This is a genomic window from Xanthobacter flavus, assembly GCF_017875275.1.
Classification (GTDB): domain Bacteria; phylum Pseudomonadota; class Alphaproteobacteria; order Rhizobiales; family Xanthobacteraceae; genus Xanthobacter; species Xanthobacter flavus_A.
Genome location: NZ_JAGGML010000001.1, coordinates 2,115,149 through 2,170,388, shown reverse-complemented (window position 1 = coordinate 2,170,388; position 55,240 = coordinate 2,115,149). Strand labels below are relative to the sequence as shown.

General features: G+C 68.5%; 57 protein-coding genes, 1 other RNA gene and 2 pseudogenes (2 of these 60 cut by a window edge). 30 read left to right on the top strand and 30 right to left on the bottom strand.

The genetic code is table 11. The features are described 5' to 3' along the window. From J2126_RS10470 to J2126_RS10435, 8 genes are all read right to left on the bottom strand, one after another. A protein-coding gene (locus J2126_RS10470; RefSeq protein WP_209486529.1) for a 3-hydroxybutyryl-CoA dehydrogenase crosses the window boundary here: on the bottom strand, positions 1-605 show its 5' portion. The gene continues 277 nt to the left of window position 1, outside the view; 605 of the gene's 882 nt are visible here — the first part of the coding sequence; it begins with the start codon at positions 603-605; the stop codon falls past the left edge of the window. 89 nt (positions 606-694) lie between these two features. Next, entirely contained in the window at positions 695-1,639 is a 945-nt protein-coding gene (locus J2126_RS10465) for an electron transfer flavoprotein subunit alpha/FixB family protein (protein WP_209486526.1), read from the bottom strand. After that, positions 1,639-2,388, bottom strand: coding sequence for an electron transfer flavoprotein subunit beta/FixA family protein (locus tag J2126_RS10460; protein WP_209486519.1), 750 nt, complete (start codon positions 2,386-2,388; stop codon positions 1,639-1,641). Before J2126_RS10460 ends, J2126_RS10465 begins: the two co-directional genes overlap by 1 nt. A 132-nt stretch (positions 2,389-2,520) precedes the next feature. After that, positions 2,521-3,267: a rhomboid family intramembrane serine protease gene (locus tag J2126_RS10455; protein ID WP_209486517.1), complete on the bottom strand. Its 747-nt coding sequence runs from the start codon at positions 3,265-3,267 to the stop codon at positions 2,521-2,523. 99 nt (positions 3,268-3,366) lie between these two features. Next, a complete protein-coding gene (locus tag J2126_RS10450) occupies positions 3,367-3,963 on the bottom strand; it encodes a cob(I)yrinic acid a,c-diamide adenosyltransferase (RefSeq protein WP_209486512.1) in 597 nt (198 codons plus the stop codon). 18 nt (positions 3,964-3,981) lie between these two features. Further along, entirely contained in the window at positions 3,982-4,176 is a 195-nt protein-coding gene (locus tag J2126_RS10445; protein WP_209486510.1) for a twin transmembrane helix small protein, read from the bottom strand. A gap of 19 nt (positions 4,177-4,195) precedes the next feature. Further along, on the bottom strand, positions 4,196-4,696 hold the full coding sequence (locus J2126_RS10440; RefSeq protein WP_394030267.1) for a TspO/MBR family protein: 501 nt from the start codon (positions 4,694-4,696) through the stop codon (positions 4,196-4,198). A gap of 99 nt (positions 4,697-4,795) precedes the next feature. Next, positions 4,796-5,242 (bottom strand): host attachment protein, encoded by a 447-nt coding sequence (locus tag J2126_RS10435; protein ID WP_209486506.1) that lies wholly within the window; start codon positions 5,240-5,242, stop codon positions 4,796-4,798. Positions 5,243-5,541: 299 nt separating this feature from the next. Here J2126_RS10435 and J2126_RS10430 point away from each other — a divergent pair, with 299 nt between their 5' ends. After that, positions 5,542-5,841 (top strand): hypothetical protein, encoded by a 300-nt coding sequence (locus J2126_RS10430; RefSeq protein ID WP_209486503.1) that lies wholly within the window; start codon positions 5,542-5,544, stop codon positions 5,839-5,841. A gap of 61 nt (positions 5,842-5,902) precedes the next feature. Here the strand turns inward: J2126_RS10430 and J2126_RS10425 are convergent, their stop codons facing one another. The 3 genes from J2126_RS10425 to J2126_RS10415 all read right to left on the bottom strand — a co-directional run bounded on the left by J2126_RS10425 (position 5,903) and on the right by J2126_RS10415 (position 10,341). Further along, positions 5,903-8,287, bottom strand: a complete 2,385-nt coding sequence (locus tag J2126_RS10425) for a Tex family protein (RefSeq protein WP_209486501.1) — start codon at positions 8,285-8,287, stop codon at positions 5,903-5,905. Between the two features lie 109 nt (positions 8,288-8,396). After that, positions 8,397-9,539 carry a CVNH domain-containing protein gene (locus J2126_RS10420; protein ID WP_209486499.1) on the bottom strand — a complete coding sequence of 381 codons (1,143 nt, stop codon included), beginning with the start codon at positions 9,537-9,539 and terminating at the stop codon, positions 8,397-8,399. Positions 9,540-9,666: 127 nt separating this feature from the next. Further along, a complete protein-coding gene (locus J2126_RS10415) occupies positions 9,667-10,341 on the bottom strand; it encodes a CVNH domain-containing protein (protein WP_209486497.1) in 675 nt (224 codons plus the stop codon). A 151-nt stretch (positions 10,342-10,492) separates the two neighbouring features. On the opposite strand from J2126_RS10415, the gene J2126_RS10410 reads away from it, so the two are divergent. The 10 genes from J2126_RS10410 (at position 10,493) to J2126_RS10365 (ending at position 19,387) form a co-directional block, all read left to right on the top strand. Next, the gene (locus tag J2126_RS10410; RefSeq protein WP_209486495.1) at positions 10,493-11,113 is read left to right on the top strand and encodes a ribonuclease D; all 621 of its coding nucleotides are present in this window, start codon (positions 10,493-10,495) and stop codon (positions 11,111-11,113) included. 177 nt (positions 11,114-11,290) lie between these two features. Continuing rightward, positions 11,291-12,196, top strand: a complete 906-nt coding sequence (locus J2126_RS10405; RefSeq protein ID WP_209486493.1) for a hypothetical protein — start codon at positions 11,291-11,293, stop codon at positions 12,194-12,196. After that, on the top strand, positions 12,193-12,837 hold the full coding sequence (locus tag J2126_RS10400) for an LptA/OstA family protein (RefSeq protein WP_245327266.1): 645 nt from the start codon (positions 12,193-12,195) through the stop codon (positions 12,835-12,837). Before J2126_RS10405 ends, J2126_RS10400 begins: the two co-directional genes overlap by 4 nt. A gap of 217 nt (positions 12,838-13,054) precedes the next feature. After that, positions 13,055-14,143, top strand: a complete 1,089-nt coding sequence (gene lptB / locus J2126_RS10395; protein ID WP_245327265.1) for an LPS export ABC transporter ATP-binding protein — start codon at positions 13,055-13,057, stop codon at positions 14,141-14,143. Between the two features lie 37 nt (positions 14,144-14,180). Beyond that, entirely contained in the window at positions 14,181-15,746 is a 1,566-nt protein-coding gene (gene rpoN, locus J2126_RS10390) for an RNA polymerase factor sigma-54 (RefSeq protein ID WP_209486491.1), read from the top strand. A gap of 134 nt (positions 15,747-15,880) precedes the next feature. Then, positions 15,881-17,131 carry a DUF2254 domain-containing protein gene (locus J2126_RS10385; protein ID WP_209486489.1) on the top strand — a complete coding sequence of 417 codons (1,251 nt, stop codon included), beginning with the start codon at positions 15,881-15,883 and terminating at the stop codon, positions 17,129-17,131. A 190-nt stretch (positions 17,132-17,321) separates the two neighbouring features. After that, on the top strand, positions 17,322-17,669 hold the full coding sequence (gene rplU / locus J2126_RS10380; protein ID WP_209486487.1) for a 50S ribosomal protein L21: 348 nt from the start codon (positions 17,322-17,324) through the stop codon (positions 17,667-17,669). A gap of 21 nt (positions 17,670-17,690) precedes the next feature. Beyond that, the gene (rpmA, locus tag J2126_RS10375; protein WP_168457227.1) at positions 17,691-17,963 is read left to right on the top strand and encodes a 50S ribosomal protein L27; all 273 of its coding nucleotides are present in this window, start codon (positions 17,691-17,693) and stop codon (positions 17,961-17,963) included. Between the two features lie 148 nt (positions 17,964-18,111). Next, positions 18,112-18,741: a GNAT family N-acetyltransferase gene (locus J2126_RS10370; protein ID WP_209486485.1), complete on the top strand. Its 630-nt coding sequence runs from the start codon at positions 18,112-18,114 to the stop codon at positions 18,739-18,741. 127 nt (positions 18,742-18,868) lie between these two features. Then, complete coding sequence (locus J2126_RS10365) at positions 18,869-19,387, top strand: RNA pyrophosphohydrolase (protein ID WP_209486483.1); 519 nt, start codon at positions 18,869-18,871, stop codon at positions 19,385-19,387. 2 nt (positions 19,388-19,389) lie between these two features. On the opposite strand, the gene J2126_RS25315 is transcribed toward J2126_RS10365, so the two are convergent. The 10 genes and pseudogenes from J2126_RS25315 to J2126_RS10315 all read right to left on the bottom strand — a co-directional run bounded on the left by J2126_RS25315 (position 19,390) and on the right by J2126_RS10315 (position 29,834). Then, a complete protein-coding gene (locus J2126_RS25315) occupies positions 19,390-20,190 on the bottom strand; it encodes a group III truncated hemoglobin (protein WP_245327264.1) in 801 nt (266 codons plus the stop codon). Further along, the gene (locus J2126_RS10355; RefSeq protein WP_209486481.1) at positions 20,187-20,372 is read right to left on the bottom strand and encodes a hypothetical protein; all 186 of its coding nucleotides are present in this window, start codon (positions 20,370-20,372) and stop codon (positions 20,187-20,189) included. Before J2126_RS10355 ends, J2126_RS25315 begins: the two co-directional genes overlap by 4 nt. Before the next feature lie 240 nt (positions 20,373-20,612). Beyond that, positions 20,613-20,732: pseudogene (locus J2126_RS25935) on the bottom strand (molybdenum storage protein subunit alpha); the annotation flags it as partial. A gap of 185 nt (positions 20,733-20,917) precedes the next feature. Further along, positions 20,918-21,695 (bottom strand): annotated as a pseudogene (locus J2126_RS10345) (uridine kinase). A gap of 338 nt (positions 21,696-22,033) precedes the next feature. Then, the gene (gene ubiB / locus J2126_RS10340; protein WP_209486479.1) at positions 22,034-23,605 is read right to left on the bottom strand and encodes a 2-polyprenylphenol 6-hydroxylase; all 1,572 of its coding nucleotides are present in this window, start codon (positions 23,603-23,605) and stop codon (positions 22,034-22,036) included. Positions 23,606-23,636: 31 nt separating this feature from the next. Next, the gene (gene ubiE, locus J2126_RS10335; RefSeq protein ID WP_209486477.1) at positions 23,637-24,434 is read right to left on the bottom strand and encodes a bifunctional demethylmenaquinone methyltransferase/2-methoxy-6-polyprenyl-1,4-benzoquinol methylase UbiE; all 798 of its coding nucleotides are present in this window, start codon (positions 24,432-24,434) and stop codon (positions 23,637-23,639) included. Positions 24,435-24,549: 115 nt separating this feature from the next. Next, positions 24,550-24,756 carry a hypothetical protein gene (locus tag J2126_RS10330; RefSeq protein ID WP_169124894.1) on the bottom strand — a complete coding sequence of 69 codons (207 nt, stop codon included), beginning with the start codon at positions 24,754-24,756 and terminating at the stop codon, positions 24,550-24,552. 222 nt (positions 24,757-24,978) lie between these two features. Continuing rightward, complete coding sequence (locus J2126_RS10325) at positions 24,979-28,512, bottom strand: PAS domain-containing hybrid sensor histidine kinase/response regulator (protein WP_209486474.1); 3,534 nt, start codon at positions 28,510-28,512, stop codon at positions 24,979-24,981. Between the two features lie 107 nt (positions 28,513-28,619). Next, the gene (locus J2126_RS10320) at positions 28,620-29,333 is read right to left on the bottom strand and encodes an alpha/beta hydrolase (protein ID WP_209486472.1); all 714 of its coding nucleotides are present in this window, start codon (positions 29,331-29,333) and stop codon (positions 28,620-28,622) included. A 72-nt stretch (positions 29,334-29,405) separates the two neighbouring features. Next, positions 29,406-29,834, bottom strand: a complete 429-nt coding sequence (locus J2126_RS10315) for a MarR family winged helix-turn-helix transcriptional regulator (RefSeq protein ID WP_209490029.1) — start codon at positions 29,832-29,834, stop codon at positions 29,406-29,408. A gap of 182 nt (positions 29,835-30,016) precedes the next feature. Between J2126_RS10315 and J2126_RS10310 the strand changes: the two genes are divergently transcribed. Beyond that, positions 30,017-30,445 carry an organic hydroperoxide resistance protein gene (locus tag J2126_RS10310; RefSeq protein WP_209486470.1) on the top strand — a complete coding sequence of 143 codons (429 nt, stop codon included), beginning with the start codon at positions 30,017-30,019 and terminating at the stop codon, positions 30,443-30,445. Between the two features lie 217 nt (positions 30,446-30,662). On the opposite strand, the gene ffs is transcribed toward J2126_RS10310, so the two are convergent. Further along, positions 30,663-30,761: signal recognition particle sRNA small type (gene ffs / locus J2126_RS10305), an RNA gene on the bottom strand. 74 nt (positions 30,762-30,835) lie between these two features. Beyond that, positions 30,836-31,870, bottom strand: coding sequence for a hypothetical protein (locus J2126_RS10300; RefSeq protein ID WP_209486468.1), 1,035 nt, complete (start codon positions 31,868-31,870; stop codon positions 30,836-30,838). Between the two features lie 342 nt (positions 31,871-32,212). On the opposite strand from J2126_RS10300, the gene J2126_RS10295 reads away from it, so the two are divergent. The 17 genes from J2126_RS10295 (at position 32,213) to J2126_RS10215 (ending at position 47,533) form a co-directional block, all read left to right on the top strand. Next, complete coding sequence (locus J2126_RS10295; RefSeq protein ID WP_209486466.1) at positions 32,213-33,319, top strand: hydrogenase small subunit; 1,107 nt, start codon at positions 32,213-32,215, stop codon at positions 33,317-33,319. Further along, on the top strand, positions 33,316-35,130 hold the full coding sequence (locus J2126_RS10290) for a nickel-dependent hydrogenase large subunit (RefSeq protein WP_209486464.1): 1,815 nt from the start codon (positions 33,316-33,318) through the stop codon (positions 35,128-35,130). The genes J2126_RS10295 and J2126_RS10290 overlap by 4 nt, the downstream gene beginning before the upstream one ends. A gap of 12 nt (positions 35,131-35,142) precedes the next feature. Beyond that, positions 35,143-35,895, top strand: a complete 753-nt coding sequence (gene cybH, locus J2126_RS10285) for a Ni/Fe-hydrogenase, b-type cytochrome subunit (protein ID WP_209486462.1) — start codon at positions 35,143-35,145, stop codon at positions 35,893-35,895. A 375-nt stretch (positions 35,896-36,270) separates the two neighbouring features. Then, positions 36,271-36,897, top strand: a complete 627-nt coding sequence (locus tag J2126_RS10280) for a HyaD/HybD family hydrogenase maturation endopeptidase (RefSeq protein WP_209486460.1) — start codon at positions 36,271-36,273, stop codon at positions 36,895-36,897. A gap of 4 nt (positions 36,898-36,901) precedes the next feature. Next, positions 36,902-37,234: a HypC/HybG/HupF family hydrogenase formation chaperone gene (locus J2126_RS10275; protein ID WP_209486458.1), complete on the top strand. Its 333-nt coding sequence runs from the start codon at positions 36,902-36,904 to the stop codon at positions 37,232-37,234. Beyond that, complete coding sequence (locus J2126_RS10270; protein ID WP_209486456.1) at positions 37,234-37,638, top strand: hydrogenase; 405 nt, start codon at positions 37,234-37,236, stop codon at positions 37,636-37,638. Before J2126_RS10275 ends, J2126_RS10270 begins: the two co-directional genes overlap by 1 nt. A 12-nt stretch (positions 37,639-37,650) precedes the next feature. Then, positions 37,651-38,514 (top strand): hydrogenase expression/formation protein, encoded by an 864-nt coding sequence (locus tag J2126_RS10265; RefSeq protein ID WP_209486454.1) that lies wholly within the window; start codon positions 37,651-37,653, stop codon positions 38,512-38,514. Positions 38,515-38,522: 8 nt separating this feature from the next. Next, on the top strand, positions 38,523-39,398 hold the full coding sequence (locus J2126_RS10260) for a [NiFe]-hydrogenase assembly chaperone HybE (RefSeq protein WP_209486452.1): 876 nt from the start codon (positions 38,523-38,525) through the stop codon (positions 39,396-39,398). Continuing rightward, positions 39,395-40,357: a nickel-dependent hydrogenase large subunit gene (locus J2126_RS10255; RefSeq protein ID WP_209486449.1), complete on the top strand. Its 963-nt coding sequence runs from the start codon at positions 39,395-39,397 to the stop codon at positions 40,355-40,357. Before J2126_RS10260 ends, J2126_RS10255 begins: the two co-directional genes overlap by 4 nt. Continuing rightward, on the top strand, positions 40,350-40,691 hold the full coding sequence (gene hypA / locus J2126_RS10250) for a hydrogenase maturation nickel metallochaperone HypA (RefSeq protein ID WP_209486447.1): 342 nt from the start codon (positions 40,350-40,352) through the stop codon (positions 40,689-40,691). Before J2126_RS10255 ends, hypA begins: the two co-directional genes overlap by 8 nt. Further along, on the top strand, positions 40,691-41,704 hold the full coding sequence (gene hypB / locus J2126_RS10245) for a hydrogenase nickel incorporation protein HypB (protein WP_209486445.1): 1,014 nt from the start codon (positions 40,691-40,693) through the stop codon (positions 41,702-41,704). The genes hypA and hypB overlap by 1 nt, the downstream gene beginning before the upstream one ends. Continuing rightward, positions 41,701-43,179, top strand: coding sequence for a sigma-54-dependent transcriptional regulator (locus J2126_RS10240; RefSeq protein WP_209486443.1), 1,479 nt, complete (start codon positions 41,701-41,703; stop codon positions 43,177-43,179). The genes hypB and J2126_RS10240 overlap by 4 nt, the downstream gene beginning before the upstream one ends. A gap of 28 nt (positions 43,180-43,207) precedes the next feature. Further along, a complete protein-coding gene (locus tag J2126_RS10235; RefSeq protein ID WP_209486436.1) occupies positions 43,208-43,507 on the top strand; it encodes a HypC/HybG/HupF family hydrogenase formation chaperone in 300 nt (99 codons plus the stop codon). A gap of 10 nt (positions 43,508-43,517) precedes the next feature. Further along, positions 43,518-44,642 (top strand): hydrogenase formation protein HypD, encoded by a 1,125-nt coding sequence (gene hypD / locus J2126_RS10230; RefSeq protein WP_209486434.1) that lies wholly within the window; start codon positions 43,518-43,520, stop codon positions 44,640-44,642. 53 nt (positions 44,643-44,695) lie between these two features. After that, complete coding sequence (gene hypE / locus J2126_RS10225; RefSeq protein WP_209490027.1) at positions 44,696-45,721, top strand: hydrogenase expression/formation protein HypE; 1,026 nt, start codon at positions 44,696-44,698, stop codon at positions 45,719-45,721. A 37-nt stretch (positions 45,722-45,758) separates the two neighbouring features. Further along, a complete protein-coding gene (locus tag J2126_RS10220; RefSeq protein ID WP_209486432.1) occupies positions 45,759-46,358 on the top strand; it encodes a HupE/UreJ family protein in 600 nt (199 codons plus the stop codon). A 194-nt stretch (positions 46,359-46,552) separates the two neighbouring features. Beyond that, entirely contained in the window at positions 46,553-47,533 is a 981-nt protein-coding gene (locus J2126_RS10215; protein WP_348634275.1) for a phosphotransferase enzyme family protein, read from the top strand. Between the two features lie 34 nt (positions 47,534-47,567). Here the strand turns inward: J2126_RS10215 and ilvD are convergent, their stop codons facing one another. Beyond that, complete coding sequence (gene ilvD / locus J2126_RS10210) at positions 47,568-49,421, bottom strand: dihydroxy-acid dehydratase (protein WP_209486424.1); 1,854 nt, start codon at positions 49,419-49,421, stop codon at positions 47,568-47,570. 422 nt (positions 49,422-49,843) lie between these two features. Between ilvD and J2126_RS10205 the strand changes: the two genes are divergently transcribed. Continuing rightward, positions 49,844-51,256 (top strand): pyridoxal phosphate-dependent decarboxylase family protein, encoded by a 1,413-nt coding sequence (locus J2126_RS10205; protein ID WP_209486422.1) that lies wholly within the window; start codon positions 49,844-49,846, stop codon positions 51,254-51,256. Here J2126_RS10205 and J2126_RS10200 read toward each other — a convergent pair. The 6 genes from J2126_RS10200 to coaBC all read right to left on the bottom strand — a co-directional run. Continuing rightward, entirely contained in the window at positions 51,245-51,817 is a 573-nt protein-coding gene (locus tag J2126_RS10200) for a DUF6456 domain-containing protein (RefSeq protein ID WP_209486420.1), read from the bottom strand. The two genes, J2126_RS10205 and J2126_RS10200, sit on opposite strands and share 12 nt — an antisense overlap. Position 51,818: 1 nt before the next feature. Next, on the bottom strand, positions 51,819-52,199 hold the full coding sequence (locus J2126_RS10195) for a helix-turn-helix domain-containing protein (RefSeq protein ID WP_209486418.1): 381 nt from the start codon (positions 52,197-52,199) through the stop codon (positions 51,819-51,821). A gap of 498 nt (positions 52,200-52,697) precedes the next feature. Then, positions 52,698-53,681 (bottom strand): cysteine synthase A, encoded by a 984-nt coding sequence (gene cysK / locus J2126_RS10190; protein WP_209486416.1) that lies wholly within the window; start codon positions 53,679-53,681, stop codon positions 52,698-52,700. 195 nt (positions 53,682-53,876) lie between these two features. Next, on the bottom strand, positions 53,877-54,317 hold the full coding sequence (locus tag J2126_RS10185) for an RrF2 family transcriptional regulator (RefSeq protein WP_209486414.1): 441 nt from the start codon (positions 54,315-54,317) through the stop codon (positions 53,877-53,879). A gap of 73 nt (positions 54,318-54,390) precedes the next feature. Next, a complete protein-coding gene (dut, locus tag J2126_RS10180) occupies positions 54,391-54,855 on the bottom strand; it encodes a dUTP diphosphatase (protein ID WP_209486412.1) in 465 nt (154 codons plus the stop codon). Then, positions 54,852-55,240 carry the 3' portion of a bifunctional phosphopantothenoylcysteine decarboxylase/phosphopantothenate--cysteine ligase CoaBC gene (gene coaBC / locus J2126_RS10175; protein WP_209486410.1) on the bottom strand. The gene runs 829 nt beyond the window's last position, so only the last 389 of its 1,218 coding nucleotides appear in the window; the start codon falls outside the window, past its right edge; its stop codon occupies positions 54,852-54,854. Before coaBC ends, dut begins: the two co-directional genes overlap by 4 nt.

Here is a 55,240-nt window from a genome sequence, read left to right as displayed (position 1 = left end):
GCCTCGTTGATCATCGGCAGCAGGATGCGGTTGACGATGAAGGCCGGGAAATCCTCGGCCACCGCATAGGTCTTGTGCAGGCGGGTGACGAAGGTCTTGGAGGCCTCGAAGGTCTCGTCGTCGGTGGCGATGCCGCGCACCAGCTCCACCAGTTCCATCAGCGGCACCGGATTCATGAAGTGAATGCCGATGAAGCGCTCCGGCCGGTCGGTGGCGGCGGCGAGGCGGGTGATGGAGATGGAGGAGGTGTTGGAGGCGAGAATGGCCTCCGGCTTCACCACCTGGCAGAGCGCGGAGAAAATCTTGCGCTTCACCTCTTCCCGCTCGGTGGCGGATTCGATCACGAGGTCGCAGTCGCCGAGGTCCTCGGTCTTGTCCGCGGCGACGATGCGGGCGAGGGCTTCCTGCCGGTCGGTCTCGGACACGAAGCCCTTGGCCACCTGCTTGGCCATGTTGCCATTGATGGTGGCGAGGCCGGAGCGGATGCGGTCAGGGTCCGCGTCGTTCAGCGCCACGTCGTAGCCGGCGAGCGCGCAGACGTGCGCGATGCCGTTGCCCATCTGGCCTGCGCCGATGACCCCGACCTTCTTGATCTCGAGCGGCATGATTCTCTCGTTTCGCCTTGTTGCCGGTGACCGGGGCGGGCATCCCCGAAACTGCGGCCGGTGGTTCTCCGGCCGCAGCCAGAGTTATCCTATCCCTTAACCTTGGCGATTTCCGCCTTGAGTTCGGGGATGACGGTGTTGATATCGCCGACGAGACCGTAGTCCGCCACCTGGAAGATGGGGGCTTCCTCGTCCTTGTTGACGGCGACGATGACCTTGGAATCCTTCATGCCGGCGAGATGCTGGATGGCGCCGGAGATGCCGAGGGCGATGTACAGCTCGGGGGCGACGACCTTGCCGGTCTGGCCCACCTGCCAGTCGTTCGGGGCATAGCCCGCGTCCACCGCGGCGCGCGAGGCGCCCACCGCCGCGCCCAGCGCGTCGGCCAGAGGCTCGATCAGCTCGGCGAACTTCTCCCGCGAGCCCACCGCGCGACCGCCCGACACGATGATCTTCGCGGCGGTCAGCTCGGGACGGTCGGAGGCGGCGATGGCCTCGTCCACGAAGGTGGAGAGCGCCGGGTCGGACGCCGCGCCCACGGTCTCGATGGCGGCCGAGCCGCCCTCGCCGGTGGCGGCGAAGGAGGCGGTGCGCACCGTCACCACCTTCTTGGCGTCATTGGACTTCACGGTCTGGATGGCGTTGCCCGCATAGATGGGCCGCTCGAACGTGTCGGGCGAGACCACCTTGGTGATGTCCGACACCTGCATCACGTCCAGCAGCGCGGCGACGCGCGGCAGCACGTTCTTGGCGCTGGCGGTGGAGGGGCCGACGATGGCGTCGTAGCCGGGCGCCAGCGAGACGAGCAGCGCCGCCAGCGGCTCGGCGAGGCGGTGCGCGTAGAGCGCGTCGTCGGCGAGCAGCACCTTCTCGACGCCCGAGAGCTTCGCGGCGGCCTCGGCCACGCCCTTGGCGTTCTGGCCGGCGACCAGCACATGCACCGGCGCGCCGAGCGCGGCGGCGGCGGTGAGGGCCTTGGCGGTGACGCCGTTGAGGGCCGAATTGTCGTGTTCGGCAATGAGCAGAACGGCCATCAGATCACCCCCGCCTCATCCTTGAGCTTCGCCACCAGCTCGGCGACCGAGCCCACCTTCACGCCCGCCTTGCGGCCGGCCGGCTCCTGGGTCTTCAGCACCTCGAGCCGCGGGGCGACGTCCACGCCGTAATCGGCCGGCGTCTTCTCGGCGATGGGCTTCTTCTTCGCCTTCATGATGTTGGGCAGCGAGGCGTAGCGCGGCTCGTTGAGGCGCAGGTCCGTCGTGACGATGGCCGGGCCGTTGAGCTTGATGGTCTGCAGGCCGCCGTCGATCTCGCGGGTGACGACGGCGCCGCCGTCCTCCACCACGACCTTGGACGCGAAGGTGGCCTGAGGCCAGCCCAGCAGCGCCGCCAGCATCTGGCCGGTCTGGTTGCAGTCGTCGTCGATGGCCTGCTTGCCGAGGATCACCAGGCCGGGGGCTTCCTCGCCCACAACGCCCTTGAGGATCTTGGCGACCGCGAGCGGCTCGACCACGCCGTCGGTCTTCACCAGAATGCCGCGGTCGGCACCCATGGCCAGCGCCGTGCGCAGCGTCTCGGACGCCTGGGCCGGGCCGATGGACACCGCCACCACCTCGGTCGCCTTGCCGGCTTCCTTGAGGCGGAGCGCCTCTTCCACCGCGATCTCGTCGAACGGGTTCATGGACATCTTGACGTTCGCGAGCTCAACGCCCGAACCGTCCGACTTCACCCGGACCTTCACGTTGTAATCCACCACCCGCTTAACGGGCACCAGGATCTTCATCGACACGCGCTCCCCGTTCCCGAAATCTCGACTGGCGGTCGCAAAATCCGCCGATGATCGAAACTTCCGCTCTTATCCCTGCATTGCAGCATTTCTTGCGGGCGGGCAACGTAGGAGGGGCCAGAAAGCGTGTCAACGCTCGCTCCGGCGCGGCGTTCGGACGCCCTGCGCGCGGATGCTCGGCACCCCGGAGGGATCGCGATCGAACAGGGCGACGCCCGGCCGGCGCATCAGTACCACCAGCACAGCGCCGGCGAGGAAGCCGCCCACATGCGCCCACCACGCCGTTTCCTGGTCCGTGCTCGACAGGATCTGCCACACCTGCAGGCCGAACCACGCGCCGATGGCCCAGTAGGCGGGGATGCGGAGCGGGATCTTCATCAGCACCAGCGCCCACAGGCGGATGTTGGGATGGAGGACGAGATAGGCCGCGATCACCCCCGCCACGGCGCCCGAGGCTCCCACCAGCGGCGCCTCGGAGCCCGGCTCGGCCAGCACATGGGCGAGCCCGGCGATGATGCCGCACAGCAGGTAGAACAGGAGGAAGCGGGCATGGCCCATGGCGTCCTCCACATTGTCGGCGAACACCAGGAGGAAGGCCATGTTGCCGATGAGGTGGAGCCACCCGCCGTGCAGGAACATGTAGCTGACAAGGGTGAGGGCCGGCGGCAGCCGCTCGTAGCCCTCGGGCAGGATGGCGACGCCGCTGACCACGGCGGGAATGGCGCCGAAGCCAAGCACCCCGGCCTCGCTCACGGGCCCGAAAGCGCCGTGCTGGAGCGCGACGAACACGAACACGTTGAGCAGCACCAGCGCCCAGGTGACGTAGGGGCGGCGCACATGCTCCAGCGGATTGGTATCGGCAAGCGGAACGAACATCGCAGGGTCCCGGGGACCCGTCCGCCGCCTGCGGCCGTCCTGTCCCGTTGCGGCAAGCTTAGAGCAGGGCGACGGGCCACGGCAACGGAGCCGGCGGCCTCAGCTCCGGCTTTTGCCGGGCACCCACAGCACGTCCGCCGCGCCGCGCGCATTGGCGTAGCGGGCGGCGACGAACAGGAGGTCGGAGAGCCGGTTCACGTAATGCAGCGCCGGGGCGCCCACCGATCCTTCCCCCACAGTGCCTTCGCCCTGGTGCGACAATGCGACCATGATGCGCTCGGCCCTCCGGCACACGGTACGGGCGAGGTGCAGATGAGCGGACGCGGCGGTGCCGGCCGGCAGCACGAAGGAGGTGAGGGGGGACAGCTCGGCGTTGAGGGTGTCGATGTCGTCCTCCAGCCGCGTCACCTGCGCCGGCACGATGCGCAGGCTCGCGCCCGGCTCCTCGTTGGCGGCGGGCGGCACGCACAGGTCGGCGCCGAGGTCGAACAGATCGTTCTGGATGCGCACCAGCATGCAATCGAGCAGGGGCTCGCCGGACAAATGGAGGCGGGCGATGCCGAGGGTGGCATTGGTCTCGTCCACCGCGCCATAGGCCTCGACGCGCAGATCGTATTTGGCGACCCGCTTGCCGGTGCCGAGGCCGGTGGTGCCGTCGTCGCCGGTGCGGGTGTAGATCTTGTTCAGCTTCACCATGATCGTCAGCGGCCTCGTTCAGCGTCCCATGGCGAAGATGGTGACCATGACGATGATGATGGCGAGGAACTGGAACAGCACGCGCATCTGCATCAGCTTCTGTGAGCGCTGGGGCGAGCCGCCCGAGGCGAAGTTGAACAGGCCGAGGAAGAGCACACCCGCCACCAGCATCAGCGCCAGCGGGATGAACAGATAGACGGACCAATGCACCATCGTGGGATCCTCCCGGCGCTCAGTTGAGAACGGCGATGCCGGCATTCAGCGTGGAGGCGTAGCACACCCAGAGGAGATAGGGCACCAGCAGCCAGCCGGCGATCCGGTCCAATGGAAAGGTCGCGCGTATCGTGAGCGCCAGAAGCACCACGAGCCCGATGATGATGACGAGGCCGGCGTGGATCGCCTGCAGGCCGAAGAACACTGGCGACCAGAGGAAGTTCAGCGCCAGCTGCGCGAGAAAAAGGCCGATCGCCACGCTGCGGGCGGTGGAGGGGGGCACCTTGTCCCACAGCCGCCAGAGGCTCACCGCCATCATCAGATAGAGCAGCGTCCACACGATGGGGAAGGCGGCGTTGGGTGGTGTCCAGCCCGGCTTCACCAGACCTTCGTACCAGGCGGGAATGGCCGGCGAGGTCACCGCCCCGCCGACCGCGCCCACCGCCAGCATCAGCACGACGCAGCCGAGCAGGCGCAGCCGGGACACGGCGCAGGGCGAGAGCGAGCGGGTGGGGGACATGGACATGGGCAATACCTCTCCGCCGCCGGCCGGTCGGCGACTCCACCTTATCCGAACGCCACACGCCGGTGGATCGTTTCGCGCCCCGGCCGGAGGTGCTCAGGTGGCGATGTGGTTGGCGATCTCGTCCACCGGCAGCTTCACCAGATCCTTGGCGATCTCGCCCGCGACCAAAGGCTTCACCCGGGCGGAGAGCGCATCGCGCAGCACGCCCAGCGCCTTGGGCGGGGCGACGAGGAGGATGCGCGCCGGCGCCTCGCCGGCCGCCACCAGCGCATCGAGGCGTGCCGCGACGCGGGCGATGAAGGCGGCTTCCGCCTGGGCGTGAAAGTCCGTGGTCTCCACGGCGCTGCGGGCGACGGTGGCGGATTCATGCACCCGGCCGGGCCGGTCGGTGCCGAGGGCGGCGGTGCTGGGATGGGGCTCGCTGAAGCTCTCCAGCACCGACAGGCGAGGCTGCGGGGCGATGCCGGAATCGGCGAGAAGGACGGCCTTGGCGCCGTCGCACACCACCACGAGGCGGTTCATCCTGTCGGGCTTCGTCATGTCCCTGTCTCCCTGATCGCGCGGCGCCGGAAGCGCCGGCCTGAGCGTCCCTGGGGTCGGTAGCGATGCCTGTGTCTCACATGGGAGGGAATGGCGCTTTGTCCAGAGACAAAACGTTCTGGCGGCATCTGCGACCTTGTGACGACGGGTCAGAGCTTGTCGCACCGGAAGCGGCGTGAGACGCTTTCATAGGGTCTGCGGCTGATGGCGATCGGCGCAGTGATCGGCGCCAAGCATACCAACGTAAAGCTGGTGCCGACGATTGCGAGAGCGCCCGGCCCCGCACCGAGGATACCGCCATGCCGTTCCTGGTCCGCTTCCTGCTTCGTCACGCCGCCATCGGGATCGGCGTCGCTGCCGTATTCGTGGCGCTGCTCGTCGCCTTCGACGTGGCGCACCTCGCAAGCCTGTTCGCGCATTCGCCGGATGGGCTGCTGGCCCTCGGTGTGCTCACGGTGGCGCTGGGCATCACCTTCGGCAGCGTGCAGATGGGCTTCGCCGTGATGCTGATGGACGACGAGGACGGCCCGCCGTCCGGCCGCCGCGCCCGCCTGACCCGCCTCGTGCCGAAGCTCGCGCGGGTGACCGCGCGGCGCTGAGGCGTCCTTGGCGCTTGAATGAACGCGGCCGGGCCTGACGCCCGGCCGTTTTCGTTGGCGCCTACTGGCCCTTGCGCCGCATGGCCTCGGCCAGCGCCGCGCCGAAAGCACCATTGCCGCCCCTGTCGCCCCCCTTGTCCGCCGGCTTGCCCTGCTGCGGGCGTCGGGCGTCGTTGCCCCGGAAGTCGTTGCCGCGCCCCTCTTGGCGCGGCTGCTCCGGCCGCCCAGCGGCAGGGCGGGAGGCGCCGGCGTCGTCCTTGCGCATGGAGAGGGCGATGCGCTTGCGCTTCACGTCCACCTCCACCACGCGCACCTTCACCACGTCGCCCGCCTTCACCACCTCGTGCGGGTCCTTCACGAAGCGGTCGGCCAGCGCCGAGACGTGGACCAGCCCGTCCTGGTGGACGCCGATGTCCACGAAGGCGCCGAACGCGGCGACGTTTGTCACCGTGCCTTCCAGAACCATGCCGGGCTTGAGGTCGCTCATCTCGTGGACGCCCTCGGCGAAGGTGGCGGTCTTGAACGCCGGGCGGGGGTCGCGGCCGGGCTTTTCCAGCTCGGTGAGGATGTCCCGCACGGTGGGCAGGCCGAAGCGCTCGTCCACGAAGGCGCGCGGGTCCAGAGCCTTCAGTGCCGCCGTGTCGCCCATGATCTGGCGCACGTCGCGCCCGCAGGCGGCGACGATCTTCTTCGCCACCTCATAGGCTTCGGGATGCACGGCGGACGCATCCAGCGGCTCGGCGCCGTCCGGGATGCGCAGGAAGCCGGCGGCCAGCTCGAAGGTGCGCGGGCCGAGGCGGGCGACCTTGAGCAATTCCTTGCGGGTCTTGAACGCGCCCACCGAATTGCGATGCGCCACGATCGCCTCCGCCAGCGAGGCGCCGAGGCCCGACACGCGGGCGAGCAGGGAGGCGGAGGCGGTGTTGAGGTCCACGCCCACGGCGTTCACCGCGTCCTCCACCACCGCATCGAGGGCTTTCGCGAGGCGGGCCTGATCCACGTCGTGCTGGTATTGGCCGACGCCGATGGCCTTGGGCTCGATCTTCACCAGCTCCGCCAGCGGGTCCTGCAGGCGGCGGGCGATGGAGACGGCGCCGCGGATGGAGACGTCGATGTCCGGCATCTCGGCGGCGGCGGTGGCGGAGGCGGAATAGACCGAGGCGCCGGCCTCGCTCACCACCACCTTGATGGGCTTCCTGCCGGCCGCATCCGGCGGCAGCGCGGCGATCGTGTCGGCGGCGAGCTTGTCGGTCTCGCGGCTGGCGGTGCCGTTGCCGATGGCGATCAGCTCCACATTGTGGCGGCGGATGAGATGCGCCAGCTCCGCCATGGCGCCCTGCACGTCGTTGCGCGGCTGGAAGGGATAGACGGTCGACGTGGCAATCAGCTTGCCGGTGCCGTCCACCACCGCCACCTTCACGCCGGTGCGGATGCCGGGGTCGAGCCCCATGGTGGCGCGCGAGCCGGCGGGGGCGGCCAGCAGCAGGTCCTTGAGGTTGCGGGCGAAGACGCGGATGGCCTCCTCCTCCGCCCGCTCGCGCATCTCGCCCATCAGCTCCACCGTGAGGTGAAGGGAGAGCTTCACCCGCCACGCCCAGCGCGCCACATCCAGCAGGAAGGAATCGGCCGGCGCGCCGTTGGCGAGGGGGATGTCGTAGGTCTCGGCGACGATGCGCTCGGCCGGCTTCACCGGGGTGGTGGCATCCTCGTCCACCACCAAATCGAGGGTCAGCATCTCCTCGTTGCGCCCGCGCAGCATGGCGAGCACGCGGTGGCTCGGGGCGGTGGCCCACTTCTCCGAATGGTCGAAATAGTCGCGGAACTTGGCGCCCGCCTCCTCCTTGCCCTCGGCCACCTTGGCCTTGAGCACGGCATTGGCTTTCAGGTGCCCGCGCAGGCGGCCCACCAGCTCGGCATTCTCGGCGAAGGTTTCCACCAGAATGTCGCGCGCGCCATCCAGCGCCGCCTTGATGCCCGCCACCTGCTCGGTGAGGAACGCCGCCGCGCGGTCGGCCGGGGCGATGGAGCGATCCGCCAGGATCGCCTCGGCCAGCGGCCCGAGGCCCTTCTCGCGGGCGATCTCCGCCTTGGTGCGGCGCTTGGGCTTGTAGGGGAGATAAAGGTCTTCCAGCTCCGCCTTGGTGGTGGCCGCCTCGATCTTGCCGCGCAGCTCGTCGGAGAGCTTGCCCTGCCCGTCGATGGAGGAGAGCACGGCGGCGCGGCGGCTTTCCAGCTCGCGCAGATAGGAGAGGCGCTCTTCCAGCGTGCGCAGCTGGGTGTCGTCGAGGCCGCCCGTCACCTCCTTGCGGTAGCGGGCGATGAAGGGAACGGTGGCGCCTTCGTCGATGAGGGAGACCGCGGCCGTGACCTGCGCCGGGCGGGCATTGATCTCGGTGGCGATGAGGCGGGCGATGGCGTCTGCGTTGCCCTGCGGTGCGGCGGCCATGGGGTCTCATCCTCTCCTGCGGTGACGGGGGCACGCCCATAGCCGAGCAATGGGGCGCTGTCACGTTGGGGCTGGGGAAAGACCCGCGCGGCTGACGACGCGCGGACTGCTAGCGACAGGTCAGCCGCCCGTTGTCGTTGGCGATGTCGCGGCCCGGGCTGCACCAGGATACGGCGGTGGTGGCCTCCGACCAGCGGCCGTTGCGGTCCTGGCAGGAGGCCTTCAGCCAGCCGGCCACCACGCGGATGTCGCGGCAGCTCGCCATGTAGGAGCCGGGCGGCGGGCGGTCGCTGAAGCCGGAGGAGCCGGCACGGGAGCAGCGCAGGTCGCTGTTGTCGTTGTAGATGTCGGCGCCCTGGAGGCACTGGGACAGCTGGAGCGGTATCGACGTGCGCCAAGTGCCGCCGCGATCCTGGCACATGGCCCGCAGGAAGCCGCCGCTGACCGTCACGTCCCGGCAGGTGGAGCGGTAGGAACCGTAGGGCGCGGGCGTGGTGTTCCAGCCCGATGCGGAGGACGGCACGGCGGACGCGCAGCGCAGGATGCCGTCGTCGTTCACCACCTCGCGGTTGCTGCACCAGGAGAGATAGAGCGAGGAGGAGAGCCAGGCGCCACGGCGGCTGAGGCAGGTGCCGCGCAGGGTGCCGGAGTCCAGCGACACGTCCCGGCAGGTCTCCTGATAGGAGCCGGGCGGGGGATAGTCGCCCGCGTGCTGGGAGGTGAAGGAGCGGCAGGCGAGCCGGCCTTCCACATTGGCGATGTCCGCGCCGAGCGGGCAGCCTGTGAGGGAGAGCCCAGCCTCGCGCCAGTTGCCCCAGCCGTCGCGGCAGGTGGCCGAGAGCCAGCTGCCTTCCAGCTTCAGGTCGCGGCAGGAGGACGTATAGGTGCCGGCCGGCGGGCGCTGGACAACAGGCGGCGGGGCCGGTGGCTGGGGGCGCGGGGGTGGTGACGGGGCGAGGGTGCCGTAGAGCGATCCCGGCGCCGGCATGTCGCGGCACACGAGCTGGCCGTTGCGATTGGCGATGTCGCCGCCGCAGGAGGGGAAGTCGTCGAGGCGCGAGACCACCCATTCCCCGGCGCGGGTGGCGCAGAAGGCGGCAAGATCCTTCCCCCAGCGCACCTGCACCTGCCGGCAGCTCTCCAGATAGCTACCCTGCGGCACGCCTTGCTGGGCCATGGCCGGGGCGGCGGTGAGCGCGGATGCGAGGATGATCCCGCCGGCAAGACGCTTCAGAGCTGCACGGAAGAACATGCCGGAGCCTCCCCGAATCGGCATCGAAATACCGCGCGAGGCATAACAGAAATCGTCCCGCCTTGCCGCAGCGGCACAAAGAAAAAGGGGCGCCGGAGCGCCCCTTCGTCCTCGTGTCAGATCCCACTCAGAAGCAGGCGAGGTTGCCGTTCTGGTTGGAGATGTCGCGGGAGCGGCCGCAGGCGTTGAGGTTCAGCGCCGTCGGATTCCAGGAGCCGTTCACCCGCTGGCACTGCGCGCGCAGCATGCCCGCGCCGCCCACCGAGATGTTGCGGCAGGTGCGCATGTAGCTGCCCGGAGGCGGCTGCAGGGACTGCCGGCGCTGGCACCACAGGGTGCCGTCCTGGTTGGAGATGTCGGTCCCCGGCTGGCAGGTCAGGGTGTTCAGCACGGAGGGCTGGAAATTGCCGGCGCGGGTGCGGCAGAAGGCGCTCAGCACGCCGTTGCGGAATTCCACCCGGTTGCAGGTCTGGCGATAGGAGCCGGGCGGACCGAAGCCGGGGTTCGGCATGGGCGGAGGCCCGGGACGCCGCTCGCACCACAGCTGGCCGTTCTGGTTGGAGATGTCGCCCCGGCAGGTGGGGAAGTCGTTCAGCCGCGCCGGCACCCACTGGCCGTTGCGGGTGGCGCAGAAGGCGACAAGGTTGGGGCCGCGGGTCTGCACGTCGCGACAGCTGCGCAGGTAGCTCCCGGGCGGCAGCGGCTGGGCTTCTGCGACGGAGGTGGTGGCAACGGTGGCGGCGGCCGCAAGACCGAGCGCGACCAGCAGGCCGGCAAGGCCCGCGACAAAGAACGAACGCATCAAGATCCCCCCAAGCTCTCCCGATTTTTAACGGCGCCGCTTCTAGCACGGCCCGAAGCGCGACGCACCGGGGCGTCCGTGCCGCGCTGCGGCATCGACAGGGGGGCGGGCGTTCGTTAAAAGCCGTGCTCGAACAAGGCAAAAGATACAGATGACCATCCGCCTCCACCGCGGCGACCTGCCCGCGGACTTCGTGGCCTCCTCCGTCGTGGCCATCGACACCGAGACCATGGGCCTCGACCCGTTCCGTGACCGGCTGTGCCTCGTCCAGCTCTCCAACGGCGACGGCAGCGCCGATCTGGTGCAGATCCCGCAGGGCGCCGGCCCCGGCAGCGCGCCCAATCTGGTGCGGCTCCTGACCGATCCCAACGTCACCAAGCTGTTCCACTTCGGCCGCTTCGACATCGCCGTGCTCCAGCACACCTTCAAGGTGATGCCCCAGCCGGTGTGGTGCACCAAGATCGCCTCGCGGCTGGTGCGCACCTACACCGACCGCCACGGCCTGAAGGACCTGCTGCGGGAACTCCTCAACGTGGACATCTCCAAGCAGCAGCAGAGCTCGGACTGGGGCGCCGCCGACTTGTCCGACGCCCAGCTCTCCTATGCCGCCTCCGACGTGCTCCACCTGCACGCGGTGAAGGCCAAGCTGGAGGACATGCTGGCGCGCGAGGGGCGCACCGGCCTCGCCGCCGCCTGCTTCGCCTTCCTGCCCGCCCGCGCCGCCCTCGACCTGTCCGGCTGGGCGGAAGAGGACATCTTCGCCCATTCGTGACCGGGCCGCGCGCATAAAAGCATTGTATCCCAGAGGCTTGGGCGCGGCCCTTGCCTCTGGGCGCCATTTCGGACACCTTGGACCCCGCGCGTGGGGCGACGCGCCGGACGCCCGCTTGTGTGGGTGTGCAGCCGCGAACAGGCGCCAGCGGGGCAGGCCCGCCGCCGGAACAGGGCCATGAACCGACACGTGCCGCCACACGATTTCGATGCGCGGGAGGCCGAAGCCTTCGCCCCGCCACCCCCGCCCGACTTCAGGAAGGCGCGGCGGCACAGCACGCGCGTGCGCTGGATCAAGCGGCTGGTGCCGCTCACCATCATCGTGGCGGTCATCGGCATCGGCGCGGTGTCCATCCTCTCGCGACTGAAGCTCTCCATCGACCTGCCGTTCGATATCGGCCACCTCACCTTGTCGGGCTCGCGCCTGACCATGGAGCTGCCCAAGCTCTCCGGCTTCACCGACGACAATCGCGGCTACCGCATCACCGCCCGCACGGCGGTTCAGGACCTGACCCGTCCGGACGTGATCGAGCTTGCCGACATCGAGGCGCGGCTGGAACTGGCCGACAAGGGCTGGGCCAGCGTCAACGCCAGGACCGGCAGCTTCGACACCAAGAAGCAGTTCATCACGCTGGGCGATGGCGTGGACCTCGCCATGAACGGCGGCTACGGCGGCAAGCTGGAAGACGCCCAGGTGGACATCAAGGCCGGCACCATCGCCACCGCCAAGCCGGTGGTCTTCACCTATCTCGACGGCAAGCTGGTGGCCGACCGGCTGGACGTGACCGATCGCGGCGCGCGGGCCCTGTTCCAGGGCCATGTGCAGCTCGACTTCCGCCTGAACAACCTGCCCGGCCAGAAGCCGGACGGAGCGGCGGCCACGCCCGGCGCCGCCTCTCCCCCTGCTGGCGCCACGGCGCATTCGGCTGGCTCCCCGGCCCGCGCCGCCGAAGCGACGCCCGTCGCCCCGGCCGCCGGTGGCGCTTTCTCCGTACCCCACGCCGACGCGCCTTCCGCGCCGTCCGCCGCGCCGGCGCTGGCGCCGGCTCCCCTTCCTCCGCGACGTCCGGTTCCTGCTCCATGATGCGTCTTGCGACGGCCGTTTCCGGCCGCCTTCCGGTTTCAATACTCGTTCTGGGGCTGGCGGCCGTTCTCGTCACCGGCCCGGCGTTGGCGCAGGCGCCCAGCTCCAATGTTCCCAACGCGCTGCAGGGGTTCGCCCGCAACCGCGACCAGCCGGTCCGCATCAACGCCGACGGGCTGGAGGTGCGGGACAAGGACAAGGTGGCGGTCTTCTCCGGCAACGTGCTGGTGACCCAGGGCGACACCACGCTGCGCTCCAAGGACCTGCTCGTCTATTACGAGGGCTCGGTGGACGGACAGGCTGGCGGCACCCCGCAGGCCGGCACCGATCCGGCCCAGAAGGGCCAGATCAAGAAGCTGGAGGCCACCGGCGGCGTGGTGGTGAAGACCAAGGAGCAGACGGCCACCGGCGACAGCGGCGTCTTCGACATGAAGACCAACACCGTCACCATGGTGGGCAAGCCCGTGGTGCTGACCCAGGGTCCGAACGTCATCCGTGGCCAGAGGCTGGTGGTGGACCTGGTGAGCGGTGTGTCCAAGTTCGAGGGTGGCCGGGTGGAGAGCCTCATCGTCCCCGGCAGCCTGAAGGACGCGGAGAAACCCAACGCCCCGCAGGGTGGGCAACAGCCGCCCAAGCGCTGAGCGTGCGGGGCGGGCACCCTTGGGCCGCCCCCCGCCATCTGTCACGTGCGTGTCAAGTAAAATCATTTCTCTTTAGTTTCAATTGACTAATCGCATTTCCGCGAGTCTCCCCGACTCTTGCCCTTGAATGCGGCCCGCCTCTTGCATGGAGGCGTTGCATCCCCGGCTGGGACGTTCTAAACCTTCCATTCTGGGGGCCGGGTTTCCGGAGGTCGCGTTGAACGTCCTGTCCATGTTCGGCAAGTCGAAATCGGGGGATGCGAAGCCGGGCGGAAAGTCCGGCTCCGGTCGCGCCCGCGACGATCGGGACGCGCGCGGATTTGAGCCGCGCGATCTGGACGATGCCGCTTTCGAGGCCGACACCCGGGGCTCTCGCGCCCGGAATGCCCACGCCGGAAATGCCCACGCCTGGGAAGATGATCCGCGCGCCGGCGCCGGCCATGACGATCGCGCCGCGCCGGACGACGACCGCCACCGGGCCTACATGCCGCCGGACCCCGCCTATGGCGCCTATGGCGACGGGGACGAGGATTATCCCGCATCCTATCCCGGCGACGGGGGGGACGCGCTGCCCTTCAATTCCACCGGGGCGCTGGCCGCCTTCGGCCTCGCCAAGTCCTATGGCGGGCGCAAGGTGGTGAAGGACGTGAGCATGAACGTCCGCCGGGGCGAGGCCGTGGGCCTGCTCGGCCCCAACGGCGCCGGCAAGACCACCTGCTTCTACATGGTGACGGGCCTCGTGAAGGCCGACGCCGGCCGCATCGAGCTGGACGGCCACGACATCACGCCTTTGCCCATGTACCGCCGCGCCCGCCTCGGCGTCGGCTACCTCCCGCAGGAAGCCTCTATTTTCCGGGGCCTGTCGGTGGAGGACAACATCATGGGCGTCCTCCAGGTGACCGAGCCCAGCCGGGCGCGCCGCCGCGAGGAGACCGAGGCGCTGCTCGAAGAGTTCAAGATCACCCACGTGCGCAAGTCGCCCTCCATCGCCTTGTCGGGCGGCGAGCGGCGGCGCCTCGAGATCGCCCGCGCCCTCGCCACCAAGCCGGCCTTCATGCTGCTGGACGAGCCCTTCGCCGGCATCGACCCCATCGCGGTGGGCGACATCCAGGCGCTGGTGCGCCACCTCACCTCGCGCGGCATCGGCGTGCTCATCACCGACCACAATGTGCGCGAGACGCTCGGCCTCATCGACCGCGCCTACATCATCCATTCCGGCGCGGTGCTGATGGAGGGCGATCCGGAAGCCATCGTCTCCAGCCCCGACGTGCGGCGGCTCTATCTGGGCGAGGAGTTCCGCCTGTGAGCACCGCGCCCGCCATCGAGATCGCGGGGGCCGCCTCATGGCGATGAGCCCCAAGCTGGAGTTCCGGCAGAGCCAGTCTCTGGTGATGACGCCGCAGCTGATGCAGGCCATTAAGCTGCTGCAGCTCTCCAACATGGAGCTGGTGGCCTATGTGGAGGCCGAGCTGGAGCGCAATCCGCTGCTGGAGCGCATCACCGAGGGCGAAACGAGCGGGTCCGATCCGCAGCCGGAGGTGCGCGAGACGCGAGGTGAGGAGATGGCCCGCGGCGGCCTCGACGGCGAGCCGCCCCCGGCCAGCGACTGGACCGGCCAGGAAAACGAGCAGAGCCGGGCCGCCATGGAGACCCGCCTCGACACCGACCTTGGCAACGTCTTCCCCGATGACGCCCCCGCCGACCGTGGCGTCTCCGGCGGCGGCTCCACCGCCTCCAGCCCCTCCATGGGCGAGTGGAGCGGCGGCGGCGAGCGGGGCGACGATTACAATCCGGAAGCCTTCCTCACCGCCGAGACCACGCTGGCCGACCATCTGGAAGCGCAGCTCTCCGTCGCGGTGAACGACCCCGCCCGCAAGCTGATCGGCATCAACGTCATCGGGCTCATCGACGAGACCGGATATTTCACCGGCGACCTCGACCTCCTCGCCGGGCAGTTCGGCGTGCCGCGCGCCGAGGTGGAAGCGGTGCTCAAGCTCATCCAGACCTTCGAGCCCTCCGGCGTCGGCGCCCGCAACCTCGCCGAATGCCTCGCCATCCAGCTGCGCGACCGCGACCGCTTCGACCCCGCCATGCAGGCGCTGGTCGCCAATCTCGAACTCCTCGCCCGCCACGACCGCAACGCGCTGAAGCGCATCTGCGGCGTGGACAACGAGGACCTCGCGGACATGATCGGCGAGATCCGCCGGCTCGATCCGAAGCCGGGGCTGGCGTTCGGCTCGGGCGTCGTCCATCCGCTGGTGCCGGATGTCTATGTCCGCCCCGGCGCCGACGGCACCTGGATCGTGGAACTGAATTCCGAGACCCTGCCTAGGGTGCTGGTGAACCAGAGCTACCACGCCACCGTGGTCAAGCACGCCAAGTCGCAGGAAGAGAAGAGCTTCCTCGCCGACTGCCTGCAGAGCGCGAGCTGGCTGACCCGCTCGCTGGACCAGCGCGCCCGCACCATCCTGAAGGTGGCGAGCGAGATCGTGCGCCAGCAGGACGCCTTCCTGCTGCACGGCGTGCGCTACCTGCGGCCGCTCAACCTGCGCACGGTGGCGGATGCCATCGGCATGCACGAATCCACCGTCTCGCGCGTAACCTCCAACAAATACATCTCGACCCCGCGCGGCGTGGTGGAGATGAAGTTCTTCTTTTCCTCCGCCATCTCCGCCTCGGGCGGCGGCGAGGCGCATTCGGCGGAATCGGTGCGCCACCGCATCAAGATTCTGATCGAGGCCGAAAGGCCGGAGGACGTGCTCTCCGACGATACGCTGGTGCAGAAGCTGAAGGACGAGGGCATCGACATCGCCCGCCGCACCGTTGCCAAGTACCGGGAGGGCATGAACATCCCGTCCTCGGTCCAGCGCCGCCGCGAAAAGATGGCGCTGCGCAGCCAGGCGAGCTGACCGGAGCCATCACGGCCTCGTGATCGGCCGCGTGCAACCGGACGCCTTCAGCCAAGCTTCCCGTCCCGAGTGGAGCGGGGCGACGTGCCGTCGGCACGGCCGGACCCGCGTGACGCCCTCAGCCCGGAGCCAGCATGATTCCCCCGATCCTGAGCGAGCGCGTGCGGTTCCAGCTCAAGCGCCTTGCCCATCGGTTGTGGTTCTGGCCCTCCGCCTACAGCCTTGCCGCCGTCGCGGTGGTCCTTGTGGCGGCTGCCCTGCCATCGGGCTATGCCCTGCCCGATTACCTCACCTTCGCCTCGGACAGTCTTGCGCCCGTGCTCACCGTGATGGCGTCCAGCATGCTGGCGGTGGTCACGTTCAGCCTGTCGGCCATCGTCTCGGTCCTCGCGGCGGCGGCGCAGGCTGCGACGCCGCGCGCGACCTCGCTCCTCATCGAGGACGCGGCGCTCCAGCGCACGCTCAGCGTTTTCGTGGGCGCCTTCCTGTTTTCCATCGTGGCGCTGGTGGGCGGCGTGGGCGGTGTCTATTCGGATGCCGGCCGGCTGCTGCTCTTCGCCGCGACGGTGGTCCTCATCGCCGTCGTCGTGGGAACGCTCCTGCGCTGGATCGACCGGGTGTCGCGCCTTGGGCGCATGGGCGAGATCATCGACCGGACCGAGCAGGCCACCGCAGCGGCGCTGAAGGATTTCGCGCGCCGGCCCGGCCTTGGCGCGACGGTTCGCGATGGGCCTCCGCCGGCCGGCTATCCGGTCTTTGCCTCCGCCATCGGATACGTGCAGCACATGGATGTGGGGCAGCTTTCGGCGGCTCTGCCCGAGGGCGTCAGGTGCCACCTGGCCGTGCGGCCGGGCGCCTTCGTCGATCCGGTCCGTCCGCTGGCCATCTTCGATGCGCCGCCCGACGATGCGCTGGCAGATGCCCTGCGGCAGGCGGTCACCATCGGTGACGTGCGCAGCTTCGAGCAGGACCCGCGGTTCGGAATGGTGGTGCTGGCGGAGATCGCGTCGAAGGCCCTGTCGCCCGGCGTCAACGACCCCGGCACTGCGATCGACGTGAGCGGCACCCTCACCCGCCTTCTCTGGGGCTGGCGTGCGGACCGCAACCTGCCCGTCCAGAATGCCGCGGCCAACGTGACCATCGCCGCGCTGTCCATGGACGACATGCTGGAGGACGCCTTCCGGCCCATCGCCCGCGATGGGGCCGGGCAGGTGGAGGTGGGGCTGAGGCTCGTGGCCGCCCTCCGTTCGCTGGCCCAGATCGACGACCCCGGCCTGGCCGCCGCCGCCCGCGCGCGCCTCGCCGACGTGCTGAACCGGGCGGAGGCCGTTCTGCTGCCGGTGGACGCCGATGCCCTGAAGCGGGCCGCCGCAACTCCCGTCTGAGCCTGCGAACGCGTGGGCCGCCCGCGCTCGGCGTGGTGGTTGTGCAGCTCAATAAAGGCCAGCGGCGTTGACTTTTCGGGGCGTGGCGTATATCGGACCACCTTCGCGCGGGCCAACGGGCCTGCATCCCGAAAAACCGACCGAAGAAGCCCGTCCCTGAGGCGTGGCTGAACACGAAAGCGAGACAAGAATGTTCGCGGTCATCAAGGCAAACGGCAAGCAGTATCGCGTTGCCGCCGCCGACAAGATCACCATCGACCACCTCGACGCCGAGGTCGGCGCGATCTTCACCTTCCCGGTGCTGATGCTGGGCGGCTCTTCCGTCGCCATCGGCGCGCCCCACGTGGATGGCGCGGTCGTGACCGGCGAGATCGTCGAGCACACCCGCGGCGACAAGGTGATCGCCTTCAAGAAGCGCCGCCGGCAGAATTCCCGCCGCAAGCGCGGCTTCCGCGCCGACCTCACCGTCGTGCGCATCACCGAGATTTCCGGCCTGGGCGAGAGCGTCAAGGCTGACGCCGCCGGCGTCGGCGCCTGATCGAGAACGAGGAGAGCAACAATGGCTCATAAAAAGGCAGGCGGCTCGTCCCGTAACGGTCGCGATTCCGACGGTCGCCGTCTTGGCGTGAAGCGCTTCGGCGGCCAGGACGTCATCGCCGGCAACATCATCGTGCGCCAGCGTGGCACCAAATGGCATCCCGGCACGAACGTGGGCATGGGCAAGGACCATACCCTCTTCGCGCTCATCGAAGGCAAAGTGTCCTTCAGCACCAAAGCCAACGACCGCACCTACGTATCGGTCGTTCCTGCCGCCGCCGAGGCGGCCGAATAAACGGCGAGACCTGATAAATGCAGGATCCCGCCGGTCTCGTCGATCCGGTGGGCGCCTGAGCAGGCCTCTCAACGCTCAGACACGAACCGGGAAGACGGGACAACCCTCTCCCCGGTTTTTCTTCGTCTGTGCCCTTGAGGAGCCTGCCATGACCCTGTGCGAAACGCCGTCCGGAGCGCCGCTCGCGGAGAGCTGTATCCCCGTCCTCGAAACCGAGCGGCTCGTGCTCCGCGCGCCGCATATCGAGGACGTTGCTGCCGTCGCGGAGCTCGCCAACAACCGCCGGATCGCGGAGATGACCGCGAACCTGCCGTTCCCGTACAAGCCGTCCGACGCCCACGCCTTCGTCGAGACGCTGGCCGCCGTGCCCGATGGCGCCACCTTCGCCGTCTTCCTCAAGGGCGAGGGCCATCCGGCCTTCGCCGGCATGGTCAGCTACGGCCGCCGCCCGCCCGAGCCCGCGCCCGAGATCGGCTACTGGATCGGCGAGCAGTTCTGGGGCCGGGGCATTGCCACCGAGGCCGTCCGCGCGGTCATCGACTACGCCTTCTCCGAGACCGATGTCTCGCTCCTCCTCGGCTCCGCCCGCGTGGTCAATCCGGCCTCGCGCCGGGTGCTGGAGAAGTGCGGCTTCCAGTGGTCGGGCGTCGGCCTGTGCCGCGTGAAGGCGCTGCGCGCCTCGGTGCCTGTGGACCAGTTCCAGCTGGAGCGGCGCACCTGGGCCTCCATCCGTGCCTGGGGCTCCACCGCCCTGCCGCGCCACCGCGCGGCCCATTAATGGAAACTGCGCGCCACCGCGCCGCCCATTGACGCTACGTCCTTGAGCGTCCCGCTGCCCGCCGCACCTTGCGCGGCGGGGCGGGGCGCGTCATCAGGGGATACGTCATTTCACCAGGGCCGCCGCCATGTCGAAGAAGCACGAGAAGCACCCGGATTTGCCCTACCGCCCGTGCGTGGGCCTGTGCGTGTTCAACGCCGCCGGCAAGGTGTTCATCGGCCGGCGCCTCGGCGGGCCGGAGCATGTGGACGCCACCCATTCCTGGCAGATGCCTCAGGGCGGCATCGACAAGGGCGAGGACCCTTTCGCGGCCGCCTTGCGCGAGCTTTATGAGGAGACCTCCATCCGCTCGGTGACCAAGCTCGGCGAAGTGGAGGAGTGGCTGTCCTACGATTTGCCCGGCCGCGTCGCCGGCGAGGCCTGGAAGGGGCGCTACCGGGGCCAGACGCAGAAATGGTACGCCCTGCGCTTCACCGGCGCGGATGGCGAGATCGATATCCTTCGCCCCGGCGGCGGCCAGCACAAGCCGGAGTTCATGGAGTGGCGCTGGGAGAATATCGACGCGGTGGTCGACCTCATCATCCCCTTCAAGCGCGACGTCTATATCGAGGTGGTGAAGCAGTTCCGCCGTTTCGCCCAGGGTTGAGCCTATCCCGCGTGCGGCCCGTTGGCCTGGCCCGCGCCAAGGTCGGGCGGAAACAGCCCGGCCTGGAAGCAGGTGCTCATGTGCTCCACCTTGGCGATGGCCCGCGCCGCCGCCACGGGCTCCAGCACCTCCACCGCCGTCTCCCCGAATAGCGTCACCCAGCGGGTGAAATGCTCCGGCTTCAGCTGGAGCGGGATGTGCGCGGCGAACGGCATGCCCGAATAGCGCGTCGTGCCGAGCAATGTGCGCGACCAGAAGTTCTGCACGATCTGGTAATGCCCCTCCCAGTCCGGGATGGCGCGGGCGAAGACCGGGCCGAGCAGCGGATCGGCGGCGGCACGGCCGTAGAAGCTTTCCACCAGCCGCTTGAGGTCGTCCTCGGTGACGGAGAGCGCCGTGCCCGGCTGCTCGTTGAGTCCGCCCAGCCCGGCGCCGCGGTCTTCCACCAGGGCCGCGAGTTCCGGCGCGGCGGGGGCCTTGCGGTGCGCAACGTTCAGCGGCGGGTCGAAGCTCGAAACGATATCGCGCAGCGTATGCTGGCGTACCCGCGCCATGGGGCGGTCGAGCACGAAGAGGCCGTCTGCCACCCCCGCTTCCCTGGGGTTGGCCGCGCGGAAGGCGGCGAGGGCGGCGGCTATATCCTCCCCCTCGCCCACATAAAGCGGTAACGGCCGCCCGGCGATGGCGCGGGTGAGGATGAAGAGGCCGGGGCGCGGTGGCGCGGCGTCCACGGAAGTAAAGGCGTAGCCGGCGAAGTCGGTGGACGCGCGATCGGCATCAGCGCGCGTCGTGTCCGCCTTCATGGCTTTTTCTCCTGCGCAACGGGTTCGGCCTCTGTTCGCTCCGCCTCGATCACGCGGAGGGATGGCCCGCGCAGCGGGTTGGCGCGCTTCTGCCCGGTCTTCTGCCAGGGCGGCAGGATGCGGATTGTCGTGCCGGGCACGATGCGCGGCATGATGGGCGTGTTGCCCTTGTCCCACTTCATGAAGCCTCGCCCGTCTGGAGCCTGCCCGTCTGGCGGGAGTCGGTGCCGGACCGTCTCTTGTATCCCGACGGTACGAACGCGCTCCCCGCCGTGCAAGGGCCGGGGCAGTGTGGAGATGCCCAAGATTTAGGTTCGCCTAAGATTGAGGCGGGCCATCGAACGGCGGCAGGCAAAGAAAAACCGCGCGGCCGGAGATGCGCGGTCTTCTGTCGGTCGGGACCGCCTCAAAGGGGGCTGCGATCAGGCCTGCCGGGCGGCCGTGTGGATGAGCGTGCCCACATGCTCGCCGCGCAGGGCCGCCGTGAGGCGGCCGGGGACGAGGCCGTTCACCACCTGCACCCGCTCGATGTGCCGGGCGGTTCCCATCACCTCCACCAGCGCGCGGTCGAAGGGCAGGGTGGCCGGGCCGTTGGCCGCGGCGAGCTCGGCGTGGGTCGTCTCGGCGATCAGTTCCGCCCTGGACCCGTCGGCGCCGTTGGGATCGGCGGTGAAGACGCCGTCCACGTCCTCGACGATGGTGGACGCTTCGGTCATGGTCGGTCCTCTCAGCGCGCGGTGATGATGGTGCCGACGTGCTCGCCGGCGAGGGCGCGGGTGAGGTTGTCGGGCACGAGCCCGTTCACCACCTGCACCTCGCGCACGTGGCGCGCCTTCTTCAGAAGATCGAGCATGGGGAATTCGAGGATGGAGTCGGCAAGGCCCCGCGAGAGCATCTCGTCCACCGAGATCTTCGGGATGAAGGTGGCGGCCTGGTCGGTCTTCGGATTGGCGCTGTAGAGGCCGCTCTCGTCCTTCACATAGATCATCGCCTTGCAGCCGAACTGCTCGGCCAGCAGGAAGCAGCCGGCATCCGTGCGATAGGGCGGGATCACGCCGGCCCGGGTCCGGGCGGGTCCACAGGCCGTAGGGCGGCATGCCGGAGAAGACGACGCCGTTCACTTCCTTGAGGTAGAGCGGCACGGCCGACATGCCGGCGCCGTCCACCATGGAGATGCCGTGCTTGGCGAGGAGCTGGCCGAGCATGGCGGCATTCTGGTCCGCCACCGACGCACCGAGCTGGGAGAGCACGCCGGCCGGCAGGTTGAGGCCGGCGGCGATGGAATAGAGGTGACGGGCGCGGGTGCCGGCGCCGGTGCCGATCAGGAGCTTGTGGTTCGCGCGGGCGGCGACGATCTCGTCCACCAGCGGATAGAGCGCGGCGCGGCCACGGTCGATCACGCTCTGGCCGCCGATCTTGATGACGGTGGCATCGGGGAGGATGCGGAAGTCCGCCGCGGCGTCGGCGGCCGCGAGAAGCTCCGCGTCCGTCAGGGCGCGCTGCATCAGCAGCGCGTCGAGCTCTGCCGTCGTGTTCACCGTGGGAAGGTCCGTCTCGCTGGCCCGGGGAGGGCCTGCCGATGGCTCGGCGCGCCGGTCCGGGCTCCTGACCTTGCGCAAGCACTCCCGAGCGGGATGCTTGGTCTCAGCCGGAACCATCTTGGGGCCTGACTTAGTTTTACGAGAAGGACAAAGCAATACGTGAACAGTACGCGAGTTGTTCGCAAGACGGCGCAGAGGCTGCGCCGTCTCCGGAAAGAAATCGCGCTTTCCGAGACTTCCGGAAAAAACGACACGAGACGCAAGAATTCACATGCCGGTGCGGCAGGCTGACGAAATATTCGTCAGCCCAGCCAGATGCCCAGCAGCGCCGCGGCGATCACCCACAGGGCCAGATTGCCCCAGAAGGCGCGCTTGGCCTCGGCGCGGCCGATGCCCTCCAGCGAGGAGGGGGAGAGGCGCAGGCCGTCGCGGGTCGCCTCGTCCAGCTGCTCCACCACGCGGGCGGTGCGGGTGAGGAGGCCGGGCAGGGTCGCGGCGAAATGGCCCATCTCGCCGAGGCCCGTTCCGGCCCCCTTTAACTGGCCCACGGGGCCGAGATTGCCGGCGATCCAGTCTTCCACCACGGGCTTGGCGGTGCGCCACATGTCGAGCTGCGGGTCCAGCGAGCGGGCGACGCCCTCCACCACCACCATGGTCTTCTGGAGGAGGAGGAGTTCGGGCCGGGTCTGCATGTCGAACAGGGCGGTGACTTCCAGCAGCAGCGCCAGCAGGCGGGCCATGGAGATCTGGTCGGCGGTGCGCGAGTGGATCGGCTCGCCGATGGCGCGGATGGCGAGGGCGAAATCGTCCACCGAATGGTGGAAGGGCACGTATCCCGCCTCGAAATGCACTTCCGCCGTGCGCCGCCAGTTGCGGGTGATGAAGCCGTAGAGGATTTCCGCGAGGAAACGCCGCTCCTTCACGCCGAGGCGGCCCATGATGCCGCAATCCACCACCACGAGGCGGCCCTGCGCATCCACGAACAGGTTTCCCGGATGCATGTCGGCATGGAAGAAGCCGTCGCGCATGGCCTGCCGCAGGAAGGTCTGCATGACGATGCGGGCGATCTCCTTCGGATCATGCCCGGCGGCGATGATGGCGTCCTTGTCGGAGAGCTTGATGCCGTCGATCCACTCGGTGGTCAGCACCTCGCGGCCGGAGCGGTCCCAGTCCACGCGGGGGACATGGACTTCCGGATCGTCCTGCGTGTTCTCGGCCAGCTCCGCATAGGCGGCGGCTTCGAGGCGCAGGTCCATCTCCATGGAGACGGAGCGGGCCAGCGTATCCACCACCGTCTCCAGCCGCAGGCGGCGGGCCTCGGCGAAATTGTGCTCGGCGAAGGCGGCGATGCGCCGGAAGGTCCCCATGTCGGAGGCGAAGCGGCGGTTGACGCCGGGCCGCAGGATCTTCACCGCCACCACGCGGCGCTGGCCGTCCGGCTCGATCACCTCGCCCTTGTGGACCTCGGCGATGGAGGCGGCGGCCACGGCGGGGCCGAACTCCGCGAAGATGTCCTTCACCGGCCGCTCGAACGTGTCGGCGACGGTCGCCTCCGCTATGGCCTGCCCGAACGGCGGCATGCGGTCCTGCAACACCTCGAGGTCGCGCGCCACCGAGGCGCCCACCACGTCCGGCCGGGTGGCGAGGAACTGGCCGAGCTTCACATAGGACGGGCCGAGCCGCGACAGCGCGGCGGAGAAGCGCTGGCGCCGGTCGCCGGCATCCTTGCGGGCGATCAGCCGGGCGATGTCGAGGAGCGGGCGCGCCAGCGGCGGCGCGGCGGCCGGCGAGACGAGCGAGAGCACGCCCTCGCGGGCGAGCACGTAGCCGGCGCGGGCGAGACGCCAGGCATCGGCGACGAGAAGGAAGATCATGGCCGAAGCCTCCGGCCGCAGGGCACCGCCATCAGATGCGGAAGCCCGAATGGAGGGCCACCACGCCCCCGGTCATGCGGGTGAAGCTGACGCGGGCGAACCCGGCCTCCCGCATCATGCCCGCGAACGCCTCCGCCGGAGGGAAGCGGCGGATGGATTCCACCAGATACCGGTAGGGCTCCGCATCCCCCGCCACGCGCTTGCCGATCTGAGGGATCACGCGGAAGGAGAAGGCGTCATAGACCTTGTCCAGCAGCGGCACATCGACCTTGGAGAATTCCAGCACGAAGGCGCGCCCGCCCGGCTTCAGCACGCGGCGCATCTCCTTGAGGGCAAGGTCGATGCGCGGCACGTTGCGGATGCCGAAGGCGATGGTCACGGCATCGAAGCTCATGTCCGGGAAGGGCAGGGCCTCGGCGTTCGCCTCCTCGAAGGCGACGCGATCGGCAAGGCCCCGCTTCTGCGCGCGCTCGCGGCCCACCGCCAGCATGTCGGTGTTGATGTCGGCGACCACGGCGTCCGTGCCCGGCCCGCCGGCCTCGACCACGCGGAACGAGACGTCGCCCGTGCCGCCGGCCAGATCCAGCAGGTGGAAGGCCCGCGCGCCCTGCGGCGGGCGCACCTTGGACACCAGCGCATCCTTCCACGCCCGGTGCAGGCCACCGGACATGAGGTCGTTCATGATGTCGTAGCGCCGCGCCACCTTGTGGAACACGTCGTCCACCAGCGCCTGCTTCTCGGCGAGGGGCACCGTGCGATAGCCGAAATGGGTATCGGCCGCGCTGTCGCGGGTCTCTTCGGTTGCCGGGGCGGAATTGAAGTCCGTCATCTTGTTTCTGGCCGCGCGCTGTTGCCGTTCGGGCGCGACCTTATCGGATGATGCCGCACGGCGCCATAAAGCCGGCGTCGCAGCCGCGCCGGCCCTGTGGGGCCGGCCTCCGGCGTCAGTTGCCCTTCGGGCCGCGCGGGTGCCGGGCGATGCCGGTCACGTCGAATTCGAGTCCAGCCTCGGTGTAGCGGGAATTGGCCGGGGCCTCATCGGCGGCCTTGCAGCCACGCGAGGAGAAGCTCAGGGGAAAACGGAGACGGCGCTTGCGGGCGTCGATCTCTTTCCGCAGCGGGAAGACGGGAACGTTGATCGTGATCGTCATAGCCACGCTCCAAAAGTATTCGCGCGTCGAGTTAAGCGTGGAAGTGTTACAAATATTAACGATCTGGTAACACTTCCATGCCGCGGAGGCGTGCTTCTATGGCACGTCCCCATAACGCTGGCTGAAGGCGGCGTTTATTGGGCGTTCATGGGGATGAACGGGGGCTTAATCGCGAAGCGCGCGCCCTGTGGCGGAAAGGACGCGCGGAAAGCCGGCGAAAGACTATTCGGCGGCGGCGCGGGCGATGCGCCAATGAGCGAGGATGGCCCGGAGCGCGGCGGGTTTCAGAGGCTTGTTGAGGATTTCCATGTCCGCCGCACGGGCCGCGTCGCGCACCTTCTTGGAGCGGTCGGCGGTGATCAGGACGGCGGGTATTTTCCCCAGTTTCCACCTCAGCGACATGATCGCCTCGATGCCGTGTCCGCCATCGAGATGGTAGTCCACGAGCGCCACGTCGGGCTTCTTGCGGCGGTGGCGGATGGCTTCCAGGGCGCCCTGCGCGCTGGCGGCGGTGATGACGTCGCAGCCCCAGCCTGTGAGTAGCATCTGCATGCCGTCGAGGATCGCCGGCTCGTTGTCGATGGCGAGGATGGTGAGTCCGTCGAGCTGCGCCCCCCGGCGGGCAGGGCTGGGCACCGCCTCGCGCTCCTCCGGCATGGAGACGGCCACCGGCAGCTCCACGGTGAAGGCCGAGCCCTTGCCGTGGGTCGAGCGCAGCGCCACCGGATGCTCCAGCACGCGCGCGATCCGCTCGACGATGGAGAGGCCGAGCCCGAGGCCGCGCGCCGCCTTCGCCCCCTGGTCGAGGCGCTGGAATTCCTGGAACACCAGCTTGTGCTTGGAGCGGGGAATGCCGACGCCGGTGTCGTACACCTCCACCCGCACCTTGCCGCCCACCCGCCGGCAGCCGACGAGGATGCGGCCGCGCTGGGTGTATTTCACCGCGTTGGAGACGAGGTTCTGCAACAGGCGGCGCAGCAGCCGGCGGTCGGAGCGCACGGCGAGCGAGCAGGGCAGGAAGGTGAGTTCGAGGTTCTTCTCCCGCGCCAGCGGCGCGAATTCCATCTCCAGCGGCTTCAGCACGTCGGCGATGCGGAAGGCGGAAAATTCCGGGCGCATGACGCCGCTGTCGAGCCGGGAGATGTCGAGCAGGGCCCCGAGGATCTCCTCCACCGATTCCAGCGAGGCGTCGATATTGCCGGCGAGGCGCTCCTCTTCCGATCCCTTGGCCCGCTCCACCATGCTGGTGGCGTAGAGGCGGGCGGCGTTGAGCGGCTGGAGGATGTCGTGGCTGGCGGCGGCGAGGAAGCGCGTCTTGGAGAGGTTGGCCTCGTCCGCCTCGGCCTTGGCGATCTCCAGCGCGCCGTTGAGCCGCTCCAGCTCCTCGGTGCGCTCGCGCACGCGATTTTCCAGCGTCTCGTTCGCCCGCTCCAGCGCGAGCGCGGCCTCCACGCTCGCGGTAATGTCGGTGAAGGTCACGGCGATGCCGCCGTCGGGCATGGGGTCGGAGCGGGCCTCGATGACGGCGCCACGCTGGTGCAGGCGCTCGGAGAAGTCGGGGTCGGGGCTCACGTAGCGGGTGACGCGGCGGGTGACGCGGGTGGCGATGTCGTCGCTGTCCTCGCCCTCGTCGTCGGCGGGGGCGGCGGCGAGGATGTCGGTGAGCGGCACGCCCACCGCGTAGCATTCGCCGGGCAGATCCAGCATCTGGCCGAACTGCCGGTTCCAGCATACGAGGCGCAGGTCGCGGTCGAACACGGCGATGCCCTGGCGCACATGGTCGATGGCGCTTTGCAGCAGCTCGCGATTGTACTGGATGGCGGCGGAGGCGTCGTCCAGTAGCTTCAGGGCCGCCTTGGTGGAGACCGCCCGCTTGCGCAGCAGCAGCGAGAGCACGAGACGGGACGAGGCCGCGCCCACCGCCGAGGCCAGCAGATGCTCGGCATGGCGGACCATGCCCGCGTCCGCCTCGCGGTGGGTGTCGAGCTTGAAGCCGTGCTGGCGGGCGTAGCTGTCGAAGGCGGCGCGGGCGCGCTCGGTGCCCAGATAGCGCTCCACCGTCGCCATCAGCTCGCCAAGGGAGACCGAGGAGCGCCAGCGCAGGAAGGCGGGCCGCGCTGGCGGCCGGTCGCCCGTGCCCGCGAACAGCCGCGCCTGCGTGCGCTCGATCTGCGAGGGGCGGGTGAGGAAGGAGACGACGACCAGCGCCAGCGTGTTGAGCCCCAGGCTCCAGGCGACGCCATGGGCGAGCGGCCCGGCGGTGAGGCCGAGCAGCGCGGTGGGGCGCAGGAGGCCGATGCCGAACGGGCCGTCGTTCAGCACGCCCGCGGAGATCAGCCCGGCCTCGGCGAGGCTCGGCACCATCAGCGTGTAGGCCCAGGTGGCCCCGCCCACCACGATGCCGGCGATGGCGCCCTTGGCGGTGGCGCGCTGCCACAGCAGCCCGGCGGCGAAGGCCGGCCCCACCTGCGCGATGGCTGCGAAGGAGAGCAGGCCGATCTGCGCCAGCTGCACCTCGCCGGTGGTGCGGTAATAGAGATAGGCGAGGAGGACGATGACGAAGATGGACACCCGCCGCACCATCAGCAGCAGGCCGGTCATGTCCTCGCGCGGCTCGCCCTCGGGCAGGTGGGCGGACCGCGCGGCGCGGCGGCGCAGCAGCAGCGGCATCACCAGGTCGTTGGAGACCATGATGGCGATGGCGACGCACTCCACGATGACCATGGCGGTGGCCGCCGAGAGGCCGCCGACGAAGGCCAGCAGCGCGAGGCTGTCGAAGCCGGCGGCGAGCGGCACGGCGAGCACATAGACGTCGCTGTCCACCATGTTGAGCGGAAACAGCGTCATGCCCGCCAGCGCCAGGGGCACCACGAACAGGTTGATGAGCACGAGATAGAGCGGGAACAGCCAGCGGGCGCGGCGGATCTCGCTCTCGCCCTTGTTCTCCACCACCGCCACATGGAACTGGCGCGGCAGCAGCATGAAGGCGCCGCCGGACAGGATGGTCATGGTGAGCCAGTTTTCCAGCGACAGCCCGCGCTCGAAGGGCGCCACCGCGCTCGCCTCCCGCGCCGCGTACCAGAGCGCGAACGGCCCGTCGAAGATGACGAAGGTGACGAGCAGGCCGACGCCCAGGAAGGCCGCGAGCTTCACCAGCGATTCCGTGGCGATGGCCAGCATGAGGCCGTTCTGGTGCTCGGTGGCGTCGGTGTGGCGGGTGCCGAACAGGATGGCGAAGGCGGCCATGGCGCAGGCCACGAACAGCGCGAGGTCGCCCACCAGCGTGCCGCGCCCGTGGTCGCCCGCGAAATGGCCGAGCAGCGCCACCAGCGAGGCCGAAACCGCCTTCAGCTGCAGCGAGATGTAGGGGATGGCAGCGATGATGGCGACGATGGCCACCAGCGCCGCGATGCCCTGGTTCTTGCCGTAGCGGGCGGCGATGAAGTCGGCGATGGAGGTGATGTTGTTGGCCTTGGCGAGCCGCACCACGCGCAGGAACAGCGGCGCGCCCACCGTCATCAGGATGATGGGGCCGAGATAGATGGTGAGGAAGTCGAAGCCCTGGGTGGTGGCGAGGCCCACCGAGCCGAAGAAGGTCCAGGAGGTGCAGTAGACCGCCAGCGACAGGGAATAGATCATCGGCCGCGCGGTGCCGCGGCCCGCGCCCGGGCGCAGCCGGTCGCCATAGCTCGCGATGGCGAACAGAAGGCCGATATAGGCCAGAGCCACGAAGATGACGACCGACGCCTGTAGCATGTCCCCCGTCCGGCCTCCCCAAGTCCGGAACCAGCCGTTCTTGTTTAGTTTGGAGGCGACCTCATCACTTCGTAGGGGGCTTGTCCAGCGGGTGGATCAAAGCCGGCTCACGGCGCGGCGGGCGCGGCGGCGGGCTCCAGGAAGAAGGACACCGCGAGGCCCACCACCGGCGGCTGCCAAGCGTGGGGGCCGTTGTATTCCATGTAGGTCACGTCATAGCCCGCCTCCTTCAGCAGGGCCGTGTGCGCGCGGCCGGAGCGCTGCACCGGGATCTGCTCGTCGTTCACCCCGTGGGAGATGAACACGCGCGGCGCTCCGCTCTGGCGCTGGACGGACATGAAGCCCGCCGAGGAGACGATGAGGTGGGTGACGAAATGGCCGTTGGTGAGCCCCAGCGAGAGGGTGTAGCTGCCGCCGTCCGAATGGCCGGCGAAGCAGATGCGGGTGCGGTCGATCTCGAAATGCCGGGCGACCAGCGCGAGCGCCGTCTCCAGCCGCTCGCGGTCCGGCCCGTTGCCGGCGATCACGATGTCCCAGGTGGGGAAGACGGACTGCGGCACCAGCAGCAGGAAGCGGTGGGTGAGGGCGTGCTGCTCCATCATGGGCAGGATCTTCCGCGCGCTGCCGCCGCCGCCGTGGAACAGCACCATGAGCGGCACCGGGACGCCCGGCTCCAGCCCCTCCGGCACCACCAGCAGGGCATCCCGCTCCGCCGAGAGGCCGAGGTTGTGATGGCCGGGGGGCAGCGGTGGCAGGTCGTGCGCACGGTCCTGCGCGGCGGGGGCGAAGGTGATGTGGCCGGCGAGATGGGGATCGAGCATGGCGGCCTCCCGGTTGTTCTGGCGTTTCCGCATCCGGTGTACCGTATACAAGCGCGGGGATGAAGCCGCCGCTCAGCCCTGTGCGGCCTTCTCCAGCGCCGCCCGCAGGGCTGTGACCTCGCGCTGGAGGCGCATCACATCGGCAAGCTCGAGGCCGGTGGCGCCGAGGATGCAGCCGGGGATGTGGCGGGCCTTCTCCTGCAAGGCGCGGCCCTGCGGCGTGAGCTTCACCCGCACCACCCGCTCGTCGGCGGGATCGCGGCTGCGGGTGAGGTGGCCGAGGGCCTCCAGCCGCTTCAGCAAAGGCGTGAGCGTACTGGATTCCAGCCCCAGCGCCGCGCCGAGGCTGCCGACGGTGCGGTCGTCCTCGGTCCACAGGCTCACCAGCGCGAGATATTGCGGATAGGTGAGGCCGAGGTCGTCCAAGAGCGGCTTGTAGACCCGCGTGAAAGCGTGGCTGGCGGCATAGAAGGCGAAGCACACCATGTCCTCCACCGGCATCAGCGCAGGGGGGGCGGGCGTGGACTCTGGTGTTTTCTCGGACATGGCGGGCCTCGGAGGCTCCCTTCCAGATAAATCGCGCACGACAGGATCGCAACCGCTTGACGGGCGCGATGGCCTCGGCTATTTAGATCGTACACGATTTAATCGTTCACGAAATTACCAACCCACAGGAGCCCACCATGCCCGTCAACGTCCTCTACTCCACCTCCGCCCGCGCCACCGGTGGCCGCGATGGCCGCTCCGGCACGCTGGACGGCAATCTCGACGTGAAGCTCGTCACCCCGAAGGAGCTGGGCGGCCCCGGCGGCGAGGGTGTGAACCCCGAGCAGCTGTTCGCCACCGGCTATGCGGCCTGCTTCCTCGGCGCCATGAAGTTCGTGGCCTCGCAGGGCGGCACCGCCAAGGTGCCGGCGGATGCCACCGTCACCGCCACCGTGGGCATCGGCCCGCGCTCGGAAGGCGGCTTCGGCCTGGAGATCGCGCTGACGGTGTCCCTGCCGGGCGTGGACCGCGAGGCCGGCGAGGCGCTCATCGCCAAGGCGCATCAGGTGTGCCCCTATTCCAACGCCACCCGCAACAATATCGACGTGAAGCTCAGCCTCGCCTGACCCCTTCCCCGCCCTGCTGCCCCATCCTCCGGCCTCGGCCGGAGGATGGGTTTTTGCGTTGCTTTCGCTTAGGCGCCGCGCGGGCTTATACGTTGCCTTCGCTCAGGCGCCGCGCGTGCTTGGCCGCGCGCGCGGCCTCCAACCGCTCAGGCGCCCGAAACGCCCACAGGCGCGACGGCCGATGGGGCCGCGCGCCGGTCAGTTCCGTGCTGAATGGGGTGGGAGGCTGGACGAAGACCCGAGACCGGGCTCGTTGGGGCTGCTTCCTTCCGGACCTGACCCGGTTGGCGAGTGGCTCGTCCACCGCCAACCTCCCACGCGCTATATGGCAGGGGGAGGGGTGGGATGCAAGGGGGAAGGGAGATAACGTCACCTCAGCCTTCGATCGCCTCACCCCTTTAGCAGCTCAGCATGCATATCCCGAAACTCCTTGGAACACTCCGAATTTGTCTTGTCAATATCAATTTCCGGGTAGTCTTTATGAATTTTATTCATAAGTAATTTTAGATCTTGCCGCAATTTTTCTTTTATTATTTTAATTTCCGCCAAGCCATTTTTTTCACGCTCCCGACTTTCAGCGCTTGAATGTTTGGATCCAAAAATCTGGATCATCCAATTTTGACTCTCTCTGTAATAATCCGAATAAGATGCAGCAGTGTATAGGCTATCTTTAAGATTTACCATCAGATCTTGAGCATCTTTATCATATAATATGAATCTCGAACTATCACATACCCCACGCAAGCCATCAGAGATATGAATACCACCTACATACATTTGATCAGGCAGATATTGTATGAATAAATCTAACATTGACGAACTCATGTTACTCATAAACCAGTTTATTATCTTGATATCCTTCTCTCTTTTAATTAAACTAAAATCGGCATCAACTACCCTATACGGTCTTGTAGGTGATTTTTCAACTATCAATGCCATCGCGCGGTAAACGAGATTCAAAAAATTAGACTCATCTGATGATGCATTATTGTCGCGTATTGCGTAGGCTGAGATTCGATGCCGATCGAAATCAAATGGATATCCCGTTATATCGAGATCATCCTGATTTGCGACCATTATAATACGTTCCCAGCCCAAATGGACGGCAGCAACCCCAAGCTCAAACACCACATTCGGGTTTGGAATCTTTTTGAGTCCCCCAAGAAATGCCACCGGCGTCACATCGGCAATAAATACATCGCATTCTCTAATTTTTCGCACTATCTCATATGGAACATAGGGTGACCCCGGCGAATTTGTCGTGGCCTCTAATATTTCAACAAAAATGTTCTTATCTTTCTCGATCTTTATGGCCGCTAGTTTGATAGCTTTCCTTACTAAATTTGTCGTTTTTTCCGGCAGAACATCACTCTGCCAAGAAAAAAATACCCTAACAACGATTTTTATTCCGTCATTCCTATTCATGCTAGGTTAGTCCGTGAAAATATCTGCCGACGAGAAAACATTGATTTGACATGTGTTGGTTGTCAATCGGGCGCGACAACGAGAACGCGCAATAGTTTGGTTATTATGCATCTCGTGTGGCGCCGCCGATAACCCCCTTTCCACCCCACCCCTCAAACCGCTCACCCCCCATCCACCCCTTCCACCCCACCCCCGCACCCAACCTCCTGAAATCCCACACCCTCCCCCTCTGGCACACCCCTTGCTGAAACGGTTCCAATCCCCCGGCCTCGACGCCGGAGGGGAGGACTAAGGTCAGCCAAACGGTCAGCCCAAAAGGCTGCGAAGAGGGGGGACGCCTTTATGGCCCTCGAGACGTTCTATGAGGTCATGCGGCGGCAGGGCATCACCCGCCGTTCGTTCCTGAAATACTGCTCGCTCACGGCGGCGGCCCTCGGCCTCGGGCCGGAGTTCGCGCCGCAGATCGCCATGGCCATGGAGACCAAGCCGCGCACCCCGGTGCTGTGGCTGCATGGGCTGGAATGCACCTGCTGCTCGGAGAGCTTCATCCGCTCGGCGCATCCTCTGGTGAAGGATGTGGTGCTGTCGATGATCTCGCTCGACTATGACGACACCCTCATGGCCTCCGCCGGCCATCAGGCGGAAGCGATCCTCGACGAGGTGATGACCAAGTACAAGGGCAACTACATCCTCGCGGTGGAGGGCAACCCGCCGCTGAACGAGGATGGCATGTATTGCATCATCGGCGGCAAGCCCTTCGTGGACCAATTGAAGAAGGTGGCGAAGGACGCGAAAGCCATCATCTCCTGGGGCTCCTGCGCCTCCTATGGCTGCGTGCAGGCCGCGCGCCCCAACCCCACCCGCGCGACGCCCGTGCACGAGGTGATCTTCGACAAGCCCATCATCAAGGTGCCGGGCTGCCCGCCCATCGCCGAGGTGATGACCGGCGTCATCACCTACATGCTCACCTTCGACCAGCTCCCCGCGCTCGACCGCCAGGGCCGGCCGCTGATGTTCTATTCCCAGCGCATCCACGACAAATGCTATCGCCGGCCGCATTTCGACGCCGGCCAGTATGTGGAGAGCTTCGACGACGAGGGCGCGCGCAAGGGCTATTGCCTCTACAAGGTGGGCTGCAAGGGCCCCACCACCTACAACGCCTGCTCCACCGTGCGCTGGAACGACGGCGTGTCCTTCCCCATCCAGGCCGGCCACGGCTGCATCGGCTGCTCGGAAGACGGCTTCTGGGACAAGGGCTCGTGGTACGCCCGCCTTGCGGACCTCAAGGGCTCCGGCTTCGGCATTGAGGCCAATGCCGACCAGGTGGGCCTCGTCGCCGCCGGCGCGGTGGGCGCGGGCGTCGCGGTCCATGCGGCGGTCAGCGCGCTGAAGCGCGCCCAGCACAAGAATACCGACGGCGCGACCAAGACCGAGGGAGGCGAGAAGTGACCATCCAGACGCCGAACGGCTTTTCCCTCGACACATCAGGCAAGCGCATCGTCGTCGATCCGGTCACCCGCATCGAAGGCCACATGCGCTGCGAGGTGAACGTCGATTCCAACAACATCATCCGCAACGCGGTCTCCACCGGCACCATGTGGCGCGGGCTGGAAGTGATCCTCAAGGGCCGCGACCCGCGCGACGCCTGGGCCTTCGTGGAACGCATCTGCGGCGTGTGCACCGGCTGCCACGCGCTCACTTCGGTGCGCGCGGTGGAGGATGCGCTCCAGATCAAGATCCCCAACAACGCCTTCCTGATCCGCGAGATCATGGCCAAGGTGCTGCAGTGGCACGACCACGTCGTCCACTTCTACCACCTGCACGCGCTCGACTGGGTGAACCCGGTGAATGCGCTCAAGGCGGACCCGAAGGCGACTTCGGTGCTGCAGCAGTCCATCTCGTCCCACTCCAAGTCCTCGCCCGGCTATTTCCGCGACGTGCAGAACCGGCTGAAGAAGTTCGTGGAGAGTGGACAGCTCGGTATCTTCAAGAACGGCTATTGGGACAACCCGGCCTATCTGCTGCCGCCGGAAGCGGACCTTTTGGCGGTGACGCACTATCTGGAAGCCCTCGACTTCCAGCGCGAGATCGTGAAGGTCCACACCATCTTCGGCGGCAAGAACCCGCATCCGAACTATCTGGTGGGCGGCGTGCCCTGCGCCATCAACATGAACGGCGACATGGCCGCCGGCGCCCCGCTCAACATGGAGCGGCTGAACTTCGTGAAGCTGAAGCTTCAGGAGGCCTTCGAATTCTCGCAGAACGTCTATGTGCCTGACGTGATCGCCATCGCCTCCTTCTACAAGGGCTGGCTCTATGGCGGCGGCCTCTCCGGCCAGAACGTCATGGACTATGGCGACTATGAAGCCATCCAGGGCCAGAAGAAGACCGACCGCCTGCCCGGCGGCGTCATCCTCAACGGCAACTGGAACGATGTGCACCCCATCGACCCGCGCGACCCGGCGCAGGTGCAGGAATTCGTGGCGCATTCCTGGTACACCTATGGCGAGGGCAACAACGACAAGGGCCTGCACCCGTGGGACGGCGTGACCGACCCGCAGTACAAGCTCGGCCCCAATGCCAAGGGCACCCGCACCGACATCCAGGAGATCGACGAGAACGCCAAGTATTCCTGGATCAAGGCGCCGCGCTGGAAGGGCAATGCGGTGGAGGTGGGTCCGCTCGCCCGCTACATCCTCGCCTATGCCCAGGGCGTCGATTACGTGAAGGGGCAGGTGGACGAGGCGCTCGGCACGTTCAACACGCTGGCCGGCACCAACCTCACGGCCAAGCAGGCGCTGCCGACCACCATCGGCCGCACGCTGGCCCGCGCGCTGGAGGCGCATTACTGCGCCAAGATGATGCTGGACGATTTCGACCACCTCATCGCCAACATCAAGGCCGGCGACACCTCCACCGCCAACATGGAGAAGTGGGACCCCGCCACCTGGCCCAAGGAGGCCAAGGGCGTCGGCACCGTGGCGGCCCCGCGCGGCGGCCTCGGCCACTGGATCAAGATCAAGGACGGGCGGATCGAGAACTACCAGTGCGTGGTGCCCACCACCTGGAACGGCGGGCCGCGCGATCCCAAGGGCAATATCGGCGCGTTCGAGGCCTCCCTCATGAACACGCCCATGCAGCGCCCCGAGGAGCCGGTGGAGATCCTGCGCACCCTCCACTCCTTCGACCCGTGCCTCGCCTGCTCCACCCACGTCATGTCCGACGACGGGGCTGAGCTGGCGCGCGTCACCGTGCGCTGAGGGGAGGTGGCCATGACGGATACCTCTCTCTCCGGCGCCGCTCCTCCGGCGGCGGCCCCCACCCCGGTCGCTCAGGCGATCGCCGGTGGAAAGAAGCTGACCACCGTCTATGTCTATGAGGCGCCGGTGCGCCTGTGGCACTGGGTCAATGCGCTGTGCATCCTGGTTTTGTGCGTCACCGGCTACTTCATCGGCGCCCCGTTCCCCACGCTCTCGGGCGAGGCGAGCGCCCATTACCTCATGGGCACCATCCGCTTCGTGCACTTCTCGGCGGGCTACATCCTCGCCGTGGGGTTCCTGGGGCGGATCATCTGGGCCTTCTTCGGCAACAAGTATTCCCGGGAGCTGTTCACCTTCCCCTTCTGGCGGGCGAGCTTCTGGAAGGGCTTCTTCACCGAGGTGCAGTGGTATGCGTTTCTCAAGCCGCGGCCGCTGAAGTTCGTGGGGCACAATCCGCTGGCGCAGGTCTTCCTGTTCTTCGTGATGGTGCTGGGCCTCGCCTTCATGATCCTCACCGGCTTCGCCCTCTATTCGGAGGGCACGGGGCTCGGCTCCTGGCAGGACCGGCTGTTCGGCTGGGTGATCCCGCTCCTGGGCGGGTCCATGCAGGTGCACACGCTGCATCACCTCGGCATGTGGGTGATCATCGTGTTCATCATCATCCACGTCTATTCGGTGATCCGGGAGGACATCATGTCCCGCCAATCGATGGTCTCCGCCATCACCAACGGCCACCGCACCTTCCGGGACGACGATCCGGACTGAACGGCAGGGCGCGCATGGAACCCGAGAGAAGGGCGCGGCTTCGGCCGCGCCCTTTTCGTTTCTGCGCAATGGTGCGGCGCATTCCAATTGGCGCTGCAGGTGCTAACGATCGTCGCAGGGCGCGGATGGCGCGCCCCGTGAAAAGCCTTTCCGGATCCCGGAAAGCGCAATCATTGTTTCCATTTTTGGCGCCAACTGATCAAATACATTACAAATTGAGCTCACGATCCGGCCCTCGCAGATCCACGCGTCTTGATCCGAATCAAGCCCTTGGCCGGCTTCACGCCGCCTTGGCACGGTCCTTGATTTAGACGAACTCGAAATCAGACGGCGGCAGACCGTCGTGGGAGGCCATCGCAGGGAGGGCAGCGTCGCATGGACGGCGAACGGATTTGCGCGCGCATTCTGGTGCTCGGCATCGGCAACATCTTGTGGGCCGACGAGGGCTTCGGCGTGCGGGTTCTGGAAACCCTGGATCGCGCCTTCACCTTCCCCGAGCCTGTGACGCTGCTCGATGGCGGCACGCAGGGCCTCTATCTGCTCCCCTATCTCGAAGAAGCCGAAGGCGTCGTCATCGTGGACGCGGTGGATTTCGGCTCCCCGCCGGGCACCGTCCACATCCGCGCCGACGCCGACGTGCCCGCCGTGCTCGCCGCCCGCAAGGTGAGCCTGCACCAGACCGGCTTTCAGGAAATCCTCGGCCTCCTCGCCCTGCGCGGCCACACCCCCGGCCGCATCGTGCTCGTGGGCGTGCAACCCGAGGTGCTGGACGATTACGGCGGCGGCCTCACCGCCACCGTCGCGGCGCAGATCGAGCCCGCCGCGCGCAAGGTGCTCGCCATCCTGAAGGACGAATTCGGCATCGTGCCGGAGCCCCGCGCGGGGGAGGGATCTCTCGTCACCGCCGCCGTCGCCCGCGACCCCTATGAGACCGAGCGCCCCAGCGCTGAGGACGCCTGCCGCATCGGCGATGCGCGCGTGCTCGTGCGGCAGGAGGGCTGAGTTCATGTGCCTCGGCCTGCCCATGCGCATCGAATGCCTCGAAGGCCCCCACGCGCTCTGCTCGGCCGAGGGGCGGGAGGAGCGGGTGGATCTCTCCCTCGTGCCCGAGGCCGGGGAGGGCGATCACGTCCTCGTCTTCCAGGGCGCCGCCCGCCGCCTGCTGGAAGCAGAGGAGGCGCGCCTCATCACGGAAGCGCTCTCCGGCGTCGCCGCCATCATGGCGGGGGAGGCCGACACCGCCCTGATTGACCGCGCCTTCGCCGATCTCGTGGACCGCGAACCGGTCCTGCCGCCCCATCTCGCCGCGGCCTATGCCGCCGGCCGAAAGGAAGCCTGATGCCCCCGCTCGCCGCTCCCGACCTCCACCCCCTCGTCCGCCGCCTCAGCGAGGCCGGCGCTTGGCCCTCCGTCGAGACACTGGAGGATGCCGCCCGCCTCGATGCCCGCGACCATTTCCTGTTCCTGCCCTCCCACGGCAAGGCGCATCTGGAAAGCCCCGACATCGCCGTGGTGCTGCCCGAGCTGGTGAAGGCGCTGGGCGGGCCGCAGGCCATCGGCATCGCCCTCGCCGGCCCCAAGGCGGAGACCGCCCTGCGCGATGCCATGAGCCTCGCGCTCCCCGCCATCGTGGTGCTGCGCGCCGGCCAGCCGGTGGGCGCCATCGCCCGCATGCGGGACTGGGACGAATATCTCGACAAGCTCCGCGCCCTGCTCGCCGCCCCCTCCGCCGCCACCCACTGAAGGCTACCCCGAATGTCTTCCGGCTCCTCCTCCCCCTTCGCCACGCAGCCCCCCATCGGCTTCGGCCCCGGCAGCCAGTCCACCGCCGAGGACGAGGGCCTTGCCTATCTGCCCCTGCCGTCGGGCATGCGCACCTTCGAGGCGCATCTCATCGAGGTGGAGGACAAGGACCGCTACGTCCCCGCCTTCGCCGTGCTGGAAGAGGTGATCGCCGCGCTGGAAGGCTGGCAGCCGGGCGAGAGCCGCATCATCGACCTCGGACATCTCGATCCCGCCAACCTCGCCCTGGTGGACGAGGCCATGGGCGAGGGCGAGGTGGCGGTGAAGGTGGAGGGACGGGGGGACGTCCGCGCCATGGAAATCCAGGAAGCGACCTTCGCCGGCGTCTGGCGCCTGCGCGGCGCGGCGGGCACCGACCGCATCGAGATCGGCGCCTTCCCGCGCGGCGCTGTGGTGCGGGCATTCGGCGGTGGCGCGGGCATCGACCTTTCCGGCCTCGACGCGCCCGCACCCGGCATCTTCAACGCCCCGGCCCTGCTGGTGGAGATCGACGACCGCTCCCGCACCCGCCAGCCGGGCGATCCGGCGCACGTCATCAACCTCTCCCTGCTGCCGCACACGCCGGAAGACCTCGCCATGCTGGAGGCGCGCCTCGGCCCCGGCGCGACCACCGTGCTGTCACGCGGCTACGGCAATTGCCGCATCGACGCGACGGGCACGCGGCATGTGTGGCGGGTGCGCTTCTATAATTCGCAGGACATGCTCATTCTCGACACCATCGAGGTGAGCGAGGTGCCGGAAGTGGCCTGCGCCGCCCGCGAGGACATCGCCGATTCCGCCGAGCGCCTCACCGAGGTGCTGGCGGCCATGCGGTGAGGCATCCAATGTCCCAACACAGCTTCTTCGACGGCTCCTATCTCGGCGATCGCGCGCGGCTTGCCCCCACCGCGCGGCTGGAATGCAAGGTCTGCTGGCACGTCTACGACCCCGCCGAGGGGTGCGAGGCGTGGCAGATTCCCCCCGGCACGCCGTTCAACGCGCTGCCCGACCACTGGCGCTGCCCGGTGTGCGACGGCGCCCGCGACGCCTTCATGGTGCTCGACGGCGGCACGCCCGACCTGCCCGCCGTGATGCGCCCCGCCCCCGTCGATCCGGCGCTGGAACGCCAGCTCGCCGAGGCGCCCGGCCTGTTCGAGGCGGTGTTCCGCGAAATCCATGCGGCGAAGATGAAGGGCGTGCCCTTTGTCAACGGCAGCCTCGGGGTGAAGGCGGTGGGCTTCCGCATCCATGACGGGCGGGTGATGGGCGTGCTGGTGACGCCCTGGTTCATGAACATCGTGCTCCTGCCCAACGCCGCCGACGACTGGTCGAAGCTGAAGACCGGCGACCGCGAACTCATCGACTTTCCGTCCGGCACCTACGAATTCCTCGCCGCCAACCGGCCCGAGACCGGCCCCTACAAGGCCTGCTCGCTTTTCTCCCCCATGTTCGATTTCTCCTCCATGCTGCAGGCGGTGGAGACGGCCGAGGCGGTGATCCCTGGTCTGCTCGATCCCGCCAACCGGGAGGACGGCACCCGCTCCGGCGAGATCCGACGCCGGGCGGAAGCCGAGGACGCCGCCCGCGCCGCCGCCGAGACGGCGGCCCTCGCACCGGAAAGCGAGGCCCCCCGCCGCGAGGCGCCGACGGAACTTTCCCGCCGATCGCTCCTCCTCGGCCCGCGCGCCGGCGCTGAAGATCTGCGGGACGGCGCCGCATGAACTCGCCCCGCGCGCTCCGCAGCCTCACCCTCACGCCGGACGGGCGCGCGGGCGGCTGGCGCGTGGCGCGGGACGAGGGGCCGGACCCCGCGGCGGCCCTGGTCGGCCGCACGCCGGAGGAGGCGGCGCGGCTTGCCCCCCTCGTCTTCAACCTGTGCGGCGCGGCCCACGCCTTCGCCGCCCGCTCCGCCCTTGGCCTGCCGGGTGCCGCCGATGCGGAAGCAATGGCGCGGGAGACGGTGCGCGACCACGCGCTCGCGCTTCTTCACACCGTGCCCGTGGCGCTGGGCATGGCGCCGGACCGCGCCGCGCTCGGCCTGCTCGCCCGGCCGGACGGCGCCGCCTTCCATGCCGCCCTGGTGGGTGACGCCAGCGATCTCTCCGCTTTCTCCCCGTCCGAACTGGAGGCGTGGCTCGCCGCGGCGCCCAGCCCAACCGCTCGCGCCTTCGCCCGCATCCGCGCGGCCGATCCGGCGGAAGGGCGCGCCCATCTGCCGGAGCTGAGCGCGGACGTGCTGGCCGCCACCCTCGCGCGGCCGCCCGCCGCCATCGGCTCCCACCGCGAGACCGGCGCGCTCGGCCGCGTCGCCGGAATGCCGCTGATGGCCGCGCTGCTCAAATCCGAGGGGCCGAGCCTGTTCGTGCGCCTCCTCGCCCGGCTGGTGGATGGCCTCGCCCATCTCGCCCCCCGCCCGTCGCCACCGCTTCCGCCGGGCATCGCGCCCGCCGCGCGCGGGCTGCTGGGGCATCGGGCGGAGGTCGAGGACGGACGGGTGAAGGCCTATCGCATCCTCTCCCCCAGCGCCTGGAACCTCGCCCCCGGCGGGCTCATGGAGCGGGCGTTCGCCGCCCTCTCGCCCGGCTGGCGGACGCGGTGGCTTGCGCCGCTGCTCGTTTGCGCCATCAATCCCTGCGTGCCCGTCACCCTCTCCTTCGCCACGGAGCCCGCCTATGCATGAGATGGCCGTGTGCGAGAGCCTGCTCTCGGCGATGGAGGAGGCGGCGAAGGCGCAGAATTTCTCGCGCGTCACCCGCGTGCGCCTCGCCATCGGCCGCTTCGCCGGCATCGAGGTGGAGGCGCTGCGCTTCGGCTTCGACGTGGTGACGAAGGGTTCGCTGGCGGACGGCGCCGAGCTGGTGGTTCTGGAGGAGGAGGGCACCGCCTGGTGCTTCGACTGCTCCGACACCGTGCCGCTCAATCACCGCCTCGCCCCCTGCCCGAAGTGCGGCGGGGAACGGCTGGTGCCCAATGGCGGCACCGAGATGAAGATCAAAGACCTGGAGGTGATGTGATGTGCACGGTCTGCGGCTGCAGCGGCGACGGCGCCACCATTTCCGAGGCCCACGGCCATTCCCACGATCATGCCCATCCGCACACCCACACCCATGCGGACGGCACCACCCACAGCCATGCGCACGGGCACGAGCACGGCCACGATCACGCCCACGGGCATGACCACGACCACCATCACCATCACCACCACGACGATCACGCCCACGCGCCCGACGCCGGCACGCTGGACTATGGCACCGGCCCCGCCCGCGCCCATGCGCCGGGGCTGACGCAGGCGCGCATGGTGGAGATCGAAACCTCCATCCTCGCCAAGAACGATGATTACGCCGGCCGCAACCGCACCCGCCTCGATGGCGCGGGCGTGCTGGCGCTGAACCTCCTCTCCGGCCCCGGCGCCGGCAAGACGACGCTTCTGGTGGAGACGCTGAAGGCGCTGTCCGGCCGCATCCCCTGCGCCGTCATCGAGGGCGACCAGCAGACCGACAACGACGCCGCCCGCATCCGCGCGGTGGGCACCCCGGCGGTGCAGATCAACACCGGAAAGGGCTGCCACCTCGACGCCCACATGGTCGGTCATGCGCTGGAAAAGCTGCCCCTCCCGCCCGGCGGCGTGCTGTTCATCGAGAATGTGGGCAACCTCGTCTGCCCCGCCGCCTTCGACCTCGGCGAGACCAAGCGCGTCACGCTGATCTCGGTGGCGGAGGGCGAGGACAAGCCGCTCAAATATCCCGACATCTTCGAGGGCGCCGACCTCGTGCTCATCACCAAGGCGGACCTCGCGCCTTATGTGGATGCGGACATGGCGACGCTGGAGGCCAACATCCGCCGCATCAACCCGACGGCGGACATCCTCACCACCTCGTCAAGGGGCGAAGTCCTTCGCGGGGACTTGGGCCTCGCCCGCTGGATTGCCTGGCTGGAAGCCGCCCGCGCCGCCCGCCTCAACGACCTTGCGAGCGCCCGCGAGGCGGAAGCCTCGGCCCTGCGGGCAGCCGCGGGAGGCGCGCGATGAACCGGCGCCCGGCCATCCTCGTGGTGGATGACGAGCCGCGCTCGGTGGAGGTCATCGCCCGCGTGCTGGACGAGGAGTTCGACGTCTTCACCGCTCTCAATGCGGAGGAGGCGCGTCGCATCCTCGAAAACGAGTGGATCCAGGTGATCTTCTGCGACCAGCGGATGCCGCACACCTCCGGCGTCGCGCTGCTCACCGAGGTGCGCGAGCGCTGGCCGGACATATTGCGCATCATCGTCACCGGCTACACCGAGCCGGAGGACATGATCGGCGCCATCAACGACGCCGGCATCTACCAGTTCATCCCCAAGCCGTGGCATCCGGACCAGCTGCTGCTCGCCGCGCGCAACGCCGCGCACCTGTTCCAGCTCCAGCGCGACCATGAGCGGCTGAACCTGGAAATGAAGCTCACCACCTCCAATGCCGAGGCCCGCCTCGGCGCGCTGGAAGCGCGGGTGAAGCAGAATTTCCACTTCGACACTTTGGTGCGCGCCCCCGGCAGCCCGCTGTCGCAGCTCTGCACCCGCGCCGCGCAGGTGGCGACCTTCGACGTGCCTGTGCTGATCCATGGCGAGACGGGCACCGGCAAGGAGCTGCTGGCCCGCGCCATCCATTATTCCAGCCTGCGCTCGGACCGCCCCTTCTTCGCGGTGAATTGCGGGGCGATCCCGGACGAGCTTCTGGAATCCGAGCTTTTCGGCCACAAGAAGGGCTCCTTCACCGGCGCCCATGTGACCCGCATCGGCCTCCTCGACCAGGCGGACGGCGGCACCATCTTCCTCGACGAGATCGGCGACGTTTCCCCCGCCTTCCAGGTGAAGCTGCTGCGCTTCCTGCAGGAGGGCGAGATCCGCCCCGTGGGCTCCAACGAGGCGAAGCGGGTCAATGTCCGCGTGCTCGCCGCCACCCACCGCGACCTCAAGGGCGAGGTGGCTCGCGCCCGCTTCCGCGAAGACCTCTATTATCGCCTCTCGGCCATGGTGCTGACGCTGCCGGCCCTGCGCGAGCGGCGGGCGGACATTCCGGTCCTCGCCCAGAGCGTGCTCGATGCGCTCTCCAGCCAGCACGGCAAGCGCGTGCGCGGCTTCAGCGAGGAGACGCTCGCCTGCATGTCCGCCTACGACTGGCCGGGCAATGTGCGCGAATTGCAGAACGAGGTGACGCGCATGCTGGTGCTCGCCGAGCGCGACACCCTCTCCGCGGATCTCCTCTCCCCCCACGTGGTGCGCGCCGCCGCCGCCGAGACGCGGGCGCCGGAGACGCTGGCCAATTCCTCCATTTCCTTGCCCGACAGCGGACCCCTGAAGGACCGCATCGAGCGGATGGAAGCCACCATCCTCACCGAGACGCTGGTGCGCTGCCGCTGGAACAAGAGCCGCGCGGCGGAGGAGCTCGGCCTCTCCCGCGTCGGCCTGCGCGCCAAGCTCGACCGCTACGGCATCGCCCGTGGTGGGGCGTTCGGCCAATCGCACTGAGCAACGGTGCACTGAGGAGGAATAAGCCATGTGCCTCGGCATTCCCGGACAGATCGTCGCCGTCGCGGACGCGGAGGCCATGTTGTGCGTGGTGGATGTGTCCGGCGTCCGGCGCACCGTGGACGTGGTGTGCGTGGCCGAGCCCGGCGCGCCGCTGGAGGACCTCGTGGGCGCCTGGGTGCTGGTGCATGTGGGCTTCGCCATGAGCCGCATCGACGAGGAGGAAGCCGCCGCCACCCTCAAGGTGCTCACCGAGATCGGCGAGGCGGCGGCCGAGATGGAAGCCCTCACCCAAGGCAGCGTCGAGCTGCTCTCCACCCCGCGCTGAGGAGGCGGACATGCGCTTTGTCGATGAATTCCGCGACCCCGCCCTCGCGAGCGCGCTGGTGAAGGAGATCGGCGCCATCGCCGCCCGCCTGGAGCGGGGGCGGGACCGGCCCTTCGCCATCATGGAGGTGTGCGGCGGGCACACCCACGCCATCTTCCGCTATGGCCTCGAAGGCCTGCTGCCGGACCTCGTGGAATTCGTCCACGGCCCCGGCTGCCCGGTGTGCGTGCTGCCCATGGGGCGGGTGGATGATTGCGTCGCCATCGCCGAGCGGCCCGAGGTGATCTTCACCACCTTCGGCGACGCCATGCGCGTGCCCGGCTCGAAGAAGAGCCTGCTTCAGGCCAAGGCGGACGGCGCCGACGTGCGCATGGTCTATTCGCCGCTGGATGCGCTCACGCTGGCGAAGCGCAATCCGGGGCGGGAGGTGGTGTTCTTCGGCCTCGGCTTCGAGACCACCATGCCCTCCACGGCGCTGACCGTGCAGCGCGCCCTGCGCGAAGGGGTGACGAACTTCTCCCTGTTCTGCAACCACATCACCATCATCCCGACGCTGCGCGCCCTTCTGGAGCAGCCCGACCTCGGCATCGACGGCTTCATCGGGCCGGGGCATGTCTCCATGGTCATCGGCACGGCACCCTATCGCTTCATCGCGGAAGAGTTCGGCCGGCCGCTGGTGGTGTCGGGCTTCGAGCCCATCGACCTGCTGCAATCCCTGCTCATGGTGCTGCGGCAGATCGAGGCGGGGGATGCGCGGATCGAAAACCAGTATGCCCGCGTGGTGCCGGAGCATGGCAATCCGGCGGCGCTCCGGGCTGTGCAGGAAGTGTATGAGCCGCGGGAGACGTTCGAATGGCGTGGCCTCGGCTCCATCGCCGGCTCGGGCGTGCGGCTGACGGCGCCCTATGCGGCCTTCGATGCGGAAAAGCGCTTCTCCGTGCCGGACGTGAAGGTGGCCGATCCCGCCCAGTGCCGCTGCGGCGAGGTGCTCACCGGCGCCGCAAAGCCCTGGGCCTGCCCGGAGTTCGGCAAGGGCTGCACGCCGGAGACGCCGCTCGGCGCGCTGATGGTGTCGTCCGAAGGTTCTTGCGCGGCTTACTATCAATATGGCGGTATACGGGGAGAGGCCGCATGAACATCTCGACCGCCATTCCCGTCGCACCCCCCGCCGCCGCGCGCCGGCGGCCGATGACGCAGAAGATCGTGACGCTCGCCCATGGCGGCGGTGGCAGCGCCATGCGCGATCTCATCGACGACGTGTTCCTCTCCGCCTTCTCGGGCGCGGGCCGCGCCGCGCCGGAGGATCAGGCCCGCTTCGACCTCGCCGCCCTGATGGCACGGGGCGACCGGCTGGCCTTCACCACCGACGGCTTCGTGGTGGATCCTTTGTTCTTCCCCGGCGGCGACATCGGCAAGCTCGCGGTGTGCGGCACGGTGAACGATCTCGCGGTGGGCGGGGCGACGCCGGTGGCGCTCTCCTGCGCCATCATCATCGAGGAGGGGCTGGAGGTGGATACGCTGCGCCGCGTGGTCCATTCCATGGCCGAGACGGCGCACGCGGCGGGCGTGGACATCGCCACCGGCGACACCAAGGTCGTGGCGCGCGGGGCCTGCGACAAGCTCTTCATCACCACCACCGGCATCGGCGTCATCCGCGCCGGCCTCGACGTGGGCGTGACCAAGGCGCGGCCCGGCGACCGGGTGATCGTCAACGGCCTCCTCGGCGACCACGGCGCCGCCATCCTCAACGCGCGCGGCGACCTCGCCCTCGACACCGCCATCGCCAGCGACTGCGCGCCATTGAACGGCCTGATCGACACGCTGATCGCCGCCGCCCCCGGCCTGCGCATGATGCGCGACGCCACGCGGGGCGGCATCGCGGCGGTGGTGAACGAGCTGGCCGAGGCGAGCCGGGTCGGCGTCCGCCTCGACGAACTGAGCCTGCCCATGCGGCCGGAGGTGATGGGCTTCTGCGAGATCCTGGGCCTTGATCCGCTCTATCTCGCCAACGAGGGCAAGATCCTCGCCGTGGTCCCCGCCGGGGAGACCGAGGCCGCGCTCGCCGCGCTGCGCGCCCATCCGCTCGGGCGCGAGGCGGCGGTGATCGGCGAGGTCACGGCCGAGCGGCCCGGACGGGTGGTCATGAGAACGCGCTTCGGGGGCGAGCGCATCGTCGACATGCTGGTCGGCGATCAACTGCCCCGCATCTGCTGACCCTTTTTGCGAACCTTCAAACACCGGGGAGACCTTCATGCACCGCACGATCCGCACGGCAGCCGCCGCCGCCGCCCTCACGCTCCTGCCGCAGCTCGCCTTCGCCCATACGGGCGCGGGGGCCGTGCACGGCTTCAGCCACGGCTTCGCCCATCCCCTCGGCGGCCTCGATCACCTGCTCGCCATGGTCACGGTGGGCATCTTCGCCTGGCAGCTGGGCGGACGCGCCGTGTGGGCGGTGCCGGCCACCTTCGTCGGCCTGATGGCTGTGGGCGGCGCGCTCGGCGTCTCGGGCATCGACGTGCCGTTCGTGGAGCTGGGAATCGCCCTGTCGGTGATCGTGCTCGGCGGCGTAGTGGCGTTCGGCCTCAAGGCGCCGCTGGCGGCGGCCATGGCCATGGTCGGTTTCTTCGCCATCTTCCACGGCCATGCCCACGGCGCGGAAATGCCGGCGGATGCCTCGGGCCTCGCCTATGGCCTCGGCTTCATGGTCGCCACCTCTGGCCTGCACCTCGCCGGCATCGGCCTCGGCATGGCCATCGGCCGTTTCGGCGAGCTGCATGGCGAGAAGTTCGTGCGCGGCGCGGGCGCGGCGGTGGCGGTGGCCGGCGTCGGCATCCTCGCCGGGCTCGTCTGAGCGCAAAGCCCGCGCGGCGCCTGAGCGAAGGCAACGCAGAAAAAGCCCGCGCGGCGCCTGAGCGAAGGCAACGCAGAAAAAGCCCGCGCGGCGCCTGAGCGAAACCAATCGGCGCCGGTCGCAGGCCGGCGCCGATGGTACGGGCCTCATCCCATGCTATAGCGCCCGTCCGACACGCGTGAGGGGCCGGACGGGTGCTGTACGACGAAGCGTATCTCGCGCGGACCGAACAGATGGTCCGCGCCCATCTGCCGGACTGGGGCCTGCCGCCGGATGCGGCGCTCCAGCTCCTCTCCATCTCCGAGAACGCCACCTTCCGCGCCATCGACGGCGCGCACGACATGGTGGTCCGCGTCTATCGCCCCGGCTATCACGCGGCGGCGGAAATCCGCTCGGAGCTGGCCTGGATCGAAGCGCTGCGCGCCGACGCCGTGGTGCCGACCCCCGCCATCATTCCCACACGCGACGGCCGCCTCCTCAATGAGGTGAGCGCGGACGGCGCCCCGCGCCGTCTGGCCGCCTTCGCCTTCGTCCCGGGCATCGAGCCGCAGGAGGGCGCGGACCTGCCCCACTGGTTCGCCCGCCTCGGCGGCTTCCATGCGCGCCTCCACGCCCATGCGAAGGGCTGGCGGCGGCCGGAGGGCTTCACCCGCAAGGTGTGGGATTTTGACAGCATGCTGGGCGAGCGTCCCCTCTGGGGCGATTTCCGCGCGGCGCTGGGGCTCGATGCCCCCGGCCGCGCCCTGCTGGAGCGCACCGCGCTCGCCCTGAAGGACCGCCTCGCGCCGCTGAGGGCGCCGGAGAGCTTCGGCCTCATCCACGCCGACCTGCGCCTCGCCAATCTCCTGGCGGACGGGGACAGCCTGACGTTGATCGATTTCGACGATTGCGGCGTGTCGTGGTTTCTCTACGACTTCGCCTCCGCCGTCTCCTTCATGGAGCATTCGCCGCTGGTGCCGGCGCTGAAGGAAGCGTGGGCGGAGGGCTACCGCGCCCGCGCGCCTTTGCCGGCGGATGCCGATGCGCAGCTCGACGTATTTGTGATGCTGCGCCGGATGCTGCTCACCGCCTGGGTCGCCTCCCACGCCGAGACGCCCACCGCGCAGGCCATGGGCCCGGCCTATACGGCCGGGACGCTGGCTTTGGCCGAGGATTTCCTCACCCGGCGGGGATGACGCGGCCGCTTCAGCCGCGCCGCCCGACAGACGCTCAGCGCCGCAGCGCCTTCACGTCGCGCACCGCGCCGCGCGCGGCGGAGGTGGTCAGCGCGGCATAGGCCTGCAGCGCCTGCGAGACGACGCGCTTGCGGTTTTCCGGCTTCCAGGCGGCATCGCCCTTGGCTTCCATCACCGCGCGGCGCTCGGCCAGCACTTCGTCCGACACCGCCACGCGGATGATGCGGTTCGGGATGTCGATCTCGATGGTGTCGCCCTCTTCCACGAGGCCGATGGCGCCGCCTTCCGCCGCTTCCGGCGAGCAATGGCCGATAGACAGGCCCGAGGAGCCGCCCGAGAAGCGCCCGTCGGTGACCAGCGCGCACGCCTTCCCGAGGCCCTTCGACTTCAGATAGGAGGTCGGATACAGCATCTCCTGCATGCCCGGCCCGCCGCGCGGCCCCTCATAGCGGATCAGCACCACGTCGCCCGGCTGGATGCGCCCGGTGGAGAGGATGGCCTCCACCGCCGCGTCCTGGCTCTCGAAGATGCGGGCCTTGCCGGTGAACGTCAGGATGGAGGCGTCCACGCCCGCCGTCTTCACGATGCAGCCGTCGAGCGCGATGTTGCCGTAGAGCACGGCGAGGCCGCCGTCCTTGGAATAAGCGTGCTCCACATTGCGGATGACGCCCGCCTCGCGGTCGAGGTCGAGATCCTCCCAGCGGCGGGACTGGCTGAACGCCACCTGCGTCGGCACACCGCCGGGGGCGGCGCGGAAGAAGGTGGCGACGCTCTCGCTCTTGGTGCGGACCACGTCCCAGCGCTCCAGCGCGTCGGCCATGGTCGGCGCGTGCACGGTGGGCAGATCGGTGTGGATGAGGCCGCCGCGATCCAGCTCGCCGAGGATGGCCATGATGCCGCCGGCGCGGTGCACGTCCTCCATGTGGATGTTGGCGACGGCGGGCGCGACCTTGCACAGCACCGGGACGCGCCGGGAGAGGCGGTCGATGTCGGCCATGGTGAAGGGCACCTCGCCCTCGTTGGCGGCGGCGAGCAGGTGCAGCACCGTGTTGGTGGAGCCGCCCATGGAGATGTCCAGCGTCATGGCGTTCTCGAACGCCTTGAACGAGGCGACCGCGCGCGGCAGCACGCTGGCGTCGTCCTGCTCATAATAGCGGCGGGCGAGGTCCACGATGAGGTGGCCGGCCTCCACGAACAGCCGCTCGCGGTCGGCATGGGTGGCGAGCACCGAGCCGTTGCCCGGCAGCGCGAGGCCCAGCGCCTCGGTGAGGCAGTTCATGGAATTGGCGGTGAACATGCCGGAGCACGAGCCGCAGGTGGGGCAGGCGGACCGCTCCATCACCGTCACGTCGGCGTCCGACACCTTGTCGTCGGCGGCGGCGATCATGGCGTCGATGAGGTCCACCTTCTTCTCGCCGGTGGAGAGCAGCACCTTGCCGGCCTCCATGGGGCCGCCCGAGACGAACACGGCCGGGATGTTGAGGCGCATGGCGGCCATCAGCATGCCGGGGGTGATCTTGTCGCAATTGGAGATGCAGACCATGGCATCCGCGCAGTGCGCGTTGACCATGTATTCCACGCTGTCGGCGATGATCTCGCGGGAGGGGAGCGAATAGAGCATCCCGTCGTGGCCCATGGCGATGCCGTCATCCACCGCGATGGTGTTGAATTCCTTGGCGACGCCGCCCGCCTTCTCGATCTCGCGGGCCACCAGCTGGCCGAGGTCCTTCAGGTGCACATGGCCGGGCACGAACTGGGTAAAGGAATTCACCACCGCGATGATCGGCTTGCCGAAATCGCCGTCCTTCATGCCGGTGGCGCGCCACAGGCCGCGGGCGCCGGCCATGTTGCGACCGTGGGTGGACGTACGGGAGCGGTATTGGGGCATATCCTCGCGGGCCTCGTTCTTGCGGCGCGCCGGTTTCCTCAGCGCGTCTCGTGGTCGTATCGGGCTCCGCGTCGGCGGGCTGTGGCCACCTGCGTCCGGAGCTTTCGCGCCGTCTTAGAGTGGCGGAGCCTCCGGGGAAAGCCCTTTCCCTAGAGCGCGATCCGATCAAGTTGGAACAACTTGATCGGCAAATCGCCCTCTACATTTTAGAAAGAGAACGCGTGATCCGATCTGATTGCGAGGCAATCAGATCGGCGCGTGCTCTTGAGACACTAGCATGGAGAAGGCCCCGCGCCGGACACGAAGGCGGGAGGGCGGGCAGGCGGGAGACCTGCCCCGCTCAAGCCGGTGCGGCCGACCTGCGCGTTTGCCACGCCGGCGAAGTCGGCTATGTCCCCCTCCGATAGTGACGAGGACGGGACATGGACGGGGACACCTTCCGCCATTGGGCGCACGAGGCGGCGACCTTCGCGGCGGACTATCGCGAGACGCTGAGGGACCAGCCCGTCCGTGCCCGCACGAAGCCGGGCGAGATCGCGGCCCAGCTGCCCCCGAGCCCGCCGGAAGAGGCGGAGCCCATGGATGCGCTGTTTGAGGATTTCCGTCGCATCATCGTGCCCGGCATGACCCACTGGCAGCACCCGCGCTTCTTCGCCTATTTCCCCGCCAACGCCAGCCCCGCCAGCGTGATCGCGGAGATGCTCTCCTCCGCCATGGGCGCGCAATGCCTGCTGTGGCAGACGTCCCCGGCCGCGACCGAGCTTGAGGGCGTGGCGCTGGACTGGCTGCGTCAGGCGGTGGGCCTGCCCGATGATTTCACCGGGGTGATCCAGGATTCGGCTTCCTCCGCGACCCTCTGCGCCTTCCTCACCATGCGCGAGCGGGCGCTCGGCTTCACCGGCAACGCCACCGGCCTGTCCGGGCGGGAGCGGCTGCGGGTCTATGCTTCGGCGGAAGTTCATACCTCCATCGACCGGGCGGCGTGGGTGTCCGGCATCGGCGCCGAGAACCTCATCCGGATACCGACGAAGGGGGCGCTGAGAGGGATGGACCCGGCCGCTCTGGAGGCCGCCATCGCCGCCGACCTCGCCGCCGGGCACCGGCCGGCCGGACTCGTTCTCTGCATCGGTGGAACCGGCACCGGCGCCATCGATTCCCCACCCGAACTCATTCGAATCGCGCATCGGCATGGCCTGTTCGTGCATGCCGATGCGGCTTGGGCGGGCACGGCGATGATCTGCCCCGAGTTCCGCGATCTGTGGGCGGGGGTGGAGGCGGCGGACAGCATCGTGCTCAATCCGCACAAATGGCTGGGCGTGCAGTTCGACTGCTCCGCCCATTACCTCCGCAATGTGGACGATCACCTGCGCACCCTGTCCATCCAGCCGGAGTATCTGAAGACCCACGGCCACGACGACATCACCAATTACAGCGAATGGACGGTGCAGCTCGGCCGCCGCTTCCGTGCGCTGAAGCTCTGGTTTGTCCTGCGTGCCCATGGACTTAACGGGCTCAGGGAGATGATGCGCAACCACGTGCGCTGGGCGCAGGCTTTGGCGGCAAGGCTCGCGGTGGAGCCGGGCTTCTCATTGGCCAGCACACCGGTGCTCTCCCTCTTCACCTTCCGCCACGACCCCGGCGACGGGCGCGACCTCGACGCCCACATGCTGGCGATGCTCACTGCCATCAACGACGGCGGCGCCCTCTATCTCACCCCCACCCGCATCGATGGGCACCTCGTCATCCGCTTCCAGGCGGGGGCGATGGAGACGACGGAAGGCGACGTGGACGCCGCCTTCCAGATCATCCGGGATACGGCCAAGTCATTGTCCTGATGAGGTTTTCGCCTCTTCCGCCTGCCAGGCCCGCATGGGCGTTCGGTCGCGGCCGGTGGCGGTAGTGGTAATTCCGTAATGTCCAGCGAGGCGATCTAGGGCGAGGCAGAGCACCACCTTCGCGGTGCGCGCCGGCCACCCCCGCTCCCGTTCCACCGTCTCCAACCCCTTGAGAAAACAGCAAACGTCCAGCAGGACACCGGACAATTCCGGGCCCACCGCGGTGAGCGCCCGGGACACCCGGAGCTTCGCCGCCAGCACCATGTCGGTGAAGGCTTCCGGCGTCCCGGCCCCCGAGACCTCGCTCCAGCGGCTGGTGACGCGGGGGGTCAGATTGGCCCGGGTGAAATCCGCCCTCAGCCGTTCTCCCGCCTGCAATTGCGCCGCGTCCACCATGGCGCGACCGTCCTTGCCCTGCCGCCGGGCGAGCCAGGCGAGCGGGCTTTCCGCCGGGTTGAAGCCGGGCGACGGCGCTTTGGACTGCGCCGCGCCCTTCCGCTGTCGTCGGCAGGAAGTATCTGATTTCAAAGGGCGTTCTTTGGCGATGCCGGACGCTGCCATGTCACGCCTCCGCCGCCCAGCGCAGGCATGCTTCAAGCCGGCCGACCTTGTGGTCGAACGGCGCGGCGTCCCGCAATTCCTCGATGCGCCGGCAGGCATGGGCGACGGTGGACCGGTCCCGCCCGAACGCCGCCGCCACCGACGCCTGCGGAAGCCCCAGCCCCACATGGGCGAGATACATGGCGAGCTGCCGCGCCAGCGCCACCGGAGCCGTCGACCGGCTATGCGAGAGCAAAGCCTCCACGCTCACACCCGCATCGGCGGCCGCCACGGCCACGGCGATCTGGCAGCAAGGCTTAGAGCGACGCGGACGGTACCCTTGTGAGGGGCTGACGGAGCCGGAGGGCGGGCGGGAAACCGAGGGGGCAGGCAGGGGGCTCATCGGAAACGCTCATTGTAGGGAAAAAATTCCTACATCAATCATCTGCCCTTTCAAGAGGAGGCGGATAGAGCATGCAACCCCTGTTTGCAGATGGCAATCATTAAACTATTTAATATCAGAAAGTTATATGTATCCGCGGTCAGGCTCAAGAATTCTCAGTTTAGGAATTTATCCTCCTGTCCTCGCCACAGCTCCAGCATCCGGCATACGCAATGGAGGGGGCGGTATGGCCGGAGTGCGGGGGACAGGCAGGCGGACGCACGCCTTCGCGGCCGAGGCGGCCGAGATGCAGGTCGGGCGGCTGATGCGGGGGCTGGAGGTATTCTGCGAGGGGCCGGAGGGCATTGCCCGGGCGTTGCGCCAAGTGCGAAAGGCGGCGCGGGCCGGCGGCGCCGGCTATGATCCGGCCCGCCACGCCGCCTTGCTGCGGCTCCAGCGGCAGGCCCGGACCGGCAGCGAGCCCCGCGCCCCGGCCGGTGCCGGGACGCGGGAAAAGGATCAGAGACCTTCGAACAGCGCGGTCGAGAGATAGCGCTCCGCGAAGGACGGGATGATGGCCACGATGGTCTTGCCGGCCATGTCGTCCCGCACCGCCAGCTCCAGCGCGGCCGCCACGGCGGCACCGGACGAGATGCCGCCGGGAATGCCTTCATAACGGGCGAGGGCGCGGGCGGTGTCGAAGGCTGTCTGGTTGCCCACGGTCACCACCTCGTCGATCACCGAGCGATCGAGCACTTCCGGCACGAAGCCGGCGCCGATGCCCTGGATCTTGTGGGGGCCGGGAGGGCCGCCGGAGAGCACCGGGGAATCCTCCGGCTCCACCGCGATCATCTTCAGCGAGGCCTTGCGCGGCTTCAGCACCTGGCCGATGCCGGTGATGGTGCCGCCAGTGCCGACGCCGGCGACAACAGCGTCCACCTTGCCGTTGGTGTCGTTCCAGATCTCCTCCGCCGTGGTGCGGCGGTGCACGTCGGGGTTCGCCTTGTTCTTGAACTGCTGGGGCATCACCGCCTTGGGCATCTCGGAGATGATCTGCTCGGCCCGGGCCACGGCGCCCTTCATACCGAGATTGGCGGGGGTCAGCACCAGCTCGGCGCCGAGCAGGGTCAGCATCTTGCGCCGCTCGATGGACATGCTCTCCGGCATGACCAGGATGAGCCGGTAGCCGCGCGCCGCCGCGACGAAGGCGAGCGCGATGCCGGTGTTGCCGGAGGTCGGCTCCACCAGCACGGTGTCGGCGTCGAGCACGCCGGCCTCTTCCATCGCGTCGATCATGGCGACGCCGATGCGGTCCTTGACGCTGCTGATGGGATTGAAGAATTCGAGCTTGGCGAGAATGTCCGCCTTGGCCCCGCGCAGCTCCGGAAGCCGCTTGAGCCGCACCAGCGGCGTGCTGCCAATGGTCTCGGTGATGGAATCATAGACCCGCCCCCGGCCCACGAGGGGGGCGGAGGACACGATCTTGGCGGCAGGTTGTGCCATGGGCGATCTCCTTTTTGTTTCGTCGTGTCTGCCATGGGCGGGCCGCAGGGTCCGGACCCGCAGGGGCAGTTTCGGGCATCTTGGTCGGGGATGTGTCCTCCCCGAGGGGCACTCTTCGATCGCGGAACTAGACCCCTTTTCCGCAGGAAGGTCGATGTCGGAGAGGTCCCGCAATCGCCGATCCGGGCCGGGAGCCTAGATGGCGAAGTCGATCCTTTCGTGCTCGGAGCCGTGGCCCTTGTCGTCGGCGGCGCGGCACAGGTCCTCGAGCGTCACGCCGTCGAGCGCGGTGTCGAAGGTGTCTTCCGCCGCAGCCACGGCCGGCTGGACCACGTCCGTCACCAGCGGTGGCAGGATGATTTCCTTTTCCTCCTCGGCGCCTTCCACCACCCGGACGATCTCGGCCACGGAGACCCGGCGGCGTTCCCGCGCCAGCTCATAGCCGCCGCGCGGGCCACGCACGCCCTTGAGGACGCCGGCATGGACGAGGGCCTGCAGCACCGGCTCCAGCCGGCGAGGGGGAAGTCCGTGGCGGGCGGCCAGCGCCTTGGCGGCCACCGGCGCGCCCCGGGCATGCACGGCCACATCCACCACGGCGGCGATCGCGAGAAGGCTCTTGTCGGAAAGGCGCGGCATCGGAGGAACGGCTTCCTTTAAAGGGAGCGTCTCGAAAGGTGAAACTGCTCCCGGCCGTCCACCGACGGCTAAATCACGGGGAACCGAGGCCTGTGGATCCAAAACCACCGGAACCGCGTGCAGTTTGGCTCAATTCTCCGGATTCTTCCAGCATTATTTGAACGACGGGGGCCACGACCATCTGCGCAATCCGCATGCCCCGGCTGATCTCGACGCTTGCGCGGCCATGGTTCACGAGCAGCACGGCGATCTCGCCACGGTAATCGCAATCCACGGTTCCGGGCGAATTCAACACCGTCACGCCGTGGTTCCTGGCCAGCCCCGAGCGCGGCCGCACCTGCGCCTCGAAGCCCTCCGGCAGGGCGATGGCGAAGCCGGTGGGGATGGCGGCGCAATCGCCGGGCGCGAGGCTGAGGGGCGCGTCGGCCGGCAGGGCGCAGGTAAGATCCATGCCGGCGGCGCCGGGGGTCGCATAGGCGGGCAGGGGCAGCCCTGCGGCGTGGGGCAGGCGCTGGATCTTCACAGGGGGTGTTGTCACGAACGGGTTCCCGAGAGTTCTGCGGCGATGCGGGCGACGAGTTGGCGGGCGACCTCGGCCTTGGTGGCGGAGGGCCAGTCCTCGACGCCGGCCGCGGTGACGAGATGAACGGTGTTGCTGTCCCCGCCCATGATGCCCGTGGTCGGGGTCACGTCGTTGGCGACGATCCAGTCGCACCCCTTGCGCAGGCGCTTGTCGCGCGCATGGGCCACCACCTCCTCGGTTTCGGCGGCGAACCCGACGACCAGGCGCGGGCGCAGGGTGTGATGGCGGGCGACCGAGGCGAGGATGTCGGGGTTCTCCACCAGCGTCAGCGTGGGGGCGCCACCGCCGTCCTTCTTGATCTTCTGTTCCGAGGCGTCCGCCACCCGCCAGTCAGCGACGG

Bases quoted from the DNA above. Each gene is read 5' to 3' on its own strand.
- J2126_RS10465 (WP_209486526.1), bottom strand. From the start codon at position 1,639: ATGGCCGTTCTGCTCATTGCCGAACACGACAATTCGGCCCTCAACGGC.
- J2126_RS10460 (WP_209486519.1), bottom strand. From the start codon at position 2,388: ATGAAGATCCTGGTGCCCGTTAAGCGGGTGGTGGATTACAACGTGAAG.
- J2126_RS10455 (WP_209486517.1), bottom strand. From the start codon at position 3,267: ATGTTCGTTCCGCTTGCCGATACCAATCCGCTGGAGCATGTGCGCCGC.
- J2126_RS10450 (WP_209486512.1), bottom strand. From the start codon at position 3,963: ATGGTGAAGCTGAACAAGATCTACACCCGCACCGGCGACGACGGCACC.
- J2126_RS10445 (WP_209486510.1), bottom strand. From the start codon at position 4,176: ATGGTGCATTGGTCCGTCTATCTGTTCATCCCGCTGGCGCTGATGCTG.
- J2126_RS10440 (WP_394030267.1), bottom strand. From the start codon at position 4,696: ATGTCCCCCACCCGCTCGCTCTCGCCCTGCGCCGTGTCCCGGCTGCGC.
- J2126_RS10435 (WP_209486506.1), bottom strand. From the start codon at position 5,242: ATGACGAAGCCCGACAGGATGAACCGCCTCGTGGTGGTGTGCGACGGC.
- J2126_RS10430 (WP_209486503.1), top strand. From the start codon at position 5,542: ATGCCGTTCCTGGTCCGCTTCCTGCTTCGTCACGCCGCCATCGGGATC.
- J2126_RS10425 (WP_209486501.1), bottom strand. From the start codon at position 8,287: ATGGCCGCCGCACCGCAGGGCAACGCAGACGCCATCGCCCGCCTCATC.
- J2126_RS10420 (WP_209486499.1), bottom strand. From the start codon at position 9,539: ATGTTCTTCCGTGCAGCTCTGAAGCGTCTTGCCGGCGGGATCATCCTC.
- J2126_RS10415 (WP_209486497.1), bottom strand. From the start codon at position 10,341: ATGCGTTCGTTCTTTGTCGCGGGCCTTGCCGGCCTGCTGGTCGCGCTC.
- J2126_RS10410 (WP_209486495.1), top strand. From the start codon at position 10,493: ATGACCATCCGCCTCCACCGCGGCGACCTGCCCGCGGACTTCGTGGCC.
- J2126_RS10405 (WP_209486493.1), top strand. From the start codon at position 11,291: ATGAACCGACACGTGCCGCCACACGATTTCGATGCGCGGGAGGCCGAA.
- J2126_RS10400 (WP_245327266.1), top strand. From the start codon at position 12,193: ATGATGCGTCTTGCGACGGCCGTTTCCGGCCGCCTTCCGGTTTCAATA.
- rpoN (WP_209486491.1), top strand. From the start codon at position 14,181: ATGGCGATGAGCCCCAAGCTGGAGTTCCGGCAGAGCCAGTCTCTGGTG.
- J2126_RS10385 (WP_209486489.1), top strand. From the start codon at position 15,881: ATGATTCCCCCGATCCTGAGCGAGCGCGTGCGGTTCCAGCTCAAGCGC.
- rplU (WP_209486487.1), top strand. From the start codon at position 17,322: ATGTTCGCGGTCATCAAGGCAAACGGCAAGCAGTATCGCGTTGCCGCC.
- rpmA (WP_168457227.1), top strand. From the start codon at position 17,691: ATGGCTCATAAAAAGGCAGGCGGCTCGTCCCGTAACGGTCGCGATTCC.
- J2126_RS10370 (WP_209486485.1), top strand. From the start codon at position 18,112: ATGACCCTGTGCGAAACGCCGTCCGGAGCGCCGCTCGCGGAGAGCTGT.
- J2126_RS10365 (WP_209486483.1), top strand. From the start codon at position 18,869: ATGTCGAAGAAGCACGAGAAGCACCCGGATTTGCCCTACCGCCCGTGC.
- J2126_RS25315 (WP_245327264.1), bottom strand. From the start codon at position 20,190: ATGAAGGCGGACACGACGCGCGCTGATGCCGATCGCGCGTCCACCGAC.
- J2126_RS10355 (WP_209486481.1), bottom strand. From the start codon at position 20,372: ATGAAGTGGGACAAGGGCAACACGCCCATCATGCCGCGCATCGTGCCC.
- ubiB (WP_209486479.1), bottom strand. From the start codon at position 23,605: ATGATCTTCCTTCTCGTCGCCGATGCCTGGCGTCTCGCCCGCGCCGGC.
- ubiE (WP_209486477.1), bottom strand. From the start codon at position 24,434: ATGACGGACTTCAATTCCGCCCCGGCAACCGAAGAGACCCGCGACAGC.
- J2126_RS10330 (WP_169124894.1), bottom strand. From the start codon at position 24,756: ATGACGATCACGATCAACGTTCCCGTCTTCCCGCTGCGGAAAGAGATC.
- J2126_RS10325 (WP_209486474.1), bottom strand. From the start codon at position 28,512: ATGCTACAGGCGTCGGTCGTCATCTTCGTGGCTCTGGCCTATATCGGC.
- J2126_RS10320 (WP_209486472.1), bottom strand. From the start codon at position 29,333: ATGCTCGATCCCCATCTCGCCGGCCACATCACCTTCGCCCCCGCCGCG.
- J2126_RS10315 (WP_209490029.1), bottom strand. From the start codon at position 29,834: ATGCCGGTGGAGGACATGGTGTGCTTCGCCTTCTATGCCGCCAGCCAC.
- J2126_RS10310 (WP_209486470.1), top strand. From the start codon at position 30,017: ATGCCCGTCAACGTCCTCTACTCCACCTCCGCCCGCGCCACCGGTGGC.
- J2126_RS10300 (WP_209486468.1), bottom strand. From the start codon at position 31,870: ATGAATAGGAATGACGGAATAAAAATCGTTGTTAGGGTATTTTTTTCT.
- J2126_RS10295 (WP_209486466.1), top strand. From the start codon at position 32,213: ATGGCCCTCGAGACGTTCTATGAGGTCATGCGGCGGCAGGGCATCACC.
- cybH (WP_209486462.1), top strand. From the start codon at position 35,143: ATGACGGATACCTCTCTCTCCGGCGCCGCTCCTCCGGCGGCGGCCCCC.
- J2126_RS10280 (WP_209486460.1), top strand. From the start codon at position 36,271: ATGGACGGCGAACGGATTTGCGCGCGCATTCTGGTGCTCGGCATCGGC.
- J2126_RS10275 (WP_209486458.1), top strand. From the start codon at position 36,902: ATGTGCCTCGGCCTGCCCATGCGCATCGAATGCCTCGAAGGCCCCCAC.
- J2126_RS10270 (WP_209486456.1), top strand. From the start codon at position 37,234: ATGCCCCCGCTCGCCGCTCCCGACCTCCACCCCCTCGTCCGCCGCCTC.
- J2126_RS10265 (WP_209486454.1), top strand. From the start codon at position 37,651: ATGTCTTCCGGCTCCTCCTCCCCCTTCGCCACGCAGCCCCCCATCGGC.
- J2126_RS10260 (WP_209486452.1), top strand. From the start codon at position 38,523: ATGTCCCAACACAGCTTCTTCGACGGCTCCTATCTCGGCGATCGCGCG.
- J2126_RS10255 (WP_209486449.1), top strand. From the start codon at position 39,395: ATGAACTCGCCCCGCGCGCTCCGCAGCCTCACCCTCACGCCGGACGGG.
- hypA (WP_209486447.1), top strand. From the start codon at position 40,350: ATGCATGAGATGGCCGTGTGCGAGAGCCTGCTCTCGGCGATGGAGGAG.
- hypB (WP_209486445.1), top strand. From the start codon at position 40,691: ATGTGCACGGTCTGCGGCTGCAGCGGCGACGGCGCCACCATTTCCGAG.
- J2126_RS10240 (WP_209486443.1), top strand. From the start codon at position 41,701: ATGAACCGGCGCCCGGCCATCCTCGTGGTGGATGACGAGCCGCGCTCG.
- J2126_RS10235 (WP_209486436.1), top strand. From the start codon at position 43,208: ATGTGCCTCGGCATTCCCGGACAGATCGTCGCCGTCGCGGACGCGGAG.
- hypD (WP_209486434.1), top strand. From the start codon at position 43,518: ATGCGCTTTGTCGATGAATTCCGCGACCCCGCCCTCGCGAGCGCGCTG.
- hypE (WP_209490027.1), top strand. From the start codon at position 44,696: ATGACGCAGAAGATCGTGACGCTCGCCCATGGCGGCGGTGGCAGCGCC.
- J2126_RS10220 (WP_209486432.1), top strand. From the start codon at position 45,759: ATGCACCGCACGATCCGCACGGCAGCCGCCGCCGCCGCCCTCACGCTC.
- ilvD (WP_209486424.1), bottom strand. From the start codon at position 49,421: ATGCCCCAATACCGCTCCCGTACGTCCACCCACGGTCGCAACATGGCC.
- J2126_RS10205 (WP_209486422.1), top strand. From the start codon at position 49,844: ATGGACGGGGACACCTTCCGCCATTGGGCGCACGAGGCGGCGACCTTC.
- J2126_RS10200 (WP_209486420.1), bottom strand. From the start codon at position 51,817: ATGGCAGCGTCCGGCATCGCCAAAGAACGCCCTTTGAAATCAGATACT.
- J2126_RS10195 (WP_209486418.1), bottom strand. From the start codon at position 52,199: ATGAGCCCCCTGCCTGCCCCCTCGGTTTCCCGCCCGCCCTCCGGCTCC.
- cysK (WP_209486416.1), bottom strand. From the start codon at position 53,681: ATGGCACAACCTGCCGCCAAGATCGTGTCCTCCGCCCCCCTCGTGGGC.
- J2126_RS10185 (WP_209486414.1), bottom strand. From the start codon at position 54,317: ATGCCGCGCCTTTCCGACAAGAGCCTTCTCGCGATCGCCGCCGTGGTG.